The organism is Klebsiella sp. 28, assembly GCF_018223905.1.
In the GTDB taxonomy this organism is placed as follows: domain Bacteria; phylum Pseudomonadota; class Gammaproteobacteria; order Enterobacterales; family Enterobacteriaceae; genus Klebsiella; species Klebsiella pneumoniae.
In genome coordinates this window covers 1-44,075 of record NZ_JAGRQY010000164.1, presented here as the reverse complement: position 1 = coordinate 44,075, position 44,075 = coordinate 1, and the positions used below count along the sequence as shown (strand labels likewise).

Genomic DNA, 44,075 nt, shown 5'->3' with positions numbered 1-44,075 from the left:
GACATACTATGTCAGGCGCAATGCAGGCTTTTTTTCGGGCATCTCAAAGAACGGCAAGAGTTTGTCAACGATGGCTGACGAAGGATGAAAAAAGGCCTGACGCGGAAGGCCAGGCCAGAGTGTTACGCTTTCGGCGGCAGCGGTTTCCCGCTGTGCTCGCTCCCTTTTGGCGGCTGCTTGCCGTTGTGCGGCGGCTGTTTACCATCGTGTTGCGGCTGTTTACCGTCTCGTTGTGGCTGTTTGCTGTTGTATTGCGCTTGCTTACCATCGTGTTGGCCGTTTTTCACCGGCGGTTTACCCTGATGCTGCGCGCCTTTTTCCGGCGGCGGCGGCGGGTTGTCGGCAGCAAAAGCCCATGACGACATTCCCAGCGTCATTACGGCGTACAGTAAAGCTAACTTCTTCATAGCAATATCCTTTCTTCAGATGTATCGCCGTATTTCATCAGGCAAAAGTGAAGATAAGATGGAGAAGTCCCTTTTCGGACCTCTCTGCATCCACCCTCAGACTTTTAGCCCTGCGGCGGTCATCAGCAGGCGAAACAGCAGGCTAATGGCGGCCAGCGTCAGTACGCTGCCTCCCCAGAGCGCGATCAGCCACAGCAGACGTTTAGGCCAGGCAGTATGCATCAGTGATATCCCTCCCCGGGCTGAACTTTGCCGCGGAACACGTAATAGCTCCAGCAGGTGTAGCCAAGAATGACCGGAATAATCAGCAGGGCGCCCACCAGCATAAAGCCCTGGCTTTGCGGGGGAGCGGCAGCCTGCCACAGCGTGATGGCCGGCGGGATAATATGCGGCCAGATGCTGATCCCCAGTCCGCTGAAGCCGAGAAAGACCAGGCCCAGCGTCAGCGTGAAGGGCGAAACATGGCGGTCGCGCTGATGCAGCGTGCGCCACAGCCAGCCGCTAACGAGGATCACCAGCAGCGGCACCGGCAGCAGGAAATAGAGATTCGGCAGGCTGAACCAGCGGGCAGCAATCGCCGGGTGCGCCAGCGGAGTCCACAGGCTGATGACGGCAAACACCACCAGCAGGGCACCCAGCAACTGCCGCGATGCGCTGCGCATTCTCTGCTGCAGCGCGCCTTCACTTTTCATCACCAGCCAGGTGGCGCCGAGCAGCGCATAGGCCACGCACAGTCCGAGTCCGCAGAACAGGCTGAACGGGGTCAGCCAGTCAAACATGCCGCCGCTGAAGGCGCGACCGCTGACGGTGAAACCGTTGATCACCGCCCCGACCACCACGCCCTGGCTGAACGTTGCCAGCAGGGAGCCGCCAAAAAAGGCGCGATCCCAGAATGGCCGGTGCGATGGCGTGGCCTGGAAGCGAAACTCAAAGGCGACGCCGCGAAAAATCAGGCCGATCAGCATCAGGGTCAGGGGGATCGACAGGGCGTCGATGATCACCGCGTAGGCGAGAGGAAAGGCGCCAAACAGGCCGGCGCCGCCTAGCACCAGCCAGGTTTCATTGCCATCCCATACCGGCGCGACGCTGTTGACCATTACGTCGCGATCCCCGCCGCCCCGCACCGTGCTGAACAGCAGGCCGATGCCCAGATCAAAGCCATCCATGACGATGTACATCAGCGTGGCAAAGACGATAATCACGAACCAGATCACCGATAATTCGATACCCATTAGCGGGACTCCTTCTGCAGATAACCTTCAGTGGCGGCGGACAGCGGGCGGGCTGGCGTACCGGTTGTCGCCGGGAGCATCTCCTGCGGCCCCTTGCGGATCAGGCGCAGCATATAGCTGTAGCCGACGCCGAAGACGGCGCTGTACACTACGATAAAGGTCAATAAACTGACCGACATATGCAGATCGCCATGAGCGGAAACGGCATCGGCGGTGCGCTGAACGCCATACACCACCCAGGGTTGGCGGCCCACCTCGGTGGTCACCCAGCCGGCGAGAATAGCGATCAGGCCGGATGGCCCCATCCACAGGGCAAAACGCAGAAACGGCCGCGAGTGGTATAGCCGGTCGCCGCGACGCAGCCACAGGGCCAGCACGCCCAGCAGCAGCATCAACATGCCTAGCCCGGCCATCAGGCGAAATGACCAGAACACCACAGTAGAATTCGGGCGCTCCTCAGGAGCGAACTCTTTCAACGCCGGCACCTGTTTATCAAGACTATGGGTGAGGATCAGGCTGCCCAGGGCCGGTATCTCAAGCCCGTAGCGGGTGCGCTCCTGGTCCATATCGGGCCAGCCAAACAGCAGCAACGGCGTTGGCTCACCCGGCGGATTTTCCCAGTGCCCCTCAATGGCGGCGATTTTCGCCGGCTGGTGCTTCAGGGTATTCAGGCCATGCATATCGCCGATCAGCGCCTGGACGGGGGCGACCAGCAGCGTCATCCATAGCGCCATCGAGAACATCTTACGGATCGCCGACGACTGATTGCCGCGCAGCAGATGCCAGGCCGCCGAGGCGCCGACAAACAGCGCGCTACTGAGAAATGCCGCTACTGTCATATGCAATAATCGGTAGGGGAACGACGGATTAAAGATCACCGCCAGCCAGTCGACGGGCACGACCTGGCCATCAACGATCTCAAACCCCTGCGGGGTCTGCATCCAGCTGTTAGAGGCGAGGATCCAGAAGGTGGAGATGATAGTACCCAGCGCCACCATGCAGGTGGCGAAAAAGTGCAGCCCCGGCCCCACGCGGTTCCAGCCGAAAAGCATCACCCCGAGGAAGCCCGCTTCCAGAAAGAACGCCGTCAGGACTTCATAGGTCAGCAGAGGGCCGGTTATGCTGCCTGCAAACTGTGAGAAACCGCTCCAGTTGGTGCCGAACTGGTAGGCCATCACCAGCCCGGAAACGACCCCCATACCGAAGTTGACGGCGAAAATCTTCGACCAGAAATGGTACAGCGAGCGCCAGACGGGATTTTTTGTTTTTAGCCATAAGCCTTCGAGCACCGCCAGATAGCTGGCCAGCCCAATAGTAATGGCGGGGAAGATAATATGAAATGAGACCGTAAAAGCGAATTGAACTCGCGCCAGATGGAATGCATCAAGACCGAACATGCAGGACTCCACAACAAAATTGATTCAGCGCAATTTTAGGTGGAGTGACGACTGAGGGGCAGAGGCAGTCACGCCATTTTTTATCATAACAGTTGGCCGCTGTTATGATTTTTCAGCTGTTGCCAGAGCGAGAAAATATCCTTGCGCAACCTTGATTAATCCCTGCGGAAGGTGATTAGGCGTCTATTCCGCTGTCTGTCATGTTATTGCTAACGGCTGGCTACGCGGCCCTGCCGCCGGTATGGCGTAGTCACCTGGTCGGCATAATATATCCTTACCACCCGCCGTAGCTCATATTTTGGCTTACGAAATCCGCCACGGATTTTTACTCTGATTTATTATCACTCATTAGTATGAGAATAAGTAAAAACGCTGAGCCGGTTAATCGTAAATTAAATAATAATAAATTGTCGGCTCCGCGGCTAATTTGTACTGTATGAGCTCGGGAATAAATAAAAGGGAATGCCAATGTCTGAAAAAGGATTACAGAGTCTGTGCATTACGCTTGGCGTAATGATTATCTTCTGGTTTGTTTTAATCTCGCTATTCTGGGTGGTGATATTTTAAACCCATCCCGTGCTATCACGGCGACGCGGCCGCCGCTGCAGATATAACAGTTACAGGAAACTATGATTTTTTTATAACTGATATATGATAATGGGACGTTATCGTACGGGGACGGCCGCAATGAAAAAGTATCAACAGTTGGCGCAGCAACTGACCGAGCAGATCGCCCTTGGCGTCTGGTTGCCTGGAGATCGGCTGCCGTCGCTGCGCGAGCAGGTGATCAGCAGCGGCATGAGCTTTATGACCGTCAGCCATGCCTATCAGCTGCTGGAAAGCCAGGGGCGCATCGTCGCCCGTCCGCAGTCGGGTTATTATGTTGCCCCCCAGCCGGTGAAGCTTCGCCAGCCGGCGCCGCCTGCCCAGGTCACTCGCGATGAAGCCGTCGATATCAATACCTATATCTTTGAGGTGCTCCAGGCCAGCCGCCAGGCGTCGATGCTGCCCTTTGCCTCGGCCTTTCCGGACCCGCGTCTCTTCCCGCTGCAGCAGCTCAACCGCTCGCTGGCGCAGGTGAGTAAAACCGCCACCGCCATGAGCGTCATTGAGAATCTGCCGCCGGGCAATGCAGAACTTCGGCATGCCATTGCCCGTCGCTATGCCCTGCAGGGGATGAACGTCTCGCCGGACGAGATCGTCATCACCGCCGGGGCGCTGGAGGCGCTTAACCTCAGCCTGCAGGCGGTGACCGAGCCGGGAGACTGGGTGGTGGTGGAAAACCCCTGCTTCTACGGCGCCCTGCAGGCGCTGGAGAGGCTGCGTTTGAAAGCATTGTCGGTGGCCACTGACGTCAGGGAAGGCATTGATCTGACGGCGCTGGAGGCGGCCCTGCAAAACTATCCGGTGAAGGCCTGCTGGCTGATGACCAACGGCCAGAATCCGCTCGGCTTCACCCTCAGCGCTGAAAAAAAAGCGGCGCTGGTGGCGCTGCTGGCGCGCTATAACGTGATGTTGATCGAAGATGATGTCTATAGCGAGCTCTATTTTGGCCGCGAAAAGCCGTTACCGGCGAAGTTCTGGGATCGCCAGGAGATGACGCTGCACTGCAGCTCGTTCTCAAAATGTCTGGTACCCGGCTTTCGTATCGGCTGGGTGGCGGCCGGCAAACAGGCGCGGCGGATCCAGCAGCTCCAGCTGATGAGTACGCTTTCCACCAGTTCGCCGATGCAGTTAGCCCTGGTGGATTACCTGTCCACCAAGCGCTATGACGCCCACCTGCGCCGTCTACGTCGTCAGCTGGCGGAGCGTAAACAGCAGGCCTGGCAGGCGCTGCTGCGCCATCTGCCGCCGGAGGTCGTCGTCCACCACAGCGACAGCGGCTACTTTCTGTGGATCGAACTACCGGAAGGGGCCGACGCTAGCGCACTTAGCGCCCGGGCGCTGGCGTCGCACATCAGCATTGCCCCAGGGAAAATGTTCTCCACCTCCGACAGCTGGACCTCGTTTTTCCGTTTTAATACCGCCTGGGGCTGGGGGGAACGCGAAGAGCAGGGGGTGAAGCGCCTGGGGGAGCTTATTCGCGAACAGCTTGCCTGACCCTGTCGTTTATTTTTCTCATCATAAACATTCTGCGAAAATAAGCGAAAGAGGATTTTTATCGAGGCCGGTCATTATTTTACCGGCGCTCACCATAGGAAATATGCATACCCCTCCTAATTCCCTAACTCGTTGTCTATAATCCATAAAGTCCTGCTTGTGTTGGCGATTTTTACGTAATGCGTCCCGGGTCACAACCTGAATAAATTCCCCTGGGGGCGTTAATCCGCTGACTACCCTTATTTCAGGAGATATTTTTACGGCACGGCTGCCGCTAATTCCTTTGTGACAGGAGTAACACCTGATGAGCAAAAAAATTGCCCGTTGCAGCCTTTATGTGCTGGGTATGGCTTGTTTGACCGTTCAGGCGGCAGAGCCGCTCACCTCGCTGGATAAACCGGAAGGGCGGCTCGATATTATTGCCTGGCCGGGATATATCGAACGCGGTCAGACCGACAAACAGTACGACTGGGTGAGTCAGTTCGAAAAGGACACCGGTTGCCAGGTTAATGTCAAAACCGCTGCCACCTCTGACGAGATGGTCAGTCTGATGGCCAAAGGTGGCTACGATCTGGTCACCGCCTCGGGTGATGCTTCGCTGCGCCTGATCATGGGCAAACGCGTGCAGCCGATCAACACGGCGCTGATTGCCGGCTGGGGCTCCCTTGATCCGCGTATTGCGAAGGGGGCGTGGTTTAACGTCGGCGGTAAAGTCTATGGCACGCCGTATCAGTGGGGGCCGAACCTGCTGATGTACAACACCCGCGTATTCCCGACGCCGCCGGACAGCTGGCGCGTGGTGTTCGTCAAGCAGGATCTACCGGATGGTAAAACCAACCAGGGGCGGGTGCAGGCCTATGATGGCCCGATCTATATCGCCGACGCCGCGCTGTTTGTCAAAGCCACCCAGCCGCAGCTGGGGATCGAAGACCCCTATCAACTGACCGAAACCCAGTACAACGCGGTGCTGAAAGTCCTGCGCGACCAGCAACCGCTGATCCATCGCTACTGGCATGACGCCACCGTACAGATGAACGACTTCAAAAACGAAGGGGTAGCCGCCTCCAGTTCGTGGCCCTATCAAGCCAACGGCCTGAAGGCGGAAGGCCAGCCGGTCGCCACCGTGTTCCCGAAGGAGGGGGTAACCGGCTGGGCGGATACCACCATGCTGCACAGCGAGGCGAAGCACCCGGTCTGCGCCTATAAATGGATGAACTGGTCGCTCACGCCGAAGGTGCAGGGCGATGTGGCGGCCTGGTTCGGTTCGCTGCCGGTGGTGCCTGAGGGCTGTAAAGCCAGCGCGCTGCTCGGTGATAAAGGCTGTGAGACCAACGGCTATGAGCAGTTTAACCGCATTCACTTCTGGAAAACGCCGGTTGCGGAAGGCGGGAAATACGTGCCCTATAGCCGCTGGACTCAGGACTATATTGCGATAATGGGCGGCCGCTAAGGATCGGAGGCAAACAATGACGTACGCGGTCGAGTTCCAGAATGTATCGCGCCTGTATGGCGATGTGCGGGCGGTGGATGGGGTTAGCATTGGCATACGCGATGGAGAATTTTTCTCGATGCTGGGTCCGTCCGGCTCGGGTAAAACCACCTGCCTGCGGCTGATTGCCGGTTTTGAGCAGCTCTCCGGCGGAACCATCCATATCTTTGGTCAGCCGGCCAGCGAACTGCCGCCCTGGCAGCGGGATGTGAATACCGTGTTCCAGGACTACGCGCTATTTCCCCACATGTCGATCCTTGACAACGTCGCCTACGGCCTGATGGTCAAAGGCATGGCGAAGAAAGCGCGCCATGCCCGCGCCCAGGAGGCGCTGGAGAAGGTGGCCCTTGGCTTTGCTCATCATCGCAAGCCCTCCCAGCTCTCCGGCGGCCAGCGGCAGCGGGTCGCGATTGCCCGGGCGCTGGTGAACCAGCCGCGGGTGCTGCTGCTCGATGAGCCGCTGGGCGCCCTGGATTTGAAACTACGCGAGCAGATGCAGGTGGAGCTGAAAAAGCTGCAGCAGTCGCTGGGGATCACCTTCATCTTCGTGACCCACGACCAGAGCGAAGCGCTGTCGATGTCGGATCGCGTGGCGGTGTTTAACAACGGGCGCATTGAGCAGGTGGATGCCCCGCAGGATCTCTATCTGCACCCCAGGACCGCATTTGTGGCCGGTTTTGTCGGCACCGCCAACGTTTTTGCAGCCGAGGCGGCCCGACGATTGTGCGGGATGGCGGGCAGCTGGTCGCTGCGTCCGGAGCATGTTCGCCTGCAGGGCGGCGGCGAGGTGCAGGTGCAGGGTGTGGTGCAGGCGGTGCAGTATCAGGGGGCGGCGACGCGGATCGAGCTCCGCCTCGCGGATGGCGACAAACTGCTGGTCAGCCAGGCCAACATCGATGGCGCTGCGGCGGCCAGCGTTCCGCGAACCGGGCAAATAGTACAGGCGTCATGGTCGCGCTCGGCGATGACCCCGCTGGAAAGCGGAGGCTGAGATGACCATGGCAATAATTCCTGCGCAGACCGGGCGCATATCGGGGATCTTCTGGCGCCGACCGGCGCTGGGCCTGTTTTTACTGCTGCTCGGGCCGCTGATGTGGTTTGGCATCGTCTATCTGGGATCGCTGCTGACCCTGCTGTGGCAGAGCATTTATACCTTTGACGACTTCACCATGTCGGTGACCAGCGACTTCACGCTAGCTAACCTGCGGGCGCTGTTCAACCCTGCCAACTACGACATTATTGTGCGGACCCTGGTGATGGCGCTGTGCGTCACGCTGGCCAGCGCGCTGCTGGCGCTGCCGATGGCCTGGTATATGGCGCGCTACACCAGCGGCAAAATGAAGGCCTTCTTTTATATCGCGGTCATGCTGCCAATGTGGGCCAGCTATATCGTCAAAGCCTATGCGTGGGTGCTGCTGCTGGCGAAAGATGGCGTGGCGCAGTGGTTCCTCGGTCATCTTGGACTGGAGGGGGCGCTGAACGCGCTGTTGAGCGTCCCGGCGGTTGGCGGCAATACCTTGTCCACCTCCGGCCTTGGACGCTTTCTGGTGTTCGTCTACATCTGGCTGCCGTTTATGATCCTGCCGGTGCAGGCGGCGCTGGAGCGTATTCCGGGATCGTTGCTACAGGCCTCGGCCGATCTCGGCGCGGCCCCGCGGCAGACCTTTCGCTACGTGGTGCTGCCGCTAGCCATTCCCGGCATCGCTGCTGGGTCGATCTTCACCTTTTCGCTGACGCTAGGCGACTTTATCGTGCCGCAGCTGGTGGGCCCGCCGGGATACTTTATCGGCAATATGGTTTACTCGCAGCAGGGGGCGATCGGCAATATGCCGATGGCGGCGGCGTTTACCCTGGTGCCTATCGTCTTGATTGCCCTCTATCTGGCGTTCGTGAAACGTCTGGGAGCCTTCGATGCACTCTGAACGCGCGCCCTGGTATCTGCGACTGGCGACCTGGGGCGGGGTGATATTCCTCCACTTTCCGCTGCTGATTATCGCCATCTATGCTTTTAATACGGAAGATGCAGCTTTTAGCTTTCCGCCGCAGGGGCTGACGCTGCGCTGGTTCAGCGAGGCGGCCGGGCGCAGCGACATTCTGCAGGCAGTGACGCTGTCACTTAAGATCGCCGCCCTGTCGACCGCCATTGCCTTAGTGCTTGGCACGCTGGCTGCAGGAGCCCTGTGGCGCAGCGCCTTTTTTGGCAAAAATGCGGTGTCGCTACTGCTGCTGCTGCCTATCGCCCTGCCGGGGATCATTACCGGCCTGGCGCTCCTGACGGCGTTCAAAGCGGTCGGCCTTGAGCCTGGCCTGCTGACGATCGTGGTGGGGCACGCGACCTTCTGCGTGGTGGTGGTGTTTAACAACGTCATCGCCCGCTTCCGCCGGACTTCGTGGAGTATGGTGGAAGCCTCGATGGATTTAGGCGCTACCGGTTGGCAGACCTTTCGTTACGTAGTGCTGCCCAATCTGGGGTCGGCGCTGCTGGCGGGGGGAATGCTGGCATTCGCTCTGTCGTTTGATGAAATTATCGTTACCACTTTTACCGCGGGGCATGAACGCACCTTGCCGCTGTGGTTGCTGAATCAGCTGGGGCGGCCGCGAGATGTGCCCGTCACCAACGTTGTCGCGCTGTTGGTGATGCTGGTAACGACGATACCAATCTTAGGGGCCTGGTGGCTCACCCGCGACGGCGATAACGACGCCGGAAACGGGAAATAAAACCATGAAACAGGATAATGCTATGCAACACAACCTATTGATAAACGGTAAGTTAGTGGCAGGTGAAGGCGAGAAGGTTCCGGTATATAACCCTGCAACCGGCGAAGTGATCCTGGAGATTGCCGAAGCGACAGCGGCCCAGGTCGATGCCGCCGTTGAGGCGGCGGACCGGGCATTCGATGCCTGGAGTCAGACGACGCCGAAGACGCGTGCGGAATGTCTCCTGAAGCTGGCGGACGCCATCTCGGCGCAGGCTGAAACCCTGGCGCAGCTGGAGTCGCTGAACTGCGGCAAGCCGCTGCACTGCGTGATTAATGATGAAATGCCGGCCATCGCCGACGTCTTCCGCTTCTTCGCCGGCGCCGCTCGCTGCCTGCCGGGGATGGCGGCCGGAGAGTATCTCGAAGGGCATACCTCAATGATCCGCCGCGATCCGGTGGGCGTGGTGGCCTCCATCGCGCCGTGGAACTATCCGCTGATGATGGCGGCCTGGAAGCTGGCCCCGGCGCTGGCGGCGGGCAACTGCGTAGTGATAAAACCCTCGGAGATTACCCCGCTGACGGCGCTGAAGCTGGCGGAGCTGGCAAAAGATATCTTCCCGGAGGGGGTTATCAACGTGCTGTTTGGCCGCGGTAAAACGGTGGGCGACCCCTTGACCGCCCACGTTAAAGTGCGAATGGTCTCCCTGACCGGATCGATTGCCACCGGGGCCCATATCATCGGCCATACCGCCTCGTCGATTAAACGCACCCACATGGAGCTGGGCGGTAAGGCGCCAGTGATCGTTTTTGACGATGCGGACATCGATGCGGTGGTGGATGGGGTGCGGACCTTCGGTTTTTACAACGCCGGCCAGGACTGCACGGCCGCCTGCCGGATCTACGCCCAGCAGGGTATCTATGACCAGCTGGTGGAGAAACTCGGGGCGGCGGTGGCCAGCCTGAAAATGGGGGCGCCGGAGGACGCTGCCACCGAACTGGGTCCGCTGAGCTCGCTGGCCCATCTTGAGCGCGTTAGCGCGGCGGTGGAAGCCGCAAGGGCGCTGCCGCACATTAAGGTGGTCACCGGCGGCAGTCGGGCTGACGGCGCGGGCTATTACTTCCAGCCGACGCTGCTCGCCGGCGCCCGGCAGGAAGACGCTATTGTCCAGCGCGAAGTGTTTGGTCCGGTAGTCAGCGTGACGCCTTTCAGCGATGAAGCGCAGGCCCTGAGCTGGGCGAATGACTCTCAGTATGGTCTGGCCTCCTCGGTATGGACGAAAGATGTCGGTCGCGCCCATCGTCTTAGCGCCAGGCTGCAGTACGGCTGCACCTGGGTCAATACCCACTTTATGCTGGTCAGCGAAATGCCGCACGGTGGCCAGAAGCTGTCAGGCTACGGCAAGGACATGTCGATGTATGGCCTTGAGGATTATACCGTGGTCCGCCATGTGATGGTTAAGCATAGCTAAAGGATTGATCATTTAGCGCCAGGCGACTATTGCGCGATGGGTGTGTTAGGCCGCTAATAGTCACAATGGCAAAAATTGTCAAAACTCAATCCAGGGGATATGAGATTATTCTGATGCCCCTTCAAGAGCTAAGCCATCATGAGTGCCGGAGATAAGCGCCGGATGGGGTCCGCCAGTCACCCTGGGCGCACAGCGCCCGGCGGGTGGGGCGGCAACATCGCGGTTCGCGACCGAATTGCGGCCCCTGTCTGTCGGCAGGGGCTTTTTTGTGCTCGCAGAAGAGCGAAGAGATGAGCCGGCCAGTCGCGCCGGGGTAACGAGAATACCGCTTTAATTACTTTCAGCGCCTGGTTTTTTTGCTGGGCAGGCTGGCGCTGCGCCGGTCACGAATGTAGGAAATAAGATTATACACCGCCGCGACCAGCAGGATTAGCGCGATGACCAGCGTGATGATTCCGGACATATCCACCTCGAAATTCACAGCGCGAACTGCGCTAAAGCATTACCAATGGTTATGAATGTAAGTATTATCTGACGCGAAGGCAAATGATATTTGTTGTCATTTAGCGCTATTTCTGGCTCTTATCCGTGATGACGGAGATGAAGAGGTTATGTTACAACGGCTTGCCATCGCCATTTATCTTCTTACGATGACGGCCCGCGCGATATATTGCGCCTGTGGCGAAGGCGGCGATCCTTTTCCCCTTGCCGACGGCGAAATATTTTCCTTATTAGCGAAATTAACTCCCCTGAACAGAAAGTATTTCACGGCTAGAGATAAGCTTTTAATATTTACGGTTATCGCATGATATTTGTTCTGAATATTTTATAGCCCTGAGGCAGAGGCAAATACCGGATGCCGCCCGGTAGCGCGCCCCGGGTTTGACTTTCCGCCGCCGCTCATGCGATCATTTAGGGCATATTAGGTTTTGACGTTGATGTCGCTGTGAAAATTTTTGCTTTTATTCTGCTGGCTATCGGCGCTGTGGCGCTGAGCTATGGTAATGCCCCGGCGAAACGAATCCAAAGCTGTGAGAAGATGGGCGTAGGGCAGGCCGTCTGCGCCGCCGCCGAATGGGATAGTGAAAAAGTCAATGTACTGCCGCGCTATAACCCCAGTCTTAATAAGGTAATAGCTGCCGCGCAGTTAGCCCCCGCCGCCCGACAGCAAGATAACAACTCTGTTGTTCGCGCGTAAAAAAGCAGCCTTCGGGGCTGCTTTTTTAGGTTTCGTTGCTGAATTAAATGATTAAAACCAGCCAAATCTTACGGACAGCAGGCTGAGAAGCGCGAACGCGGCGCAGACATTAATCATAACGACGGTTTTACTGGAGACATCCATAGCGCCACCCTAATGAGTAAGTCCTAAAGGTATAGTACGGCGCCAGCGGTTGCGCTATCAGATTAAGACGAATCAGGCTTTATTCTGAATATTCAGCCCGTTTCTGATTTTGTTATACAGGTATCTCTGAATCACGACGTCATGGCAGATAATCATCCCACCATGGAACGCCCCTCAGGGAAGGAAAAAGTAAGAATGACGTTATATCAAAAAATGTTGGTGTTTTACGCCATTATGGGCGTGATATGCGCCGTGATTAGCTGGTTTTTAACCAAAGAGAGCCGGATGATCCGCCTGCTGGCGGCCCTGCTGATCGGCGCCACCTGGCCGTTCAGCTTCCCGATGGCGCTGCTCGTCTCGCTGTTTTAACCCTCAGGCGCTAGACGGCAGAAAGGGGTAGCACAAAGGATAAGGTTACTGTATAAAAAAACAGTAACCTTATCATGGAGGCATACAGGTGAACGGTTTTTATTCGTCCGTCGCTGGCGCCACGCTGCGCTGGCACGATTTCCCGGGAGATGGCCTTCCGGTGGTGTTTATCCACGGCCTTGGCTGCGCGTCATCCTACGATTATCCCCGCATTGCCAGCGATCCCGCGCTCCGCGAACGGCGCAAAATACTCATCGATCTGCCGGGCTTCGGCTATAGCGATAAACCGCGCGTGTTTAGTTACAACATACATGAGCAGGCTTTAGTTTTGGAGCAGTTCCTCAGCCACCTGCGCCTGCAGCGCTTCGCGCTGTTCGGGCATAGCATGGGAGGGAGCATCGCCATCGAAGCGGCGGGGCTACTGGGCGAGCGGGTGACCACGCTGTTGGTCTCGGAACCCAACCTGTTCGCCGGCGGCGGCGAGTACAGCAGGCGCATTGCGGCGCAGTCAGAGACAGCCTTTGTCGCTGACGGCTATGCCAGGCTGCTGGCGGAGGAGCGCTCGCCGTGGGCGGGTTGTTTACAAAACAGCGCCCCCTGGGCCGTCTGGCGGGCCGCCAGCAGCCTGATACGCGGCAGCGACACGCCCTGGTTTACCCAGCTATGCCAGCTGCGCTGCCAGAAAATGCTGATCGTCGGAGAGCGGTCGCTCCCTTATGCGGATAGCGACCTCGTTCAGGCACAAGGGATCCCGGTCGGCATCGTGCCCCATGCCGGACACTCGATGGCGTGGGAAAATCCGCAGGGGCTGGCGCAGCTTATCGCCAGCCATAGTTAAGAGGCGCTGGGCCTCAGAAGGGAAGCTCGCGGGGCTGGGTCTGGATCGTTATCCAGCGCAGCTCGGTGAATTCCGCGATCCCGGCCCGGCCGCCAAAGCGGCCATAGCCGGAGGCTTTGCAGCCGCCAAACGGCATTTGCGCCTCATCATGCACCGTTGGGCCATTGATATGGCAAATCCCGGTTTGCAGACGTTGCGCTACGTTCCACGCTCTGGCGCTGTCGCGGCTGTAGACCGCAGCGGAAAGACCGTACTCGCTGTCGTTGGCCACCGCCAGCGCCTCCTCTTCGCTATGAACGCGAATAATCGCTTTCACCGGACCGAAGGACTCTTCACGCCACAGGCGCATCTCGCGGGTCACGCCGTCCAGCAGGGTCGGGCTCATATGGGTATCGTTGGCTCTACCACCGGTCAGCAGGCGAGCGCCTTTCGCTAACGCATCGTCAATGAGCGCGTTGCAGCGGGCGATGGTGTTCATATCGACAACCGGGCCCGTGAGGGCGGCAGGCAGGGCGGCGGCGCGCCTGGCCAGCAGCGGGATAAACGCCTCCGCTACGGCATTGTCGACAATAATGCGCTCGGTGGACATGCAGATCTGCCCGGCGTTGGCGAAGGCGCCAAAAACAGCGCCCGCCGCCGCTTGCTCAATATCAGCATCGTCCAGCACCAGCAGGGGCGCTTTTCCACCGAGCTCGAGCACCGCTGGTTTCAGATACTGTCCGCAGGTGCGGGCGATAATGCGCCCCACCGGTGTGGAACCGGTAAAGTTAACGCGCCGCACCGCCGGGTGGGCGATCAGCGATTCCACCAGCGCCGGCGCATCTTCAGGCGCACAGGTAAGATAGTTCACCACGCCCGGCGGGAAGCCCGCCGCGTCAAGGGCGTCGATAATCAGTCCCTGAGTGGCGGGGGAAAGTTCGGCGCCCTTAAGGATCACCGTGTTGCCACAGGCCAGCGGCGTCGCCAGGGCCCGGGTGGCCAGAATCAGCGGCGCGTTCCACGGCGCCATGCCCAGCACCACTCCCGCCCCCTGGCGGACGCCCATCGCCAGGTTACCCGGCACGTTGGACGGAATTATTTGCCCTTCAATCTGGGTGGTCAGCGCCGCCGCTTCACGCAGAATATCTGCCGCCAGATGAACATTAAATCCGGCCCAGTGCGCGGTCGCGCCGGTCTCCGCCGTCATGGCGGCGATAAATTTCGCCTCCCGCAACAGCATCTGTTCCGCCGCCTCGAGCAGTAAGCGACGTCGTTCCGCCGGCGCAGTATCGCGCCACAGCGGAAAGGCGCAGGCCGCGGCTTCGACGCAGCGTTTGCCGTCGGCGAGGCTGGCGGCAGCGGCCACCGAGGCTGCCTCATCGTGGGCCGGGTGGCGTCGGGTAAAGGTGCGGCGGCCTTCGGCATCGTGCCACTGGCCGTCAATGTACAGATTGCAGGTGATTGTCATGGTGGAAACCTCTTGTTCTGCGGTTCCCCCAGTGTACCGGGCGGCACTGACGGGAAGCGTGAGCCGGGCGGTTATCGCACATTTTTTTGCAGGAATTTTGTGTGGCTCACATCATCCCGAAGCCCTCTGGCGTAAAAAGCAGCGCAACGTCGATTAAACCAGCAAATTCCACGCGTTTTGCATAAGGTGATAGCCATTGATTATTTGCCGCCGTCAGGCGGCTGTGCTGTTATTACTGTTCTTATAATCAATAATCAGGACTTATAACCATGTCTACAGGGAAAACCACGCTGGCGCTGCTGCTGAGCGCACTGCTGCCGGCCGGCGCCGCCTGGGCCGCAGGCAATGACACTCTGGTCTACTGCTCAGAAGCCTCTCCGGAGTCCTTCAATCCGCAGATCGCCAGCTCCGGTCCGTCGTTCGTCGCCAGCTCGCAGGTACTGTATAACCGTCTGGTGAGCTTTGACCCGGTGAAAAATACGCCGATCCCGTCGCTGGCCACCGAGTGGCACGTCTCTGAGGATGGCAAAACCTGGACCTTTACTCTGCGTCAGGGGGTGAAGTTCAACAGCAACAAATTCTTCAAACCGACCCGCGATTTTAACGCCGACGACGTCCTGTTCTCCGTGCTGCGCCAGATGGATCCTCAGCATCCTTATCACAAGGTGTCGCAGGGGAACTATGAATACTTCCACGACGTGGGCCTCGATAAGCTGATTAAATCGGTGAAAAAGGTGGATGATTACCATGTCCAGTTCGAGCTCAACGAGCCGAACGCGGCGTTTCTTGCCGACTGGGGCATGGACTTCGCCTCTATTCTGTCGGCAGAGTATGGTGAGGCGATGCTGAAGAAAGGAACGCCGGAAAACGTTGATAACTGGCCTGTCGGTACCGGACCGTATGCGCTGCAGCAGTATAAAGTGGATTCGCAAATCCGCTATATCGCCAATCCCCACTACTGGGAAGGCGAGGTACCGACCAAGCACCTGATCTTCTCCATTACGCCGAACGTCGAGACTCGTCTGGCGAAACTGCAGACCAACGAGTGCCAGATTATTCCCGCGCCGTCGCCGGTACAGTTCCCGGTGATTAAGGGCAATAAAGATCTGGCGCTGCATGCGGTTGAGGCGCTGAACGTCGGCTATCTGGCGTTTAACACCGAGAAAAAACCGTTTGATAATGTGCTGGTGCGCCAGGCGTTAAACTATGCTACCGACAAGCAGGCGATCGTCAAGGCGGTATTCCTCGATTCCGGCAGCGTGGCGAAATCACCGATCCCGTCGACGATGCTCGGGTATAAGAAAGATCTCCCGGACTATGACTACGATCCGCAGAAAGCCAAAGCGCTGCTCAAGCAGGCGGGTCTGGAGCAAGGCGCGGAAGTGACCCTGTGGTCAATGCCGGTCCAGCGCCCCTACAACCCAAACTCAAAACGCATTGCCGAAATGATCCAAAACGACTGGGCGAAAGTGGGGGTGAAAGCCAAAATTGTCAGCTATGAATGGGGCGAATACCTTGCCGGTATGCGTAAAGGGGAGCACGACAGCGCCCTGTATGGCTGGATGTCGGACAACGGCGATCCGGACAACTTTGCTGGCACATTGCTCAGCTGTGATAATATCCAGACCGGCTCCAACGCCGCCCGCTGGTGTGACAAATCCTATGACGCGCTGGTAAAGAAAGCGCTGTTGGTGAGCGATCCGCAGGCGCGGGCCAAACTCTACGAACAGGCGCAGGAGATTTTTTATCAGCAGGCGCCATGGATCACCCTGGCGACCGGGAAAACCTTCTATGCGACGCGCAGCAACGTCAGCGGCTACACCGTCAGCATGATGGGGAGCGATTTTTCCAAAGCGAAGCTGAATTAAGCGAAAGGAGAACAGGATGGCACATCTGGATGAGGTTATCGTCAAAGTCGATGACGCCCTGGCCGAGGGCGTTATCGCGCATATGAATGAGCTGCTAATCGCCCTGAGTGATGATGCGCAACTCAGTCGTGAGGAACGCTATATCCAACAGCAGCGTCTGCGCACCGCCATCGCCCATCATGGGCGACAGCATCAGGAAGAGCAGGACGCGCGCCGCGAGCAGTTGACCAAAGGCGGCGCGATCCTCTGAAGATGCGCTCAGAACTGGCGTCTGGCCACCAGCCAGGCGCCCACCACCAGCATCACCGCCCCGCATAACGGTCCGATCAGCGCCCGCACCGGCACGCCGTGGGCGCGAACTAAATCCATGATCAACCCGCCCACCAGCTGGCTGGCCACCAGTACCGCAATGGTCGTCGCCGCGCCAACGTTTTGATAACCGCTGATGCTGGCGAAGACGAAAAAGGACCCCAGCAGGCCGGGGATCAGCGTCCACCACTTCACGCTCAGGGCCAGCTCCTGAAAGCCGGCGACGCCCTGGCGCAGCAGTAACATCGTCACGAAGATAACGATCCCGACCAGCGAATTGAGCAGCATAGCGATAAGGATCGTCGACGCCGACTGGGTGATGCGCACCATCAGAGTGTTCTGCACTACCAGGCCAACGCCGGCGGCGATCAGGCAGGCGAGAGTGAGCGACGCGTTCATGCTTTGCCGTCCGGGTCCTGACGCGCATCCAGCTGCAGCTGCATAAAGGTCAGATCCAGCCAGCGGCCAAATTTGGTGCCCACCTGCGGCATCTGCCCGGTGGTGATAAAGCCCAGCGTTTCATGCAGATGCAGCGAAGCGTGATTCTGCGACTCGATGCCGGCGACCATCACATGTTTATTCAGCCGTCGCGCTTCGGCGATCAAGGCGACCAGCAGCTTGCGGCCCAGCCCTTTCCCCTGATGTTCGGGATGAACGTACACCGAATGCTCCACGGTATGGCGAAAGCCGTCAAACGCCCGCCAGTCGCCAAACGAGGAATAACCGGTAATGACGCCGTCTTCCTCGCTCACCAGTACCGGAAATCCAGCCAGCTGGCGGGCTTCAAACCAGGCGATGCGGTTGTCGGTATCCACAGTTTTATCATTCCAGATGGCGGCGGTATGGACGACGGCATGGTTATAGATCTCGGCGATCGCCGCGCAGTCGTCTTTAATGGCAGGGCGAATGGACATAGCAAACCTCAATTTTTCGTACACTATAGTAGTACAATATTATTACAATAATGAACGCCACGCTGTCATCCGTTTTCAGCATAATTTTAACGGCTAACCCGGGAATAACGCGTCTCGGTGGATGGTTGTGTAATAGGGGGGCGCACACTATAGTGTTACGTTATGAATACTATAGAAGACAACCTCAATCAGCGCATCAGCGCGCGCATCCGCATCGAGCGCGAGTCCCGCGGCTGGTCGCTGAACGACCTTGCCGAACGGGCCGGCGCCTCGCGGGCGATGATCCATAAAATCGAGCGCGGCGAAAGCAGCCCGACCGCCTCGATGCTGGGCCGTCTTTCCGGCGCCTTCGGCATCAGTATGTCGACCCTGATCGCCCGCGCGGAAATGCAGGAGGGCAAGCTGCTGCGCTTTGCCAGCCAGCCGGTATGGCGCGACCCGCAAAGCCACTATCTCCGCCGCCACGTTTCGCCGCGCAGCGATTTGCCGATCGATCTGGTGCAGATTGAGCTGCCGCCCGGTAGCGATGTGCCGATGCCCGCCGCGTCCTATGCGCTTGCCCGCCAGTTAATCTGGCTGCAACAGGGAGAGCTGGTGTTTGTCGAAGGCAATACCCGCCATGAGATGCAGGCGGGGGATTGTCTGGAGCTTGGCCCGCCCAACGATTGTCGCTTTATTAATGAATCCGCAGAGACCTGCGTCTATCTGGTGGTTCGCCTTAATCAATCGCCATCCGGCTCTTAATGGTAAAGCACGTTGCGCATAAAGCAGCTAGCCTCAGTACAGTCTGCTAACAAGAGGAGTTTGCTATGTTTGCTATGACAGATCAACCGCAACGCCATCGCCGCTGGGTACTGGCTTCCCGCCCCCATGGTGAACCGACGGCAGAGAATTTCCGCCTGGAAGAGAGCGAAGTGCCGACGCCAGGCCCGGGTCAAGTGCTGCTGCGTACCGTTTATTTATCGCTCGACCCGTATATGCGCGGGCGCATGAGCGACGCGCCGTCCTATTCGCCGCCGGTGGCCATTGGCGCGGTGATGGTGGGAGGGACCGTGAGTCGCGTGGTCAGCTCAAATCATGCCGATTATCAACCCGGCGACTGGGTGCTGGGCTACAGCGGCTGGCAGGATTATGAACTCTCCGACGGCAGCGGACTGGTGAAGCTGGGTGACAATCCGCAACACCCGTCCTGGTCGCTGGGAGTTCTGGGGATGCCCGGCTTCACCGCCTACATGGGTTTGCTGGACATCGGCCAGCCAAAGGCGGGCGAAACGCTGGTGGTCGCCGCGGCGACCGGGCCGGTTGGCGCCACGGTTGGACAGATCGGCAAAATTAAGGGCTGCCGCACCGTCGGCATCGCTGGCGGCGCGGAAAAATGCCGCTACGCGGTTGAGACGTTAGGCTTTGATCTCTGCCTTGACCATCGTGCGGATGATTTTGCCGAACAGCTGGCCCAGGCCTGCCCGCAGGGTATTGACGTTTATTATGAAAACGTCGGCGGCAAGGTTTTTGACGCGGTGCTGCCGCTGTTGAATACCGCAGCGCGGGTACCCGTCTGCGGGCTGGTGAGCGGCTATAACGCCACCGGGCTGCCGGACGGGCCAGATCGTCTGCCGCTGCTGATGGCGACCATCCTCAAAAAGCGCATCCGGATGCAGGGCTTTATTATTGGCCAGGATTACGGGCATCGGATCGCCGAATTCCAGCAGCAGATGGGGCGCTGGGTGCAGGAGGGGAAAATTAAATATCGCGAACAGCTTATCGACGGTCTGGACCAGGCGCCGCAGGCGCTGATCGGCCTGTTAAAAGGTGAGAACTTCGGTAAGGTGGTGATCCGCGTCGCGGCGGACGACTAGCCTGGCGGGCTTCGACTTAACAGGCCCCTTTCCCGCCAGGGGAAAGGGGCCTGGCATAGAGGTCAGGCGTAGAAGGCTAACCGCTGGGCGAGCAGATCGACAAAGGCTTCGCGGTCCACATCCAGCATCAGGGTGGTATTGGGCCGATTGCCGGTCAGATGGTAGTAATCGACCACCGTCATCCCCTGGGTATATTTGCCTTCCGTTTCTACGCCAACCCAGCGTTCGATCGTGGTAAAGATCACCGGCTTGAGGAGCCAGGCGATGGTGCAGGGATCGTGCAGCGGCGCGCCGTCGAAGCCCCACTTTTCATCTTTGTGGTAGGCCATAAAGAAGTCGAGCAGCTCGGCGACGATGGTCGACACCGGGTTGCCAATCTGGCGGAATCGCTCGATATCGGCGGGAAGGATTTGCGCCTTATGGGTGACGTCAAGGCCCGCCATCACCACCGGGATCCCCGACTGAAAGACCATTTCCGCGGCCTGCGGATCAACGTAGATATTAAACTCCGCCGCCGGCTGCCAGTTGCCCAGCCCCATGGCGCCCCCCATGATCACGATGCGGGCGATCTTCGCGTGCAGCTCCGGATGGCTGGCTAGCAGCAACGCCACGTTAGTCTGCGGCCCGGTGGCCACCAGAGTCACCGGCTCCTGGCTTTCCCGCAGCACGCTGGCCATCAGTTCGACGGCGGTGCAGTTCTGCGGCGCAAAGGCCGGCTCAGGCAGGCTCGGGCCATCCAGTCCGCTCTCGCCGTGCACGTTATCGGCGATGATCAGATCGCGCATCAACGGCTTCCACGCGCCGCCGGCAACCGGAATGTCCGGCCGGTTCAGCAGCGTCAACATACGCAGCACGTTGCGCAGGGTCTTCTCCGGGGTCTGGTTGCCCGCGGAAGCGGTGACGGCTTTCACCTCCAGCTCCGGCGAGGCGAGGGCGAGGACCAGGGCGATCGCGTCATCATGTCCCGGATCGCAATCAATCATAATCGGCAGTGCCATAGCAGCTCCTTGTTGGCGATGTTCTGTGACCAGACTAACGCTGCGAGTCGGGGCAGACGAGATGGTGTGCAGAATAGTGTGATGGAGACCACGATTGCTGCGAGGGCAACGCGTATCGTTACGCGACCGTCCGTAAACATGATGCCTCGTTTTGCGGTGGCGCAAGATGGCGCCCGGCGCGGCGCGATATAATAGAAAAATTGCTAATCCTTACGGATATTAATGGTTTGCTTTTCGGCGGGCGGGTTCTTATCCTTAAGAAAACTCAAGAGGTTATTACGATGAAAGATGTAGTAGATAAATGCAGCACCAAAGGCTGCGCCATTGATGTCGGGACGATCATTGATAACGAGGACTGCGTCTACCGGGCCGAGAAGGTGTTCCCAAGCCGCGAAGAAGCGGAATCCACCGTAGCCGCCGTGCGCGAACGTGCTGCCGCCGCAGCGCCGGCCAGTGAACCGCCGCAGGTCGATTACACCATCGCCGCCGCTGGCGACGCGGTGAAACTCGACCTCTCCATCGCCTTCTCCTGCCAGGCGGAAAAGATCATTTTCGAGTTATCCTTGCGAAATCTGCTTTAATTCGCGCCCGTAGCGGAAGCGCGATGCTCTGGCGGGCAGGCGCCTTCCGCTGATGCAGCACGCTGCCCGCCCGGCGACCTGAGCCGGGTGAGCGCGGTTAGTCTTGAAAGACGACGTTTCCGCCAACCATGGTCATCACCACGCGGCTGGCGCCAATCTCCTCATGGGCTACGGCGAAGATATCGCGGTCCAGCACCTGAAAATCAGCGACTTTGCCGACCTCTATCGATCCGCGTACCGCTTCTTTCCCTTCCTGATAGGCCGCATTGATGGTGTACATCCGCACGCCGTCCGCCACGCTAATTGCCAGTTCCGGGCGAATAACGTTGCCGCTGGAAGATGATTTGCGGGTGACCGCTGCCTGAACCATTTTGCGCCAGTTCACCAGCGCCATAATGCCATCTGACCCGCCGGCGATGATGACCCCAAGGTCGATGATATCCCGTAGCCCTTTGCAGATTTCCCCCTTGATGCCACAGTAGCGGGCGCGCTGTTCATAGTCATATGCCGGGCCGCCGGGTGAGGGTTGTTCGGAAAGCAGAATGCCGTATTTTGCCGCCGTCACGAAATCTTGCCGATCGCCCATTGAGCCGTGCAGCACATAATGCCGTCGGCTCTCCCCCGGATAGCGCTGAATCGCCTGCACGAAGCTGTTAATCGTGACTTTTACCGCCTTATCGCCGACCGCATGGACTGCCACCTGAAAACCGCGCTGGTGAGCCAGCAGAATCATCTGCTGTAGCGCCTCAACTTGTGCTTCCTCGGTCGCCTCGGGGCCACCAAACACCGAGCGTCCGCGATATCCCGGCCGGTCGGCGTAATCCTGATTCATCCACGCTGTGTGCGATGTGGGAACGCCATCGCAGAACAGTTTTATGGTCCGACAGTCCAGCCAGTCCCGGTCGGTGAACTGGGAGAAATCAAAGCTATCCAGATCGCGCTTCAGGGTGGCGCAGGATTGAACCCCCCGCTCGGCAGAGTAAAAGGCGATGGATACCCGGGCGGTGAGTTTTCCTTCATCCTGCAATTCACGGTAGGCGGCGATGGCGCGATCCCCCGCGGCGCCTACCTCGCGCGTATTTTCCCCCGGACCCATGGCGCCTTCCGTGTAGCTGGCATACCCTTCGCTGTTCATCAGGCGCTGGGCTGCCAGAAGGTTCTCTTTGAGGGCCGCTACGGTCAGACGCGGCATCGTGCCGGATGCGAGATGCAGGGCGGGCAGGTCGATGAAATTGCCGTCCAGTTCGCCACTGGCCGTTCGCCCCAGATGTCCGCCGAGGGGATCAGGGGTGCTGGCGTCAAGACCGGAGAGGGCCAGCGCCCGGCTGTTGACGATGCAGGAGTGACCGTCCCACAGGGCGAGCAGGGTGGGATGATCGGCCGTGACGTCGTCAATATCCCAGCGCGTCAGAGAGCGCTGCTCGGCCGCGCACTCCTTGATTGCGTTTGGATCCAGACCGCAGACGCGGATCCATGCCCCGGCGGGAGTGCGGGCTGCCTGGTCGCGCAGTCTTTCCCGCAGTACTGCCAGGAAACGCACGTCCTGGCAGTTCAGGCAATGCCAGCTGTCAGCGAGCCAGCCGATATGGATGTGTGAGTCATGCGCGGCGGGTAAAATGAGTTTGCCGCCAAGGTCAATGACCTGCGTCTGGGGACCAATATGCTGCTGAATCTCCTGGTCTTCACCAACGTTAATAATCCATCCCTGCTTCACGGCGATGGCGCGCTTAAAACTAAAATGTGCGTCCACCGTGGCGACCTTGCCGTTAATCAATACGCAGTCCGCATAAACGACATTATCCATTTATCCCTCCCTGGCTGATAAAAGTGCCGATCAATATAAATAGTAACCATGGTGACTATGTGGTGACTATATGACTACGAAGGGGGTGGAGTGTCAAGCGCGGGTGGTTGGCGGGTGTCCGCCTGGCGGTGGAATAGACGGTAAGGAAAAGCGCTTCGCCCGCCGATCGCGAGAGGCATCGGCGGGGAAGGGGCGTGTTATTCGAAGCGCCAGGCGAGGTTCAGGCCGATGCCGTAGTTACGTCCCGGGGCAGGCTCGTAGTAACGTCCGTTAGACTCGTTAACGATGACAGACCCGACGTACTCCCGGTCGAACAGGTTGTCGATGCGACCGAACAGATCCATATCCATCCTGCCGTAGCTCCATTTATAGCCAGTCGTCAGGCCAACCACCGTCCAGGAGGGCGCTTTGGCGGTGTTTTCGTCATTGGCCATGATATCGCTCATATAGCGAATATCGCTCCCGGCGTACCAACCTTGCTCCGGCTGATAGCCAAAGGAGGCGTAGCCCATATTGCGCGCGATCCCCGGAATGCGATTGCCATTGCAGCTGGCGTCGTCGCAGACGTTAGTGCGATAGGTCGCGTCCAGCCAGGTCCAGGCCGCCTTCAGACGCCAGCTCTCGCCAAACTGCTGATCCAGCCCCAGCTCCATCCCCTGACGGCGGGTCTTGCCGGCGTTTTTATAACTGGTGCGCCCGCCGCTGCTGCTGTCGACCACAATCTCATTATCGGTATTGGTCTGGAACAGGGCGGCGGTGAACAGCCCGTTGCCGATCCGCGTCTTGCTGCCGATCTCCACCGTGTCGTTGGTGGAGGGTTTCAGGCCGAAGTTGAGGCCGCTCTGGTTATCGGAGCGGTAGGAGAGTTCGTTAATGGTTGGCGTCTCGAAGCCGCGGCCGGCGGAAAGATAGACGTTCCACGCGTCGGTCAGGGCATATTTCAGCGAGCCCGCGGGCAGCCATTTGTGATAGCTGGCATCACCGCTGTCATCGCCATTGCCTGGGGTGATGTAGTAGTCGTTCGAGTCGAACCATACCGAGCTGTAGCGAACCCCGGCATCGAGCGAGAGTTTGTCAGTGAGCTGCCACTGGGTCTGCAGGTAGGGGTCGACGTTCCACATCAGGTTGCGTTCGTTACGGCGCAGCGCGCCCTGTTCGCCATACTGCGGCGCGCCGTTGACCATCACAAAGTTTTCATACCCTTTGCGCCGCTCGCTCATGTTCTCGTAGTCGAGACCGGCGGTGAGCGTGACGGGCACCAGCAGCTCTCCGCGATGGGTCAGCCGGGTATCAATCCCCTGGTAGTGACGGGTAAGGTCGATCACCCCGCCGGCATGGCTCGGCTTCAGCTGCGGCGCGCGCGGGATTGACTGGAACTGCGTGGTTTCACGTTCTCCAGCGTACATCATAACGCTGAGATCGTCCTGGGCACTGAGCTGGCGCTCATAGCGCAGGCCGGCCTGGGTCTGTCGGGTATTCTTGCGGGTATTATACTGGTCGCCGCGCGGCGACTGGCGCGGGTTATCGCGCCATTCATCGGCAGTCAGGCCACCGGCGTCATTGGCTTTGATATCCACGCTATTCAACAGCAGAGTCAGCTTACTGACGTCGTTGATGCGCACCCCCAGCCGGGCGTTCGCCAGATTTTTGCGCGCGCCGCTGTGATCGCGATAGCCATGGGTGGTGAAGCGATTGGTTGAGACCGTGTAATCCACATCGCCTGCGTGGCTGCCGTCGCCAACGGCGCCAGTGGCTTTCATCCCGTAGTGCCAGGTGCCGAAGCTGCCATAGTAGCTGCTGGCTTCCACGGTGGGCGGCTGGGTGCCGGTCTGGCTGGTGACGTTGNNGGCCGCGCAGCACCTCAATGGTGTCAACGCTGCCGATATCAATATTTGAGGTCTGCCCCTGGCCGTCGGGCATGGTGGCCGGAATGCCATCCACATAGATGCGTAGTCCGCGCACGCCATAGGTTGAGCGCGAGCCAAAGCCGCGAATCGACAGCTGCAGATCCTGGGCATAGTTTTGCCGGTTCTGCACCTGCAGGCCCGGCACGGCGCCCAGCGATTCAGAGAGATTGACGCGCGGCGCGGCCTGGCGCATCTCATCCCCATTCACCACGCTGACGGCGGCGGGGGTATCCAGTTCAGAAACCGTGGTTGGCGCGGCGGTCACCACCATGGTTTGTTCATCAGCGGCCTGGGCTGCGGCAATGAGCGGCAAGAGCAGGGCCGGGAGGGCGACGTGACGCACGGACAGGATTTTCATCGATAATACTCAAAGACGAACCAAATGGAACATATGTATATATGTTACCTCGTTTGTAAAATATTTGAAAATTATTAACTGCTGCTGGTTAACGGATAGTGCTCGCCAGGCATGAATTTACCGCACAACAACAATTAACGCTCCACTTTGATATAAATAATGATTACTATTCGCATTCAAAAACAAGGGTAAAGCCAGGACTTTACCGCCGGAAGCGATGTCGGGTCAGCACATACTGGTTTATCAAAGGGAGTCGTCATGTCATTACGTCATTTTGCCGCGCCGCGTCTGCGCCATTCACTGCTCGTCACTTCTCTGCTGCTGGCAGGCAGCTTTAGCGCCCACGCCGCGGAAGAGATGCTGCGCAAGGCCGTCGGAAAAGGGGCCTACGAAATGGCCTACAGCCAGCAGGAGAATGCGCTGTGGGTCGCCACATCACAGAGTCGTTCGCTGGACAAAGGCGGGGTGGTTTACCGTCTTGACCCCACAACCCTCGACGTGACGCAGATTATTCACAACGATCTGAAGCCGTTCGGCGCCACTATCAACCATGCCACCGGCACGCTGTGGTTTGGCAATACCGTCGACAGCACTGTCACCGCTATTGACGCCAAAACCGGCGCCGTGAAGGGGCGCCTGGTGCTGGACGAGCGTCAGCGCAGCGAAACCGTGCGTCCGCTGCAGCCGCGCGAGCTGGCGGTCAATGAGCAGACCAACACGGTCTACATTACCGGTCTGGGCAAAGAGAGCGTAATTTGGGTGGTAGATGGCGCGACCCTGAAGCTGAAAACGACCATTACCGGCACCGGGGCAATGGCGACGGGTCTGGCGATCGATCCGCAGGCTAAGCGTCTGTATACCACCAACGCCGATGGCGAACTGCTGACCATCGACAGCGAGAGCAACACGATTGCGTCGCGAAAAAAATTGCAGGATGACGGCAAAGCGCATTTCTATCTTAACCTGAGTCTCGATACCGCCGGCCATCGTGCCTTTATTACCGACAGCAAGCAGCCGGAAGTGCTGGTGGTCGATACCCGCGACGGCAAGGTGCTGGAGAAAATCGCCGCGCCGGAGTCGCTGGCGGTGCTGTTTAACCCGGCGCGCAACGAAGCCTATGTGACGCATCGTAAGGCCGGGGAAGTCAGCGTTATCGACGGCAAGAGCTACAAGGTAGTGAAGACCTTTAAAACGCCGACTCACCCCAACAGCCTGGCGCTCTCCGAGGACGGCAAAACGCTGTACGTTAGCGTGAAACAGGCTTCCAGCCGTGAGAAAGAAGCCACCGCGCCGGACGATGTGATCCGCATCGCCCTCTAAGACCTCAGCGCGACGAAACCGGAAAACGGTGGTCGCGCTCCGCATGTCGCCGGGCCAGGCCCGGCGACTCACCCTCTGTTACAAACGCCTATTGGCCTGACAAACCAGATGGTTATACACTTAACCCTTTTCCGCCACGTGCGGGCAGTGGTAATCAGTGGAGATAAAATGAAAAAGCCATTCATGGTGATTTGCGCCGGCGCGATGCTGGCGCTGCTGGCAGGTTGTTCGTCAAACTACGTTATGACCACGAAGAGCGGTCAAACTATCGTTACCCACGGCAAGCCGCAGCTGGATAAAGAAACGGGGATGACCAGCTATATCGATGAGTCAGGTAATAAGCGGGAAATTAACAGCAGCGATGTGTCGCAGCTGGTTGAAGATAATTAAGTTCTGACCTCCCGGTTTGCCCGCGATGGACAAACCGGGAGTCCTGCCAGTTACTTCCTCAGCGTCGGCGCCGTGCTGTGAATCTCATGCACGCGTTTACGCACACCAAACCAGCCAGCCACCAGCAATACCGCCAGCAGCGGAATTGATCCTATGGTGTAGGTACCGTTCGGATAATCGAAGGCCATCAGCACCAGCACGCTGAACAGGAACAGCAGCGTCAGCCAGGAGGTGAACGGCGCCCCCGGCATTCTGAAGCTGACCTTTGCCGCTTTCCCTTCCTTGATCGCTTTGCGCAGACGCATCTGACACACCACGATAAAGCCCCAGGAGGCAATGATCCCCAGCGAGGCGACGTTGAGTACGATCTCAAATACCTGAGATGGCACCAGATAGTTGAGGAAAACCCCGACTACATATACCCCCAGCGTCGCCAGGATCCCGGCGTAAGGGACGTGGTGACGGCTCATCTTCGACATAAACTTCGGCGCGGAGCCTCCCATCGACATCGAGCGCAGAATACGCCCGGTACTGTAGAGACCCGAGTTAAGGCTGGAAAGGGCCGCGGTTAACACCACGATGTTCATCACGCTGCCGATATATGGCACGCCCAGCTTTGAGAAGAAGGTAACGAACGGGCTCTGTCCGGCCTGGTAGGCGTTCCACGGCAGAAGCAGCACCAGCAACACCACCGAACCGACATAGAACAGACCGATACGCCAGATCACGCTGTTGATGGCCTTCGGCACCATTGTCTCCGGATCCTTACACTCTCCGGCCGCGGTCCCCACCAGCTCGATGGAGGCGAAGGCGAAGACCACCCCCTGCACCAGCACCAGCGCCGGCAGGAGGCCGTGCGGGAAGAAGCCGCCGTTATCGGTGATCAGATGGAAGCCGGTGGCATTGCCGTCCAGCGGCTTACCGGAGCCGAGGAAAATGGTGCCGACCACGAGAAAGGCGACGATCGCCAGCACCTTAACCAGCGCGAACCAGAACTCCATTTCGGCGAACCACTTCACGCCGATCATATTCATGGTGCCGACGATAGCCAGCGCGCCGAGGGCGAAGACCCACTGCGGCACATCGCCAAACGCGCCCCAGTAGTGCATATACAGCGCCACGGCGGTGATATCGACAATCCCGGTCATCGCCCAGTTAACGAAGTACATCCAGCCGGCCACGTAAGCGGCTTTTTCACCGAGGAACTCCCTGGCATAAGAGACGAAGCTGCCGCTCGAGGGGCGGTGGAGGACCAGTTCGCCGAGGGCGCGAAGAATAAAGAAGGAGAAGATGCCGCAGACCAGATAGACCAGGGCGAGCGCTGGCCCTGCCATTTGTAAACGTGCCCCGGCGCCGAGGAACAAACCGGTACCGATAGCGCCGCCGATGGCGATCATCTGTACCTGACGGTTGCCCATCGCTTTGTGATAACCCGCTTCATGTGAGTTGAGCCAGTGGCGTTTTGCAGCATGATGCTCCGCTGCATTTTCGTGTTTCGTATTCATTGATGTATCAGTTTCCTGTCAATGCCCATGTTTGCAGCCGGAATGGAGGACGGCTGGCACATTATGCTGGCTTTCTCATCATTCTGACGTAGGAGATAAGCTCAGACATGGCGCTGAATCCTACACGTAACCTAATAGTTACGCACCTAAAACATTTACCGAGAGCATTTGACAGATTTATCAATGAGATCAGCGTCGCAGAGTTTCCAGTAACAGCGTGAAAGCGCTGGTATGCTGGCGCCGGCTGGGGTAATAGAGATGGTAGCCGGGGAAGGCGGGGGTCCACTCCGCCAGCACCCGCACCAGCCGGCCGCTGGCTAAGGCCTCCGCCACGCAGTCATCCGGAACGTAGGCCAGCCCGAGGCCCGCCTCCGCCGCGTCGATGCGCTGCGGCAGGCTGTTGAGGATCAGCTGTCCCTCCACCCGCACCTGAATCTCCCGGCCATCGCGGGCAAATTCCCAGGCGTAAAGTCCCCCTCGTGTCGGCAGGCGCAGATTGATGCAGCGATGTTGGGCAAGATCCCAGGGCGTTTGCGGCGTACCGGCCCGCTGCAGATAGGCCGGCGAACCCACCACCGCCATCCGCATATCCGGGGCGATGCGCACGGCAATCATGTCTTTTGCCACCTGTTCGCCGAGACGCACCCCGGCGTCGAAGCGGTCACCCACGATATCCGTAAGCCCATTATCAACAGTGATTTCGATGTTAATATCAGGATATTGCAGCATAAATGGCTTTAGCGCCGGCCAGAGTACCGCGCTGGCGGCATGCTCCCCGGCGGTAATGCGCAGGTTGCCCGCCGGGCGTTCTCGGGTGTCGCGCAATGCAGCCAGGGCCTGCTCGATCTCTTCCAGATGCGGACCGAGGCGCTGAATCAGTCGCTCGCCCGCTTCGGTCGGCACCACGCTGCGGGTGGTGCGGGTTAACAGCCGGACATCGAGCCGCGTTTCGAGATGGCGCATGGCATGGCTGAGCGCCGACTGCGACACGCCAAGCTGGGCCGCCGCGCGGGTAAAGCTGCGTTCACGCGCCACCACCATAAAGGAGAGCAGATCGTTTACGTTCTCTTTTAGCATAATCTTTCCGGATTGATGAATACTGCTCACAGGTACGCAGAGTGTATGCCCGGCCTGAGGATTGTGCCAGCCTGATGGCCGGACGCAGTGGAGCAGAATGGTTATGGCGGATGATTTATTCCTCTATGCAGGGCAGGTATTGTAATAGGCCCAAAAAACGCCAGCGCCAGGTGAACCGACATTCGCTGGCGCGGCATGACCGGGGGGACGGCAGCCCGAAAGATGATTCAAGAGTATCGCCAGGCAGAGTCTGGTAACCGGGGAGAAACAGAGATGAATATCAACGTGGTCGGCACCAGCGGCTCAGGCAAATCCACTTTGGCCCGGCGCCTGGCGCACCGGCTGGAATTACCCTGGATCGAGCTCGATCGCCTGTACTGGCGGCCGAACTGGCAGGGCGCGCCGGATGAGGCATTTTTCGCCGCCATTGCCGCCGCGACGGCCACGCCGGGCTGGGTGCTGGATGGCAATTACAATCGCAGCCGCAGCGTTAAATGGCGTGCGGTGGATTTGGTGATCTGGGTAGATTATGGTTTCTGGCGCACGCTGCGCCAGGCGGTATGGCGGGCGGCGAGCCGGGCGTGGCGACATCAGGAGCTGTGGCCGGGCACGGGCAACTGCGAGAGTTTTCGCCGTTCGTTCTGCAGCCGGGAATCCATCATCCTCTGGACGCTGAAAACCTGGCGGCAGCATCGCCGACGCTATCTGGCCGATATGCAGGATCCGCAATATCGTCATATTCGCTTCGTCCGGGTGCGCAATCCGCGGCAGGCCGAGGCGCTGCTCCGCGAGCTGGAAGCGCAGCGTTCAGCCGGGCATATCTAATTTTCAGCAGTACACATGTGAATTAATTGTTTCTCAATAGTTAGCAGAGATTTTAATAATGCAGGCACGTACTTTCATATGAGCCTGCGAAATGTCTTATCGAATCAGTATTCTGGATAAAAGTCCGCTTGCCGCCGGGGAAACCGCCGCGCAGGCGCTGGCGCGTACATTAACGCTGGCGCAACACGCCGAAGCCTGGGGCTACCACCGCTTCTGGGTCGCTGAACACCACAATACCGATCAGCTGGCGAGCCCCTCGCCGGAGCTGGTTATCGCCTGGCTGCTGGGCCACACCCGGCGGATCCGTCTTGGGTCCGGCGGCGTCATGCTCCAGCACTATAGCCCCTATAAGGTCGCGGAAAACTTTAACCTGCTGGCCGCCCTCGCGCCGGGCCGCATCGATCTCGGGGTCGGCAAGGCGCCTGGCGGCCTGCCGCTCTCCACCCGCGCCCTGCAGCAGGGCCTGCATCAAGAGGAGAAAGGGACCTTTGCCGATCAGCTGGCGCAGCTGGATAACTGGCTGTCGCTGACTGAGCCCGGGGGAGAGGAGAGCCTACGCGCCACGCCGATCCCGCCGCGCCGGGCAGACGGTTTTCTGCTCGGCGCCAGCCTGGAGAGTGCTGAACTGGCCGCCCGCCTTGACTGGAACTTTGTCTTTGCCGCCCATCTCAATGGCGACAGCGCGCTGCGCCGTGCCGTGTTCAACCGCTGGCGCGAGCTCAGCCCGCGTGAGGCGATGGTCGCCGTCCAGGTGGTGGTCGCTGACGAGCCGGCCACCGCCGCCGCGCTGGCGCAGCAGGTCGAGGTGTGGGGCGTCGAGCTGGAGAACGGCCAGCGGGTGACCGTCGGCAGTGAGGCGCAGGCCGTCGCTTTTGCCCGCCAGGCCGGCAGCCGACCGACGCGCATTGCCCGCCGTGAATCTTCGCTGATCTCCGGTACTCCCGAACAGGTTAAAGCCCGGCTTGACGCGCTGCAGGCGGAAGAACAGTTGGATGAACTCATCATTGATACCCCCATTAGCGACGGGCCAGCGCGCCTGCACTCCCTGCGCCTGCTGGCGCAGGCTCACTACGGCAAGGAGGTGCTGAATGTCCTTTGAACAACAACTGATTAGCTGGCGGCGCGAGCTGCACCAGAACCCGGAGCTCTCCCTGCAGGAGGTGGCCACCACCGCGCGGATCCGCGACTGGCTGCAGAGCGGCGGGCTGACCCTGCTGCCCTACGATCTGAAAACCGGGCTGATCGCCGAAGTCGGCAGCGGCGACAAGGTGATTGCCCTGCGGGCGGACATCGACGCGTTGCCCATCGAGGAGGCGACCGGTCTGCCTTACCGCTCGCAGAATCAAGGGGTAATGCATGCCTGCGGCCACGATATTCACACCAGCGTGATGCTGGGGGCGGCGCTGCTGCTGAAGGAGCGGGAAGCGGAACTCCCGGGGCGGGTGCGGATCCTGTTTCAGCCGGCGGAGGAAAATTTTGGCGGGGCGAAAACCCTGATCCGCGCCGGGGCGCTGGAGGAGGTGTCGGCGATCTTCGGCATGCACAATGAGCCCGGCCTGCCGGTGGGCGAATTTGCCACCCGCGGCGGCGCGTTCTACGCCAACGTCGACCGCTTCGTCTTCAAAGTGACCGGGAAGGGGGCGCATGCCGCCCGCCCACATGAAGGAAGGGATGCGATCCTGCTGGCCAGCCAGCTGGTGACGGTGCTGCAGAGCGTGGCCAGCCGGGAGGTTAACACCCTCGACTCGGTGGTGCTCAGCGTGACGCGGATCCAGGGAGGCAATACCTGGAACGTGCTGCCGGAGAGCGTCGAGCTGGAGGGGACGCTGCGCACCCACAGCAGTGAAGTGCAGCAGCGGGTCAAGGCCCGGGTCAGCGAGATTGCCGCCGGTTTCGCCAGCGCCTTTGGCGCGCAGATTGACGTCTTCTGGTACGCCGACCCGACGGCGCTGGTCAACGACGCCCGCTGGGCCGATTTCGCCAGCGAGGTGGCAGCCCAGGCCGGGTACCGCACCCATCATGCCGATCTGCATCTCGGCGGCGAAGATTTTGCGGTCTATCTTCAGCATATTCCCGGGGCGTTCGTCAGCATCGGCAGCGCCAGCGAATATGGTTTGCACCATCCGGCATTTAATCCGGATGAACGGCTGATTGCGCCCGCGGCGCACTATTTCGCCCGTCTCGCGGAAGAAGCGTTACAACACATTTAACGAATGACAGGGGGAGGGGTAGCTATGTCTGAAAATCGACAATTGCGTCTGGGAACCATATTACATGGCGCATCGGGAAATATGTCCGCCTGGCGTCATCCGGCGGCGCAGGCGGACGCCAGTATTAATTTTAACTTTGTCACGCAGACGGCGTTAAAAGCGGAAGAGGGGAAGCTGGATTTTATTTTTGTCGCCGACGGGTTATATATCAATGAAAAATCGATTCCCCATTTTTTAAATCGCTTCGAACCTTTAACGGTACTTTCCGCGCTGGCCGCGGTCACCCGGCGTCTGGGACTGGTGGGGACCTTATCCACTTCGTACAGCGAGCCGTTTACCACCGCCCGCCAGTTCGCCAGCCTTGACCATTTAAGCCAGGGACGGGCGGGGTGGAACGTGGTCACTTCCCCGCTGGAGGGGTCGGCGAAAAACTTCTCCCTGGCCCAACATCCGGATCATGCGCTGCGCTATCGCATTGCCGATGAATATCTGCAGGTGGTGAAAGGCTTATGGGATTCATGGGAAGAAGATGCCTTTGTGCGCAATAAGGAGACTGGTCAGTTCTTTGATAAAAATAAACTGCATACGCTCGACCACCACGGCGATTTCTTTAAAGTTGCCGGGCCGCTAAATATTGCCCGCACGCCGCAGGGCCGACCGATTATTTTCCAGGCCGGCGCGTCGGATGACGGCAAAAAATTAGCCGCGCGCCACGCCGATGCCATTTTTACCCATCAGGACTCGCTGGCCGAGGCGCAGGCATTTTATCGGGATGTCAAAAGCCAACTCGCCGCATATCAGCGCAGCCCGGACCAACTGCATATTTTCCAGGGCGTCAGCGTCATCGTCGGGGATGACGCCGAGGACGCGGAGCGGCAGTACCAGACCACCGCGGCGTTGGTCTCCATCGAGGATGCCCTGAATTATCTCGGGCGCTATTTCGAACACCACGATTTCTCGCAGTACCCGCTCGACGAACCTTTCCCGGATATTGGCGACCTCGGACAAAACAGCTTCCGCAGCACCACCGACGAGATTAAACGTCACGCCCGCGAGCGGGGCTTAACCCTGCGCCAGGTGGCTCTGGAGGCAGCCAGCCCGCGTCCGCGCTTTACCGGCACCGCCAGCGATGTCGCTGATGGCCTGCAACTGTGGTTCGAGCAGCACGCGGCGGACGGCTTCATTATTCAGGGCGGCACGCCGGAAACCTTCCCGCGCTTTGTGGATGAGGTGGTTCCGCTGTTACAGGCGCGCGGACTGTTCCGTCGCGACTATCCGGGCACCACCCTGCGGGAAAGTCTGGGTCTGGCGCTACCCGCTAATCAATTCCAAAAATAATAAAAGAGAATCACGCTATGCAGAAAACAACACTCTTGCTGGCCGTCGCGTTGGCATTTAGCGCCTCATCGTGGGGTCAGGACGTCAAGATCAATGGCACCGGAGTGAGCCTGGAGGCCAACAAAACGCCGATTCATACAGCGAAAAATCCGCAGGCCATTGCCCTGTTGCCGCAAGATCTGCATCTGGCGGTGCCGGGGAAATTCACCGTCGCGGTGGCGGCCCTGAACTCTCCGCCGCTGACGGTCTTTGCCGATGACAACAAAACCCTGCTCGGCAGCGAGGCGGATATCGCCCGGCTGGTGGCGGAGAGCCTCGGGCTGGAAGTAAACGTGGTTCCCACTTCATGGGAAGACTGGCCGCTGGGCGTCACCTCCGGCAAATATGATGCCGCGATCAGCAATATTACCGTCACCAAAGAGCGGAAAGAGAAGTTCGATTTCGCCACCTACCGCAAAGACTCGCTGGGCTTCTACGTCAAAAGCACCAGTCCGCTGAGCAAGATTGACAAAGCGGAAGATATCGCCGGGCTAAAGATTATTGTCGGCTCCGGCACCAACCAGGAGGCGATCCTGCTGGCGTGGAACGCGGAGAACGTCAAGAAGGGGCTGAAGCCGTTTATCCCGGTCTACACCAAGGATGATGCCGCCCAGACGCTGGCCCTGCAGACCGGACGAGCCGACGCCTTCTTCGGCCCCAACGTGATTGGCGCGTGGAAGGCGGCGCTGACCGGCAAAACCAAACTCGTGGGCAGCGTCGATGGCGGCTGGCCGAAAGCGGCGCATATCGCGGTAACGCTGAAAAAAGACAGCGGGCTGGTGAATGCCGTCCAGGCGGCGCTGAACGGGGCTATCGCCAGCGGGGACTACGCCAAAGTGCTTAACCGCTGGGGCGAAGGGGTGGAAAGCATTCCGCAATCGGAAATCAATCCGCCCGGACTGGGCGACTGACAGGAGGCGCGATGAGCGAAGCATTCCGCGATATTTCTCCGGAGGCTCCGGAGCTGCAGCCGATTATTAGCGGGCTGTTTGCCGAATATGCCGCCCGCTACGGCGACTATTTTTCCCGCGATGCGGAAGTGGAGTTAAGTGAGTGGTATTTGCCGCCGCAGGGGCTGTTTATTGTCCTTGAGCGTGAGGGTGAAATTATCGCCACCGGCGCGTATAAGCCGAAGGATCGTCACACCGCAGAGATCAAACGTATCTGGACGCACCGCCGTCTGCGCCAGCAGGGGCTGGCGGCGAAGGTGGTCCAGGAGCTGGAGCGACGGGCGGTGCTGGCCGGGTACAGCCATATCTACCTGACCACCGGTTTCCGTCAGCCGGAGGCGGTAAAGCTCTATCTCAGCCAGGGGTATGAGGCGCAGTTTGACCTCACGCGAGACCCGGAAGAGTACAGTCAGCCGCCGTACGATGGCCGGCTGCGGTTCACTAAAGCGCTGGCGGTGAGCGCCTACAGCCACAGCGCCTGAGGAGGCATTATGCATTCATCTGAAACGATCAAAGTGGTGCCGGCGCGCTATCCGCTGCGGGTGGTCGGGGCTCTGGTCGCCCTGCTGGTGCTGGCGGTGGTGATCCAGTCGGTGGCCTTTAACCCGCGCTGGGAGTGGGGCGTCTTCGCCCGCTGGTTCTTCGACCCGGTGATCCTCGAGGGGCTGGGGCAAACCCTGCTCCTGACCCTGCTCGGCACGGTGCTAAGCGTGATCTTCGGCGGCCTGCTGGCGCTGGCCCGTTTGTCCTCATCGTGGCTGCTCAGCAGTCTCGCCTGGGGCTATATCTGGCTGTTTCGCTCGCTGCCGCTGATTGTGGTGCTGATCATTCTCTATAACTTTTCCTATCTCTACGACACCCTGTCGCTGGGGATCCCGTTTACCGGCGTGACCTGGGCCAGCTATCAGACCATTAACGTGCTGGGGCAATTCTCCACGGCGGTGGTGGGCCTGACCCTGGTGCAGAGCGCCTATACCGCGGAGATTATTCGCGGCGGCTTTCTCGGCGTCGACCACGGGCAGTATGAAGCCGCCGCCGCGCTGGGGCTACCCGCCTGGCGGCGCACGCTGCGCATTATTCTGCCGCAGGCGCTGCGCACCATCCTGCCATCCGGCTTCAACGAGATCATCAGTCTGGCCAAGGGAACGGCGATGGTGTACGTCCTGGCGATGCCGGAACTGTTCTACACCATCCAGATGATCTACAACCGTACCCAGGAGGTGATCCCGCTGTTGATGGTCGGCGCCGCCTGGTATCTGGCGATCACCAGCGTCCTCTCCGCCATTCAGTATCTGGTGGAACGGGGCCTGGCGCGCAGCGAACGCCGCTCGGCGGTAAACAGCGCCCGCAGCAGCCGTCTGAATCAACCCGCACGTCAACCACAGCCGCAGGAGGCCGTTCATGCCCAGCTCTCATAATGGCCATATCTCTATCACCGGGGTCAGCAAATACTATGGCCGCCACAAGGCGCTGGACGATGTGTCGCTGGAGATCCCCCCGGGCACGGTGACGGTGATCCTCGGCCCTTCCGGTTCGGGCAAGTCCACGCTGCTGCGCACCATAAATCACCTCGAACGGGTCGATGAGGGATTTATTCAGATTGACGGCGACTATATCGGCTATCGCCGCAAAGGCGACAAGCTGTATGAGATGAAAGAAAAGGAAATTCTTCGCCAGCGGATCAACGTCGGCTACGTGTTCCAGAACTTTAACCTGTTTCCGCACCTGACGGTGCTGGAGAACCTGATTGAGGCGCCGATCGCCCACCAGCAGGTCACGCGTAAAGAGGCCATTGCCCGCGCCTATGAGCTACTGGACGTCGTCGGACTGCGCAATAAAGCCGACGCCTGGTCGCGGCATCTCTCCGGCGGTCAGCAGCAGCGTATCGCCATTGCCCGGGCGCTGGCGCTGAACCCGCGGGTGATCCTGTTTGATGAACCCACCTCGGCGCTGGATCCCGAGCTGGTGGGCGAGGTACTGGATGTCATCAAGAAGCTGGCGCGATCGGGCACCACCCTGGTGGTGGTCACCCATGAGATTGGCTTTGCCCGCGAGGTGGCCGACCAGGTGGTGTTTATGGTCGACGGCAGGATCGTCGAGCAGGGCAGCAGCGACGAGGTGCTCAACCATCCGCAGCATCCGCGTACCCGGCAGTTTTTATCCAGGGTGCTGCCGTCATGAACAGAGCGCTAATGACCCTTGTTCTCAGCGCTTTTGCCATGAGCGCTCACGCGGCGCTGGATCTGCGCGCCAATGAGCAGCCATTGCCGGTCACCCGCGACCCACAGGCGATAGCGAAAATTCCGCCGGGCTATCGCTTCGTCGAGCCGGGGACGCTAACGGTGGCGATCTCGGCGCTCAATTCGCCGCCGCTGGCCCTGCTGGCCAGCGACAACCGCACGCGGATCGGTAGCGACCCGGATATAGCCCGCCTGTTGGCCGGAAGCCTTGGCCTGAAGCTCAGGCTGGTGCCCACCGCGTGGGAGGACTGGCCGCTGGGCATCGCCTCCGGCCGCTACGATGTGGCGCTGATCAATATCGCGGTGACCGAGAAGCGCAAAGAGAAGTTCGATTTTGCGACTTACCGGGTGGACTCCCTGGCCTTCTCGGTGAAATCCACCAGTGATATCGTCGCGGTAAACGGACCCGCCGATCTCGCGGGGCGCAAAGTGATCGTCGGGTCCGGCACCAATCAGGAGCGGATCCTGCTGGGCTGGAACGAGGACAACCGCGCCGCCGGACGGCCGCAGGCCCAGCCGGTCTACCTGACCGATGATGCCTCCGGCAATCTCTATATCCAGTCCGGACGGGCGGATATCTTTTTCGGCCCGCAGTCGGTGGCAGCCTTTAAAGCGGCGCTTAACGGCCAGACCCGGGTGGTGGGCCTGGGGCCGAAAAAAGCGTGGGTGGCGACAACCACCAAAAAAGGCAACGGCCTGGTCTATGCCCTGCAGGCAGCCCTCGACGGGGCGATTGCCCGCGGTGAATATCAGCAGGTGCTGGCGCGTTGGGGGGAGCAGGGCGAAGCGGTGGCGCAGTCGGTGGTCAACCCGCCGGGGATAACCTACTAACCCCCAGTGGCATGGTGTGCCGGGTAGGTGAGCGGCGGTTTTCTGCCTACACTTAGGCTTTACCCTGGAGGCAGACCATGATAACCGTTTATGGCGTGCCGGGATGGGGCTCGATGATTAGCGAGCTGATGCTCTCCCTGGCCGATATTCCCTACGAGGTGGTTGACGTGGAGGGCTTTGACCAGCCCGGTCCGGCGCGCGAGCGTCTGCGGCAGATTAATCCGCTGTGCCAGGTGCCCACCCTGAGGCTGGCCGACGGGAGCATCATGACCGAAACCGCCGCCATCGCGCTGATGATCCTCGACCAGCGTCCCGATCTGGCCCCCGCGCCTGGGACGCCACAGCGTCCGCAGTTTCAGCGCCTGCTGGTCTGGCTGGTGGCCAATGTCTATCCTACCTTTACCTATGCCGATTACCCGGAACGCTGGGCGCCCGCCGCCGCGGAGCAGCTGGTGGAGAATTGTCGCCAGTACCGGAAAAATCTCTATCTCTGGTTCGAACAGCAGCTGGCCGCCGGGCCGTGGGCGCTGGGCGCGTCGGTAACGTTGCTGGATTGCTATATCGCGGCGATGTACCGCTGGGGACCCCGCCAGGCGTGGTTTGACGACCACGCGCCAAAATTCGCCGCCATCGCCCGGGCGGTCTGTCAGCGACCGGAGCTGGCCGCGGCGCTACGCCGTAACAAGCTGATTTAACGCACGCGATGCCAACCATAACGGCCATTCTGTGGTAGCGTTATGGCTCTGATCACAAGGAGTCTTTGCTATGCCGCATGTTGATATTAAATGCTTTCCCCGTGAACTGACTGATGAACAAAAAACCGCGCTGGCCGCCGACATTACCGAGGTGCTGATCCGCCATCTGAACAGCAAAGAGAGCGCCGTCAGCGTCGCACTCACTCAGGTTGAGCCGGACGCGTGGCAGGCGGTGTGGGACAGTGAGATCGCCCCGCAGATGGCGCAGTTGATTAAGAAGCCGGGTTATACCATGTAACCCGACACCCGGAGGCGATGCTGCGCATTTATCCGGGCTACGCGTTCTCAGCGGTCTGCAGTTCCGTAGCCCGGGCAAGGCGCTTTGCGCCGCCCCCGGGGAGGGCTTCTCCGGCGACGCACTGAGAGAAACAGCATGTTCATCTATCCTAAGCGCCAGAGAGCCAACCGAGGTGGGTATGAAAGACGAATTGTTTGCCGATCTGCTGGCGAGTGCAGAAGAAATGGTCAGGATCGAGAAAGGTGAACAAATGCCGATGGAGCAGCACGTTCATACCTTCAGCGAAATTGACGTGAAAGCGATACGTGAAGCCACAGGTTTAAAACAGCAGGACTTTGCAGCGGCCGTTGGCGTTAGCTACGAGTTGGTTAAAAGCTGGGAAACGAAACGACGTCACCCAACCGGTGCAGCCAGAAAGCTGCTTTTATTGCTTCAGGGTAATCCATTGATTATCAACTTGTTGAAGGTTGTTTGAAAGGTTATTCTTCGCAAGGAAAATGGCAGAGTTTGCCCTCTTTCGTAACCGGGGCCTTTAAAAAGGAGTGCATTACGTATGGAAACCAACGATTCTATTTTGAAAGAAATCAAGAAATACAGCGCTCATATTGATAGGTTTAGAGCGCGAGCAAACACTCATGGTATCTGGTTGTTTATTGCTACCCTTGGATGCTGGGGGGTAACTGAGCCCAGTATTCGGATATTAGCATTCGTTATGCTTTTCTTTATTTTTTTATTTCTTCTACACGGTAGCTTTCCAGGTGAAAAGCGAACGTTTAAAAAGATTCACGATGATATAAAAAATAAAATAGTTGATAATTTAACACCAGAACAACAGCAAGAAAGGTTTCACGATCTTCTCATCGTTGAGAAAAAACGAAAGTCACTTGTTGGAATTATAAAAACAACCTTTATCTTTTTAGCCTGTTATGGTTTTTATTTTATGAGTTTATATTACTTCATACAGCACTGGCATAGTGACAAAGTAACAGCGTGTATTTAAATCAACCCGTCCTGGCATTTGAGCCGGACGGGCCGTTTGATTAAAACCAAATCTCCGTCTGCACGCCGAAGTTCCATGTCCCACCGGCGGTAAAGCCTTTGCTGCCGAAATCGTCATTTATCGCGTAGCGATCCAGCGCTTTATCCCAGTTCATCCAGGTGGCAAAGAAGCGGATTTCCGGCCGCGCCTTGATATCCAGCACATCACCCACTTTAAAGGTGGGGGCGAAGGTCAGCTTGTAGAAATCACCACGCACCGCCTGATACTGATAAACGTTGTCATTATAGCGATAGCTGCGCCCGTTCGGATTGAGATCCATATACTGCCACGAGGCCTCATACAGCAGGGCGAAGTGAGCGGAGATCCCCTGTGATACCCGCAGGTTAAACGTCGCCCAGTCGTAGCGGTCGCCGTCGCGATAGCGGTCTTCGCTATGCTGGGCTATCACCGACGGCGCCAGCTGCCAGTTTTTCCCCAACGGCAGGATGCCATACGACGCAAAGCGCAGGGAGGCCGCGTTCTCGGTCAGATCGCCATCGCTCCCCGGCTGACGCGCTTCGGCGCCCAGCCCGACGCCGTATTGCAGGGCGCTTTCAGACACCCCCGGCGCCAGGCCGTAGAACTGCTGTTTATCGTGCAGGGCCAGCATCGCGTAGTAGCCGTTTTTGGCGGTGTTATCGCTGCGCAGGGCATAGCTTCCGGTGGTCGAGGTATTATCTTTCAGGTCATCGTTGCCCTGGGCGGTCATCACCGTGGTCATCAGTTGCCAGTTGCCGTAAAAATGGTTGGCGGTGAACAGCAGATTCTGGATGTCATTATCCGCGTAATTATCGCTGCCAAGGTCGCCGAAGTTACGTGCATACACCGAATAGTCGCCGCGCAGGCCGCTTCCCCAGTCGACATCATTGATCCCGCCGCCGGTACCGCCGAGGAACATGATGTCGCTATCGGTAAAGTGGATATCGAAGTTATCCCGATCGAAGCGCTTGCCGGCCCAAATTGAGGCGCGTTTTAACGGACCGGTGAATTCGGCGAAGTTACCCATCTCGACGTACAGCTGACGAATGTTCAGATGGTGGCTGTCGTTATCCTGAACCCACGGATCCGGGTTGGTGGCCCCGTCGGCGAGCATGGTCTTAAAGCGCGCCCATGAACCATCGTTGAAGGTGAGCTTTTTGCCAAAGCTCAGCTCAGCGTAATTATCTTTTTCGTTACCGAGACGACCGACATGGGCATCGCCGTTGAGCGAACTGGCCGGGGAGACGCCCGGCCCGCCGCGGGCGCCTTTACCATGGCTGTTGACTAACATCCCGGAACGGGCGTAGGCGTTAAAGGTAAACCCATCGTCCGGGGCGCGCTTCGCCAGTTGCTCGCTCAGTTGCTGATTAGTGGCCTGCTGTTTTTGTTCGCGAGCCGTGGTCTGCTGGCTGAGCGCCTGCACCTGCTGCTCCGCCGCCGCGGCGCGCTGCTCGGCGGCGGCAGTTTGCTGTTCTGCCCGCTGCGCGCGGCGGCTGGCCTCGCTGGCCTGCTGTTCAGCGAGATTGAGGCGCGCTTCCAGCTGCGCCAGCCGTTGCTCCACGCTCAAGCCGGCGGCGCTGACGCTGATGAGCGGAAAAAGGGCGCAGCAAACCGCTGCGCTAATCACAGAGATACGCATAAAAATCCTTAATTTATCCAGAGGTTAAATCAGCGGGGGCGCCTTACATGGCGGGGGATTCTCCGGCGGTCGGGGCCGGGGCTGGCGAGGCGCCGCGTCCGGCATCAAGGTCGGCACGAATCTGCTCATACTGATCGTCGAGGCGGTAGAAGCGGCCCATCCACAGCATCGAGGCGAGGATCAATAGCGCCGGAATGTATAGATAGCAGGCCTTGATGGCCAACAGGGCGCTGTCGCTCTGCGTGTGGTTGGCGATATAGCCGCTGGAGGAGAGCAGCACGCCGGTGATAGCCCCGGCACCAGCCATCGCCACCTTGCCGAGAAAACCGTTTATCGAGGTCAGGATCCCTGCGGTATTAATCCCGGTTTTCCACACGCCGTAATCCACCGGGTCGGCCTGCATCGAGAAATAGATAGCCGTGCGTTGGCCGGCGCCGAGGGAGAGGATCACGGCCCCGACGATCAGTCCCAGAACGTGGGCGCCAGACACCATCATAATCCCCATCCCGAGCAGATTGACCGCGCTGGCCACCAGATAGACATGACGTTTTTTCATGCGTCGGGCCAGAAGCGGGACGGTGAGGGTGCCGAGCAGGGGAACGAAGGTGGAGATCCCGGCGATAACCGCCGTCAGCTCGGTATTCCCGACGTAATAATGGAAGAAGTACACCAGGGCCCCCGTCTGAAAGAAAAATGCACCCCACATCAGAAAGATATTGCTGGCGAAGACCCACCACGGACGATTGGCGCGCAGACTAATCCAGGCGCGTTTCAGGGTCATGCGCTCCCCGGTAAGGGTGATCTTTTCTTCGACGTTGCGAAAGCTCACCAGCAGGAAAAAGGCCGCCAGTACGCCAAAAATCACCGCGGTATAGAGGAATCCCTGCTGCTGGTTGCCTTTGCCTAGCATGCCGACCAGCGGCAGCGTAGCCACGGCGACGATGGTGGCGCCAAGGGAGCCCAGCAAAATGCGCACCGCCGACAGCGTGGTGCGTTCTGCGGAATCACTGGTTAAAAACGGCAGCATGGCGCAGAACGGAATATTCACCAGGGTGTAGAGGAACGACAGACACAGATAGGTGACAAAGGCGTACAGCAGTTTGCCGGTGGTGCCGAAATCCGGCACATAAAAGGCCAGAATACACAGCAGGCCAAAAGGCAGGGCGCCGATCAGCAGCCAGGGGCGGCAGCGCCCCCAGCGGGTGGTGGTATTGTCGATCACCAGCCCCATCAGCACGTCGGCCACGCCGTCTACCAGCCGGGTGACCAGGAACATCAGGCCGACATAATAGGCCGGGAGACCCATGACGTCGGTGTAAAAGAACATCAGATACAGAGAGATCATCTGCCACACAAGGTTGCAGGAGAGATCGGCAATGCCATAGCCAAGGCGCTGCCGCCACAGGGTAAACGTTGTTTCTGCCATAAATCACTCGCTTATCGTTGTTGTTAAAGTCCGTACTGGCGAATAAACCAGGCCGGGGTACAGCTCCACGCATGGCAGTAACTGTTGATAAGCTTACTGCCATACGGGGAAAAGTCAGGATGTTGGGGGTCGAAAATTTCCCAGAAGGTGTCGGCGCCGTAGGCGACCATCGCCCCCCAGTAGGCTTTGATCTCCGCCACCGCCTCCTCGCGCAGGCCGGACTGTAGCAGGGCAACAATGTGATGATGACGCAGGTACGGGGTGTTCATGGCAATGGCGGGCGGCTGCTGCTGCAGGCGGCGCATCAGCGCCTGACGCTGCCCGGCGGTGCCAACTTCCGCCAGCACCAGCCAGATCTGCGACGCCCATGAGACCTGACGCACGGCGCCGCTGATAAACACCTGCCGATCGTTGTCCCACAGGTGGTGGAGGGCGGCCTCCTTCAGCTGCCAGAGCGTGGCAGTGTAGTCGGGTACCCGCTGCGGTTCAAAACGCTGCGCCAGCCAGAGGGCGCGCTGCAGACAGTAGATGAGCACCCCTTGCGCCGAGGCCTGTTTATTCAGCTCCGCCTGCCAGTCGATAAATACCCACCAGTCATCGCTGTCGCGCACCAGCCCCTGAGAATCGCAGCGGGTCAGCGCCAGTTCGATTTGCCGCCGCGCCGTGGGCCACAGCTCACCGACGGTTTCCGTGTCGCCGGTGCTTTGCAGGTAGTTATAAAGCACGTCGACAAAAAACAATGAGTAATCAAACAGAAAGGTGTCATCGGCGCGTACCTCTGGCTGAACAAAGACATTGGCGGAAACCATGCCATCTTCCCGGGTATGGCCGGCAAAGAGATACAGGCAGCGGCGGACCAGATCGTGGTGGCCGAAGGTCACGTCAGTCAC

Annotated in this window: 44 protein-coding genes and 3 pseudogenes; 30 read left to right on the top strand and 17 right to left on the bottom strand. The window is 59.2% G+C overall.

All coding sequences use genetic code 11. The annotated features are described in order from the left end of the window. Positions 1-122 precede the first annotated feature (122 nt). From KHQ28_RS23660 to KHQ28_RS23645, 4 genes are all read right to left on the bottom strand, one after another. The gene (locus tag KHQ28_RS23660) at positions 123-407 is read right to left on the bottom strand and encodes a hypothetical protein (protein WP_004214982.1); all 285 of its coding nucleotides are present in this window, start codon (positions 405-407) and stop codon (positions 123-125) included. Between the two features lie 96 nt (positions 408-503). Beyond that, positions 504-629 (bottom strand): DUF2474 domain-containing protein, encoded by a 126-nt coding sequence (locus KHQ28_RS23655; protein ID WP_002907461.1) that lies wholly within the window; start codon positions 627-629, stop codon positions 504-506. Continuing rightward, complete coding sequence (gene cydB / locus KHQ28_RS23650; protein ID WP_020324774.1) at positions 629-1,639, bottom strand: cytochrome d ubiquinol oxidase subunit II; 1,011 nt, start codon at positions 1,637-1,639, stop codon at positions 629-631. The genes KHQ28_RS23655 and cydB overlap by 1 nt, the downstream gene beginning before the upstream one ends. After that, positions 1,639-3,036, bottom strand: a complete 1,398-nt coding sequence (locus KHQ28_RS23645) for a cytochrome ubiquinol oxidase subunit I (RefSeq protein WP_055314429.1) — start codon at positions 3,034-3,036, stop codon at positions 1,639-1,641. The genes cydB and KHQ28_RS23645 overlap by 1 nt, the downstream gene beginning before the upstream one ends. A gap of 687 nt (positions 3,037-3,723) precedes the next feature. On the opposite strand from KHQ28_RS23645, the gene KHQ28_RS23640 reads away from it, so the two are divergent. From KHQ28_RS23640 to patD, 6 genes are all read left to right on the top strand, one after another. Then, a complete protein-coding gene (locus tag KHQ28_RS23640) occupies positions 3,724-5,136 on the top strand; it encodes a PLP-dependent aminotransferase family protein (protein WP_004175937.1) in 1,413 nt (470 codons plus the stop codon). 304 nt (positions 5,137-5,440) lie between these two features. Further along, positions 5,441-6,586, top strand: a complete 1,146-nt coding sequence (ydcS, locus tag KHQ28_RS23635) for a putative ABC transporter substrate-binding protein YdcS (RefSeq protein ID WP_002907384.1) — start codon at positions 5,441-5,443, stop codon at positions 6,584-6,586. Between the two features lie 16 nt (positions 6,587-6,602). Then, positions 6,603-7,616, top strand: coding sequence for an ABC transporter ATP-binding protein (locus tag KHQ28_RS23630; RefSeq protein ID WP_004151215.1), 1,014 nt, complete (start codon positions 6,603-6,605; stop codon positions 7,614-7,616). A gap of 1 nt (position 7,617) precedes the next feature. After that, complete coding sequence (locus tag KHQ28_RS23625; RefSeq protein ID WP_004189770.1) at positions 7,618-8,547, top strand: ABC transporter permease; 930 nt, start codon at positions 7,618-7,620, stop codon at positions 8,545-8,547. Beyond that, a complete protein-coding gene (locus tag KHQ28_RS23620; RefSeq protein WP_004143773.1) occupies positions 8,537-9,343 on the top strand; it encodes an ABC transporter permease in 807 nt (268 codons plus the stop codon). Before KHQ28_RS23625 ends, KHQ28_RS23620 begins: the two co-directional genes overlap by 11 nt. Positions 9,344-9,365: 22 nt before the next feature. Further along, complete coding sequence (gene patD / locus KHQ28_RS23615; protein WP_004175939.1) at positions 9,366-10,793, top strand: aminobutyraldehyde dehydrogenase; 1,428 nt, start codon at positions 9,366-9,368, stop codon at positions 10,791-10,793. Positions 10,794-11,133: 340 nt separating this feature from the next. On the opposite strand, the gene KHQ28_RS23610 is transcribed toward patD, so the two are convergent. Beyond that, entirely contained in the window at positions 11,134-11,256 is a 123-nt protein-coding gene (locus KHQ28_RS23610) for a small membrane protein (protein ID WP_040249033.1), read from the bottom strand. A 148-nt stretch (positions 11,257-11,404) separates the two neighbouring features. Here KHQ28_RS23610 and KHQ28_RS23605 point away from each other — a divergent pair, with 148 nt between their 5' ends. Both KHQ28_RS23605 and KHQ28_RS23600 read left to right on the top strand, forming a co-directional pair. Beyond that, positions 11,405-11,602, top strand: coding sequence for a hypothetical protein (locus KHQ28_RS23605; protein WP_004189776.1), 198 nt, complete (start codon positions 11,405-11,407; stop codon positions 11,600-11,602). 137 nt (positions 11,603-11,739) lie between these two features. Next, entirely contained in the window at positions 11,740-11,991 is a 252-nt protein-coding gene (locus tag KHQ28_RS23600) for a hypothetical protein (RefSeq protein ID WP_002906893.1), read from the top strand. 51 nt (positions 11,992-12,042) lie between these two features. Here the strand turns inward: KHQ28_RS23600 and yncL are convergent, their stop codons facing one another. After that, positions 12,043-12,135: a stress response membrane protein YncL gene (gene yncL / locus KHQ28_RS23595; protein WP_064762154.1), complete on the bottom strand. Its 93-nt coding sequence runs from the start codon at positions 12,133-12,135 to the stop codon at positions 12,043-12,045. Positions 12,136-12,330: 195 nt separating this feature from the next. Here yncL and KHQ28_RS23590 point away from each other — a divergent pair, with 195 nt between their 5' ends. Both KHQ28_RS23590 and KHQ28_RS23585 read left to right on the top strand, forming a co-directional pair. Then, complete coding sequence (locus KHQ28_RS23590) at positions 12,331-12,504, top strand: GhoT/OrtT family toxin (protein ID WP_002906888.1); 174 nt, start codon at positions 12,331-12,333, stop codon at positions 12,502-12,504. Between the two features lie 88 nt (positions 12,505-12,592). After that, positions 12,593-13,342 carry an alpha/beta fold hydrolase gene (locus KHQ28_RS23585; protein WP_020324765.1) on the top strand — a complete coding sequence of 250 codons (750 nt, stop codon included), beginning with the start codon at positions 12,593-12,595 and terminating at the stop codon, positions 13,340-13,342. 13 nt (positions 13,343-13,355) lie between these two features. On the opposite strand, the gene KHQ28_RS23580 is transcribed toward KHQ28_RS23585, so the two are convergent. Beyond that, entirely contained in the window at positions 13,356-14,789 is a 1,434-nt protein-coding gene (locus KHQ28_RS23580) for an aldehyde dehydrogenase (protein WP_055314428.1), read from the bottom strand. Positions 14,790-15,058: 269 nt separating this feature from the next. Here KHQ28_RS23580 and KHQ28_RS23575 point away from each other — a divergent pair, with 269 nt between their 5' ends. Together KHQ28_RS23575 and KHQ28_RS23570 are read left to right on the top strand one after the other, a co-directional pair. Further along, positions 15,059-16,657, top strand: coding sequence for an ABC transporter substrate-binding protein (locus tag KHQ28_RS23575; RefSeq protein WP_002906804.1), 1,599 nt, complete (start codon positions 15,059-15,061; stop codon positions 16,655-16,657). A 16-nt stretch (positions 16,658-16,673) separates the two neighbouring features. Continuing rightward, a complete protein-coding gene (locus KHQ28_RS23570) occupies positions 16,674-16,907 on the top strand; it encodes a YdcY family protein (RefSeq protein ID WP_004180136.1) in 234 nt (77 codons plus the stop codon). 8 nt (positions 16,908-16,915) lie between these two features. Here KHQ28_RS23570 and KHQ28_RS23565 read toward each other — a convergent pair whose 3' ends face one another. Beyond that, entirely contained in the window at positions 16,916-17,365 is a 450-nt protein-coding gene (locus tag KHQ28_RS23565) for a DMT family transporter (protein ID WP_004180135.1), read from the bottom strand. Next, positions 17,362-17,880, bottom strand: coding sequence for a GNAT family N-acetyltransferase (locus tag KHQ28_RS23560; protein WP_002906796.1), 519 nt, complete (start codon positions 17,878-17,880; stop codon positions 17,362-17,364). The genes KHQ28_RS23565 and KHQ28_RS23560 overlap by 4 nt, the downstream gene beginning before the upstream one ends. Positions 17,881-18,042: 162 nt before the next feature. On the opposite strand from KHQ28_RS23560, the gene KHQ28_RS23555 reads away from it, so the two are divergent. Then, complete coding sequence (locus KHQ28_RS23555; RefSeq protein ID WP_002906794.1) at positions 18,043-18,624, top strand: XRE family transcriptional regulator; 582 nt, start codon at positions 18,043-18,045, stop codon at positions 18,622-18,624. Positions 18,625-18,698: 74 nt separating this feature from the next. Then, entirely contained in the window at positions 18,699-19,736 is a 1,038-nt protein-coding gene (locus tag KHQ28_RS23550) for an NADP-dependent oxidoreductase (RefSeq protein ID WP_002906792.1), read from the top strand. A 62-nt stretch (positions 19,737-19,798) separates the two neighbouring features. Here KHQ28_RS23550 and rihA read toward each other — a convergent pair whose 3' ends face one another. Further along, positions 19,799-20,734 carry a pyrimidine-specific ribonucleoside hydrolase RihA gene (gene rihA, locus KHQ28_RS23545; protein ID WP_049184139.1) on the bottom strand — a complete coding sequence of 312 codons (936 nt, stop codon included), beginning with the start codon at positions 20,732-20,734 and terminating at the stop codon, positions 19,799-19,801. Between rihA and KHQ28_RS23540 the strand changes: the two genes are divergently transcribed. Together KHQ28_RS23540 and KHQ28_RS23535 are read left to right on the top strand one after the other, a co-directional pair. Continuing rightward, positions 20,696-20,926 (top strand): hypothetical protein, encoded by a 231-nt coding sequence (locus KHQ28_RS23540; RefSeq protein ID WP_004220071.1) that lies wholly within the window; start codon positions 20,696-20,698, stop codon positions 20,924-20,926. The genes rihA and KHQ28_RS23540 overlap by 39 nt on opposite strands. Positions 20,927-21,015: 89 nt before the next feature. Then, entirely contained in the window at positions 21,016-21,315 is a 300-nt protein-coding gene (locus KHQ28_RS23535; RefSeq protein ID WP_023283786.1) for a DUF406 domain-containing protein, read from the top strand. 97 nt (positions 21,316-21,412) lie between these two features. Here the strand turns inward: KHQ28_RS23535 and KHQ28_RS23530 are convergent, their stop codons facing one another. After that, the gene (locus tag KHQ28_RS23530; protein ID WP_038431514.1) at positions 21,413-23,119 is read right to left on the bottom strand and encodes an amidohydrolase; all 1,707 of its coding nucleotides are present in this window, start codon (positions 23,117-23,119) and stop codon (positions 21,413-21,415) included. A 197-nt stretch (positions 23,120-23,316) separates the two neighbouring features. Beyond that, positions 23,317-25,384 (bottom strand): annotated as a pseudogene (gene pqqU, locus KHQ28_RS23525) (TonB-dependent receptor PqqU). A gap of 258 nt (positions 25,385-25,642) precedes the next feature. On the opposite strand from pqqU, the gene KHQ28_RS23520 reads away from it, so the two are divergent. Continuing rightward, positions 25,643-26,704: a YncE family protein gene (locus KHQ28_RS23520; protein WP_002906780.1), complete on the top strand. Its 1,062-nt coding sequence runs from the start codon at positions 25,643-25,645 to the stop codon at positions 26,702-26,704. A 168-nt stretch (positions 26,705-26,872) separates the two neighbouring features. Beyond that, the gene (locus KHQ28_RS23515; protein WP_002906779.1) at positions 26,873-27,094 is read left to right on the top strand and encodes a YgdI/YgdR family lipoprotein; all 222 of its coding nucleotides are present in this window, start codon (positions 26,873-26,875) and stop codon (positions 27,092-27,094) included. Between the two features lie 50 nt (positions 27,095-27,144). Here the strand turns inward: KHQ28_RS23515 and ansP are convergent, their stop codons facing one another. Then, positions 27,145-28,599: an L-asparagine permease gene (ansP, locus tag KHQ28_RS23510; protein ID WP_002906778.1), complete on the bottom strand. Its 1,455-nt coding sequence runs from the start codon at positions 28,597-28,599 to the stop codon at positions 27,145-27,147. A gap of 189 nt (positions 28,600-28,788) precedes the next feature. Next, positions 28,789-29,676, bottom strand: a complete 888-nt coding sequence (locus KHQ28_RS23505; protein ID WP_002906776.1) for a LysR family transcriptional regulator — start codon at positions 29,674-29,676, stop codon at positions 28,789-28,791. A gap of 273 nt (positions 29,677-29,949) precedes the next feature. Between KHQ28_RS23505 and KHQ28_RS23500 the strand changes: the two genes are divergently transcribed. The 12 genes and pseudogenes from KHQ28_RS23500 (at position 29,950) to KHQ28_RS23440 (ending at position 40,102) form a co-directional block, all read left to right on the top strand. Continuing rightward, positions 29,950-30,501 carry an adenylate kinase gene (locus tag KHQ28_RS23500; RefSeq protein WP_004180132.1) on the top strand — a complete coding sequence of 184 codons (552 nt, stop codon included), beginning with the start codon at positions 29,950-29,952 and terminating at the stop codon, positions 30,499-30,501. Between the two features lie 91 nt (positions 30,502-30,592). After that, on the top strand, positions 30,593-31,600 hold the full coding sequence (locus KHQ28_RS23495) for an MsnO8 family LLM class oxidoreductase (RefSeq protein ID WP_055314456.1): 1,008 nt from the start codon (positions 30,593-30,595) through the stop codon (positions 31,598-31,600). After that, a complete protein-coding gene (locus KHQ28_RS23490) occupies positions 31,590-32,711 on the top strand; it encodes a M20 peptidase aminoacylase family protein (protein WP_055314457.1) in 1,122 nt (373 codons plus the stop codon). Before KHQ28_RS23495 ends, KHQ28_RS23490 begins: the two co-directional genes overlap by 11 nt. 24 nt (positions 32,712-32,735) lie before the next feature. Continuing rightward, a pseudogene (locus tag KHQ28_RS29325) lies at positions 32,736-34,999 on the top strand (NtaA/DmoA family FMN-dependent monooxygenase). Between the two features lie 11 nt (positions 35,000-35,010). Next, positions 35,011-35,520: a GNAT family N-acetyltransferase gene (locus KHQ28_RS23475; protein ID WP_004180127.1), complete on the top strand. Its 510-nt coding sequence runs from the start codon at positions 35,011-35,013 to the stop codon at positions 35,518-35,520. A gap of 9 nt (positions 35,521-35,529) precedes the next feature. Beyond that, entirely contained in the window at positions 35,530-36,456 is a 927-nt protein-coding gene (locus KHQ28_RS23470; protein WP_004189808.1) for an amino acid ABC transporter permease, read from the top strand. Then, positions 36,440-37,219, top strand: coding sequence for an amino acid ABC transporter ATP-binding protein (locus KHQ28_RS23465; RefSeq protein ID WP_002906697.1), 780 nt, complete (start codon positions 36,440-36,442; stop codon positions 37,217-37,219). The genes KHQ28_RS23470 and KHQ28_RS23465 overlap by 17 nt, the downstream gene beginning before the upstream one ends. 38 nt (positions 37,220-37,257) lie before the next feature. Then, complete coding sequence (locus KHQ28_RS23460) at positions 37,258-38,109, top strand: transporter substrate-binding domain-containing protein (protein ID WP_072198328.1); 852 nt, start codon at positions 37,258-37,260, stop codon at positions 38,107-38,109. A 77-nt stretch (positions 38,110-38,186) separates the two neighbouring features. Next, a complete protein-coding gene (locus KHQ28_RS23455; protein WP_032440047.1) occupies positions 38,187-38,804 on the top strand; it encodes a glutathione S-transferase family protein in 618 nt (205 codons plus the stop codon). A 70-nt stretch (positions 38,805-38,874) separates the two neighbouring features. After that, the gene (gene pptA / locus KHQ28_RS23450) at positions 38,875-39,102 is read left to right on the top strand and encodes a tautomerase PptA (RefSeq protein WP_032440046.1); all 228 of its coding nucleotides are present in this window, start codon (positions 38,875-38,877) and stop codon (positions 39,100-39,102) included. Between the two features lie 178 nt (positions 39,103-39,280). Beyond that, a complete protein-coding gene (nadS, locus tag KHQ28_RS23445; RefSeq protein ID WP_004148529.1) occupies positions 39,281-39,577 on the top strand; it encodes a NadS family protein in 297 nt (98 codons plus the stop codon). Positions 39,578-39,655: 78 nt separating this feature from the next. Further along, positions 39,656-40,102, top strand: coding sequence for a hypothetical protein (locus KHQ28_RS23440; protein WP_004175959.1), 447 nt, complete (start codon positions 39,656-39,658; stop codon positions 40,100-40,102). 40 nt (positions 40,103-40,142) lie between these two features. On the opposite strand, the gene KHQ28_RS23435 is transcribed toward KHQ28_RS23440, so the two are convergent. The 3 genes and pseudogenes from KHQ28_RS23435 to KHQ28_RS23425 all read right to left on the bottom strand — a co-directional run. Next, positions 40,143-41,759 (bottom strand): carbohydrate porin, encoded by a 1,617-nt coding sequence (locus KHQ28_RS23435; RefSeq protein WP_004151221.1) that lies wholly within the window; start codon positions 41,757-41,759, stop codon positions 40,143-40,145. 43 nt (positions 41,760-41,802) lie between these two features. Next, a complete protein-coding gene (locus KHQ28_RS23430) occupies positions 41,803-43,185 on the bottom strand; it encodes an MFS transporter (RefSeq protein ID WP_004151222.1) in 1,383 nt (460 codons plus the stop codon). 23 nt (positions 43,186-43,208) lie between these two features. Next, a pseudogene (locus tag KHQ28_RS23425) lies at positions 43,209-44,075 on the bottom strand (sugar hydrolase); the annotation flags it as partial.

Excerpts from the sequence above, each read along its gene's own strand:
- KHQ28_RS23630 (WP_004151215.1), top strand. The coding sequence starts at position 6,603 with ATGACGTACGCGGTCGAGTTCCAGAATGTATCGCGCCTGTATGGCGAT.
- KHQ28_RS23625 (WP_004189770.1), top strand. The coding sequence starts at position 7,618 with ATGACCATGGCAATAATTCCTGCGCAGACCGGGCGCATATCGGGGATC.
- KHQ28_RS23520 (WP_002906780.1), top strand. The coding sequence starts at position 25,643 with ATGTCATTACGTCATTTTGCCGCGCCGCGTCTGCGCCATTCACTGCTC.
- ansP (WP_002906778.1), bottom strand. The coding sequence starts at position 28,599 with ATGAATACGAAACACGAAAATGCAGCGGAGCATCATGCTGCAAAACGC.
- KHQ28_RS23660 (WP_004214982.1), bottom strand. The coding sequence starts at position 407 with ATGAAGAAGTTAGCTTTACTGTACGCCGTAATGACGCTGGGAATGTCG.
- KHQ28_RS23565 (WP_004180135.1), bottom strand. The coding sequence starts at position 17,365 with ATGAACGCGTCGCTCACTCTCGCCTGCCTGATCGCCGCCGGCGTTGGC.
- KHQ28_RS23590 (WP_002906888.1), top strand. The coding sequence starts at position 12,331 with ATGACGTTATATCAAAAAATGTTGGTGTTTTACGCCATTATGGGCGTG.
- KHQ28_RS23505 (WP_002906776.1), bottom strand. The coding sequence starts at position 29,676 with ATGCTAAAAGAGAACGTAAACGATCTGCTCTCCTTTATGGTGGTGGCG.
- KHQ28_RS23435 (WP_004151221.1), bottom strand. The coding sequence starts at position 41,759 with ATGCGTATCTCTGTGATTAGCGCAGCGGTTTGCTGCGCCCTTTTTCCG.
- KHQ28_RS23460 (WP_072198328.1), top strand. The coding sequence starts at position 37,258 with ATGAGCGCTCACGCGGCGCTGGATCTGCGCGCCAATGAGCAGCCATTG.
- ydcS (WP_002907384.1), top strand. The coding sequence starts at position 5,441 with ATGAGCAAAAAAATTGCCCGTTGCAGCCTTTATGTGCTGGGTATGGCT.
- KHQ28_RS23535 (WP_023283786.1), top strand. The coding sequence starts at position 21,016 with ATGAAAGATGTAGTAGATAAATGCAGCACCAAAGGCTGCGCCATTGAT.
- KHQ28_RS23455 (WP_032440047.1), top strand. The coding sequence starts at position 38,187 with ATGATAACCGTTTATGGCGTGCCGGGATGGGGCTCGATGATTAGCGAG.
- KHQ28_RS23465 (WP_002906697.1), top strand. The coding sequence starts at position 36,440 with ATGCCCAGCTCTCATAATGGCCATATCTCTATCACCGGGGTCAGCAAA.
- KHQ28_RS23645 (WP_055314429.1), bottom strand. The coding sequence starts at position 3,036 with ATGTTCGGTCTTGATGCATTCCATCTGGCGCGAGTTCAATTCGCTTTT.
- KHQ28_RS23475 (WP_004180127.1), top strand. The coding sequence starts at position 35,011 with ATGAGCGAAGCATTCCGCGATATTTCTCCGGAGGCTCCGGAGCTGCAG.
- KHQ28_RS23430 (WP_004151222.1), bottom strand. The coding sequence starts at position 43,185 with ATGGCAGAAACAACGTTTACCCTGTGGCGGCAGCGCCTTGGCTATGGC.
- KHQ28_RS23570 (WP_004180136.1), top strand. The coding sequence starts at position 16,674 with ATGGCACATCTGGATGAGGTTATCGTCAAAGTCGATGACGCCCTGGCC.
- KHQ28_RS23575 (WP_002906804.1), top strand. The coding sequence starts at position 15,059 with ATGTCTACAGGGAAAACCACGCTGGCGCTGCTGCTGAGCGCACTGCTG.
- KHQ28_RS23540 (WP_004220071.1), top strand. The coding sequence starts at position 20,696 with ATGTCCCGGATCGCAATCAATCATAATCGGCAGTGCCATAGCAGCTCC.
- KHQ28_RS23500 (WP_004180132.1), top strand. The coding sequence starts at position 29,950 with ATGAATATCAACGTGGTCGGCACCAGCGGCTCAGGCAAATCCACTTTG.
- rihA (WP_049184139.1), bottom strand. The coding sequence starts at position 20,734 with ATGGCACTGCCGATTATGATTGATTGCGATCCGGGACATGATGACGCG.
- KHQ28_RS23560 (WP_002906796.1), bottom strand. The coding sequence starts at position 17,880 with ATGTCCATTCGCCCTGCCATTAAAGACGACTGCGCGGCGATCGCCGAG.
- nadS (WP_004148529.1), top strand. The coding sequence starts at position 39,281 with ATGAAAGACGAATTGTTTGCCGATCTGCTGGCGAGTGCAGAAGAAATG.
- KHQ28_RS23640 (WP_004175937.1), top strand. The coding sequence starts at position 3,724 with ATGAAAAAGTATCAACAGTTGGCGCAGCAACTGACCGAGCAGATCGCC.
- KHQ28_RS23440 (WP_004175959.1), top strand. The coding sequence starts at position 39,656 with ATGGAAACCAACGATTCTATTTTGAAAGAAATCAAGAAATACAGCGCT.
- KHQ28_RS23580 (WP_055314428.1), bottom strand. The coding sequence starts at position 14,789 with ATGACAATCACCTGCAATCTGTACATTGACGGCCAGTGGCACGATGCC.
- KHQ28_RS23605 (WP_004189776.1), top strand. The coding sequence starts at position 11,405 with ATGTTACAACGGCTTGCCATCGCCATTTATCTTCTTACGATGACGGCC.
- KHQ28_RS23515 (WP_002906779.1), top strand. The coding sequence starts at position 26,873 with ATGAAAAAGCCATTCATGGTGATTTGCGCCGGCGCGATGCTGGCGCTG.
- KHQ28_RS23620 (WP_004143773.1), top strand. The coding sequence starts at position 8,537 with ATGCACTCTGAACGCGCGCCCTGGTATCTGCGACTGGCGACCTGGGGC.
- KHQ28_RS23490 (WP_055314457.1), top strand. The coding sequence starts at position 31,590 with ATGTCCTTTGAACAACAACTGATTAGCTGGCGGCGCGAGCTGCACCAG.
- KHQ28_RS23495 (WP_055314456.1), top strand. The coding sequence starts at position 30,593 with ATGTCTTATCGAATCAGTATTCTGGATAAAAGTCCGCTTGCCGCCGGG.
- pptA (WP_032440046.1), top strand. The coding sequence starts at position 38,875 with ATGCCGCATGTTGATATTAAATGCTTTCCCCGTGAACTGACTGATGAA.
- KHQ28_RS23655 (WP_002907461.1), bottom strand. The coding sequence starts at position 629 with ATGCATACTGCCTGGCCTAAACGTCTGCTGTGGCTGATCGCGCTCTGG.
- KHQ28_RS23550 (WP_002906792.1), top strand. The coding sequence starts at position 18,699 with ATGACAGATCAACCGCAACGCCATCGCCGCTGGGTACTGGCTTCCCGC.
- yncL (WP_064762154.1), bottom strand. The coding sequence starts at position 12,135 with ATGGATGTCTCCAGTAAAACCGTCGTTATGATTAATGTCTGCGCCGCG.
- KHQ28_RS23610 (WP_040249033.1), bottom strand. The coding sequence starts at position 11,256 with ATGTCCGGAATCATCACGCTGGTCATCGCGCTAATCCTGCTGGTCGCG.
- cydB (WP_020324774.1), bottom strand. The coding sequence starts at position 1,639 with ATGGGTATCGAATTATCGGTGATCTGGTTCGTGATTATCGTCTTTGCC.
- KHQ28_RS23530 (WP_038431514.1), bottom strand. The coding sequence starts at position 23,119 with ATGGATAATGTCGTTTATGCGGACTGCGTATTGATTAACGGCAAGGTC.
- KHQ28_RS23470 (WP_004189808.1), top strand. The coding sequence starts at position 35,530 with ATGCATTCATCTGAAACGATCAAAGTGGTGCCGGCGCGCTATCCGCTG.
- patD (WP_004175939.1), top strand. The coding sequence starts at position 9,366 with ATGCAACACAACCTATTGATAAACGGTAAGTTAGTGGCAGGTGAAGGC.
- KHQ28_RS23555 (WP_002906794.1), top strand. The coding sequence starts at position 18,043 with ATGAATACTATAGAAGACAACCTCAATCAGCGCATCAGCGCGCGCATC.